The organism is Allobosea sp. NPDC055594 (genome assembly GCF_053618995.1).
In genome coordinates this window covers 1-53,241 of sequence record NZ_JBSHIO010000010.1, presented here as the reverse complement: position 1 = coordinate 53,241, position 53,241 = coordinate 1, and the positions used below count along the sequence as shown (strand labels likewise).

The 53,241-nt window shown below is 67.6% G+C and carries 59 protein-coding genes and 3 tRNA genes (1 of these 62 only partly in view); 30 read left to right on the top strand and 32 right to left on the bottom strand.

What is annotated here, in order from left to right; all coding sequences use genetic code 11:
- On the top strand, positions 1-248 hold the 3' end of the coding sequence (locus ACWGRX_RS19375; protein WP_452118875.1) for a pyridoxamine 5'-phosphate oxidase family protein. It extends 385 nt beyond the left edge of the window; 248 of the gene's 633 nt are visible here — the last part of the coding sequence; the start codon falls outside the window, past its left edge; the stop codon is at positions 246-248.
- Positions 249-251: 3 nt separating this feature from the next.
- Here the strand turns inward: ACWGRX_RS19375 and ACWGRX_RS19370 are convergent, their stop codons facing one another.
- From ACWGRX_RS19370 to ACWGRX_RS19355, 4 genes are all read right to left on the bottom strand, one after another.
- A complete protein-coding gene (locus ACWGRX_RS19370) occupies positions 252-563 on the bottom strand; it encodes a hypothetical protein (RefSeq protein WP_291638526.1) in 312 nt (103 codons plus the stop codon).
- Between the two features lie 73 nt (positions 564-636).
- Positions 637-1,827 carry an FAD-dependent monooxygenase gene (locus ACWGRX_RS19365; protein WP_452118874.1) on the bottom strand — a complete coding sequence of 397 codons (1,191 nt, stop codon included), beginning with the start codon at positions 1,825-1,827 and terminating at the stop codon, positions 637-639.
- Positions 1,828-1,872: 45 nt separating this feature from the next.
- Positions 1,873-2,124, bottom strand: a complete 252-nt coding sequence (locus tag ACWGRX_RS19360) for a zinc-finger domain-containing protein (RefSeq protein ID WP_066467298.1) — start codon at positions 2,122-2,124, stop codon at positions 1,873-1,875.
- Positions 2,125-2,239: 115 nt separating this feature from the next.
- Entirely contained in the window at positions 2,240-3,220 is a 981-nt protein-coding gene (locus ACWGRX_RS19355) for a heparan-alpha-glucosaminide N-acetyltransferase (protein WP_452118873.1), read from the bottom strand.
- 293 nt (positions 3,221-3,513) lie between these two features.
- Here ACWGRX_RS19355 and ACWGRX_RS19350 point away from each other — a divergent pair, with 293 nt between their 5' ends.
- Both ACWGRX_RS19350 and cysE read left to right on the top strand, forming a co-directional pair.
- A complete protein-coding gene (locus ACWGRX_RS19350) occupies positions 3,514-4,284 on the top strand; it encodes an alpha/beta fold hydrolase (protein WP_452118872.1) in 771 nt (256 codons plus the stop codon).
- A 191-nt stretch (positions 4,285-4,475) separates the two neighbouring features.
- The gene (gene cysE, locus ACWGRX_RS19345; RefSeq protein WP_452118871.1) at positions 4,476-5,324 is read left to right on the top strand and encodes a serine O-acetyltransferase; all 849 of its coding nucleotides are present in this window, start codon (positions 4,476-4,478) and stop codon (positions 5,322-5,324) included.
- A 7-nt stretch (positions 5,325-5,331) separates the two neighbouring features.
- Here the strand turns inward: cysE and ACWGRX_RS19340 are convergent, their stop codons facing one another.
- Entirely contained in the window at positions 5,332-6,213 is an 882-nt protein-coding gene (locus tag ACWGRX_RS19340) for a LysR substrate-binding domain-containing protein (RefSeq protein ID WP_452118870.1), read from the bottom strand.
- Positions 6,214-6,337: 124 nt separating this feature from the next.
- Here ACWGRX_RS19340 and ACWGRX_RS19335 point away from each other — a divergent pair, with 124 nt between their 5' ends.
- The gene (locus ACWGRX_RS19335) at positions 6,338-7,663 is read left to right on the top strand and encodes a serine hydroxymethyltransferase (RefSeq protein WP_452118869.1); all 1,326 of its coding nucleotides are present in this window, start codon (positions 6,338-6,340) and stop codon (positions 7,661-7,663) included.
- A 182-nt stretch (positions 7,664-7,845) separates the two neighbouring features.
- Here ACWGRX_RS19335 and ACWGRX_RS19330 read toward each other — a convergent pair whose 3' ends face one another.
- The 4 genes from ACWGRX_RS19330 to dctP all read right to left on the bottom strand — a co-directional run bounded on the left by ACWGRX_RS19330 (position 7,846) and on the right by dctP (position 11,340).
- A complete protein-coding gene (locus ACWGRX_RS19330; protein ID WP_452118868.1) occupies positions 7,846-8,280 on the bottom strand; it encodes a type II 3-dehydroquinate dehydratase in 435 nt (144 codons plus the stop codon).
- 35 nt (positions 8,281-8,315) lie between these two features.
- Complete coding sequence (locus ACWGRX_RS19325; RefSeq protein ID WP_452118867.1) at positions 8,316-9,608, bottom strand: TRAP transporter large permease; 1,293 nt, start codon at positions 9,606-9,608, stop codon at positions 8,316-8,318.
- On the bottom strand, positions 9,605-10,123 hold the full coding sequence (locus ACWGRX_RS19320) for a TRAP transporter small permease (protein ID WP_452118866.1): 519 nt from the start codon (positions 10,121-10,123) through the stop codon (positions 9,605-9,607). The genes ACWGRX_RS19325 and ACWGRX_RS19320 overlap by 4 nt, the downstream gene beginning before the upstream one ends.
- A 227-nt stretch (positions 10,124-10,350) precedes the next feature.
- The gene (gene dctP / locus ACWGRX_RS19315) at positions 10,351-11,340 is read right to left on the bottom strand and encodes a TRAP transporter substrate-binding protein DctP (RefSeq protein ID WP_452118865.1); all 990 of its coding nucleotides are present in this window, start codon (positions 11,338-11,340) and stop codon (positions 10,351-10,353) included.
- A 218-nt stretch (positions 11,341-11,558) separates the two neighbouring features.
- On the opposite strand from dctP, the gene ACWGRX_RS19310 reads away from it, so the two are divergent.
- Positions 11,559-12,230 (top strand): GntR family transcriptional regulator, encoded by a 672-nt coding sequence (locus tag ACWGRX_RS19310; protein ID WP_452118864.1) that lies wholly within the window; start codon positions 11,559-11,561, stop codon positions 12,228-12,230.
- A 188-nt stretch (positions 12,231-12,418) separates the two neighbouring features.
- Here the strand turns inward: ACWGRX_RS19310 and ACWGRX_RS19305 are convergent, their stop codons facing one another.
- Positions 12,419-13,792 (bottom strand): serine hydrolase domain-containing protein, encoded by a 1,374-nt coding sequence (locus tag ACWGRX_RS19305; protein WP_452118863.1) that lies wholly within the window; start codon positions 13,790-13,792, stop codon positions 12,419-12,421.
- Positions 13,793-13,969: 177 nt separating this feature from the next.
- Between ACWGRX_RS19305 and ACWGRX_RS19300 the strand changes: the two genes are divergently transcribed.
- A complete protein-coding gene (locus ACWGRX_RS19300) occupies positions 13,970-14,182 on the top strand; it encodes a DUF3126 family protein (RefSeq protein ID WP_066469761.1) in 213 nt (70 codons plus the stop codon).
- Positions 14,183-14,449: 267 nt separating this feature from the next.
- On the opposite strand, the gene ACWGRX_RS19295 is transcribed toward ACWGRX_RS19300, so the two are convergent.
- A complete protein-coding gene (locus ACWGRX_RS19295; protein WP_452118862.1) occupies positions 14,450-15,175 on the bottom strand; it encodes a hypothetical protein in 726 nt (241 codons plus the stop codon).
- Between the two features lie 203 nt (positions 15,176-15,378).
- Between ACWGRX_RS19295 and ACWGRX_RS19290 the strand changes: the two genes are divergently transcribed.
- Both ACWGRX_RS19290 and ACWGRX_RS19285 read left to right on the top strand, forming a co-directional pair.
- Complete coding sequence (locus ACWGRX_RS19290) at positions 15,379-15,708, top strand: DUF6949 family protein (RefSeq protein ID WP_291647392.1); 330 nt, start codon at positions 15,379-15,381, stop codon at positions 15,706-15,708.
- Between the two features lie 55 nt (positions 15,709-15,763).
- The gene (locus ACWGRX_RS19285) at positions 15,764-16,294 is read left to right on the top strand and encodes a gamma carbonic anhydrase family protein (RefSeq protein WP_452118861.1); all 531 of its coding nucleotides are present in this window, start codon (positions 15,764-15,766) and stop codon (positions 16,292-16,294) included.
- A gap of 203 nt (positions 16,295-16,497) precedes the next feature.
- On the opposite strand, the gene ACWGRX_RS19280 is transcribed toward ACWGRX_RS19285, so the two are convergent.
- The 3 genes from ACWGRX_RS19280 to ACWGRX_RS19270 form a co-directional block, all read right to left on the bottom strand.
- Complete coding sequence (locus ACWGRX_RS19280) at positions 16,498-17,130, bottom strand: transglutaminase-like cysteine peptidase (RefSeq protein WP_291638511.1); 633 nt, start codon at positions 17,128-17,130, stop codon at positions 16,498-16,500.
- 392 nt (positions 17,131-17,522) lie between these two features.
- On the bottom strand, positions 17,523-18,137 hold the full coding sequence (locus ACWGRX_RS19275; RefSeq protein ID WP_291638510.1) for a PilZ domain-containing protein: 615 nt from the start codon (positions 18,135-18,137) through the stop codon (positions 17,523-17,525).
- A gap of 65 nt (positions 18,138-18,202) precedes the next feature.
- Positions 18,203-18,775: a PAS domain-containing protein gene (locus ACWGRX_RS19270; protein WP_291638509.1), complete on the bottom strand. Its 573-nt coding sequence runs from the start codon at positions 18,773-18,775 to the stop codon at positions 18,203-18,205.
- Positions 18,776-19,163: 388 nt separating this feature from the next.
- On the opposite strand from ACWGRX_RS19270, the gene ACWGRX_RS19265 reads away from it, so the two are divergent.
- Together ACWGRX_RS19265 and ACWGRX_RS19260 are read left to right on the top strand one after the other, a co-directional pair.
- A complete protein-coding gene (locus ACWGRX_RS19265) occupies positions 19,164-19,985 on the top strand; it encodes a rhomboid family intramembrane serine protease (protein WP_291647389.1) in 822 nt (273 codons plus the stop codon).
- A 176-nt stretch (positions 19,986-20,161) separates the two neighbouring features.
- Positions 20,162-20,593: a CBS domain-containing protein gene (locus ACWGRX_RS19260; protein WP_291638507.1), complete on the top strand. Its 432-nt coding sequence runs from the start codon at positions 20,162-20,164 to the stop codon at positions 20,591-20,593.
- A gap of 183 nt (positions 20,594-20,776) precedes the next feature.
- Here ACWGRX_RS19260 and ACWGRX_RS19255 read toward each other — a convergent pair whose 3' ends face one another.
- From ACWGRX_RS19255 to folE, 3 genes are all read right to left on the bottom strand, one after another.
- Positions 20,777-21,739, bottom strand: a complete 963-nt coding sequence (locus tag ACWGRX_RS19255) for a patatin-like phospholipase family protein (RefSeq protein WP_452118860.1) — start codon at positions 21,737-21,739, stop codon at positions 20,777-20,779.
- Positions 21,740-21,933: 194 nt separating this feature from the next.
- Complete coding sequence (hisI, locus tag ACWGRX_RS19250; protein WP_452118859.1) at positions 21,934-22,338, bottom strand: phosphoribosyl-AMP cyclohydrolase; 405 nt, start codon at positions 22,336-22,338, stop codon at positions 21,934-21,936.
- A 192-nt stretch (positions 22,339-22,530) separates the two neighbouring features.
- Positions 22,531-23,172: a GTP cyclohydrolase I FolE gene (gene folE, locus ACWGRX_RS19245; RefSeq protein WP_291633086.1), complete on the bottom strand. Its 642-nt coding sequence runs from the start codon at positions 23,170-23,172 to the stop codon at positions 22,531-22,533.
- Positions 23,173-23,334: 162 nt separating this feature from the next.
- Between folE and ACWGRX_RS19240 the strand changes: the two genes are divergently transcribed.
- Entirely contained in the window at positions 23,335-23,784 is a 450-nt protein-coding gene (locus tag ACWGRX_RS19240) for an iron-sulfur cluster assembly scaffold protein (RefSeq protein ID WP_291633088.1), read from the top strand.
- 5 nt (positions 23,785-23,789) lie between these two features.
- On the opposite strand, the gene ACWGRX_RS19235 is transcribed toward ACWGRX_RS19240, so the two are convergent.
- A complete protein-coding gene (locus ACWGRX_RS19235; RefSeq protein ID WP_452118858.1) occupies positions 23,790-24,518 on the bottom strand; it encodes a phosphatase PAP2 family protein in 729 nt (242 codons plus the stop codon).
- Between the two features lie 106 nt (positions 24,519-24,624).
- Here ACWGRX_RS19235 and yidD point away from each other — a divergent pair, with 106 nt between their 5' ends.
- The 6 genes from yidD (at position 24,625) to ACWGRX_RS19205 (ending at position 31,789) form a co-directional block, all read left to right on the top strand.
- Entirely contained in the window at positions 24,625-24,936 is a 312-nt protein-coding gene (yidD, locus tag ACWGRX_RS19230; RefSeq protein ID WP_291647386.1) for a membrane protein insertion efficiency factor YidD, read from the top strand.
- Positions 24,937-25,270: 334 nt separating this feature from the next.
- Entirely contained in the window at positions 25,271-27,268 is a 1,998-nt protein-coding gene (thrS, locus tag ACWGRX_RS19225) for a threonine--tRNA ligase (RefSeq protein ID WP_291647385.1), read from the top strand.
- A gap of 283 nt (positions 27,269-27,551) precedes the next feature.
- Entirely contained in the window at positions 27,552-28,838 is a 1,287-nt protein-coding gene (locus ACWGRX_RS19220; RefSeq protein ID WP_452118857.1) for a DUF2157 domain-containing protein, read from the top strand.
- Positions 28,835-29,458 carry a GDYXXLXY domain-containing protein gene (locus ACWGRX_RS19215; protein WP_452118856.1) on the top strand — a complete coding sequence of 208 codons (624 nt, stop codon included), beginning with the start codon at positions 28,835-28,837 and terminating at the stop codon, positions 29,456-29,458. Before ACWGRX_RS19220 ends, ACWGRX_RS19215 begins: the two co-directional genes overlap by 4 nt.
- A gap of 376 nt (positions 29,459-29,834) precedes the next feature.
- Positions 29,835-31,022: an OpgC family protein gene (locus ACWGRX_RS19210; protein ID WP_452118855.1), complete on the top strand. Its 1,188-nt coding sequence runs from the start codon at positions 29,835-29,837 to the stop codon at positions 31,020-31,022.
- Positions 30,959-31,789 carry an SGNH/GDSL hydrolase family protein gene (locus ACWGRX_RS19205; protein ID WP_452118854.1) on the top strand — a complete coding sequence of 277 codons (831 nt, stop codon included), beginning with the start codon at positions 30,959-30,961 and terminating at the stop codon, positions 31,787-31,789. Before ACWGRX_RS19210 ends, ACWGRX_RS19205 begins: the two co-directional genes overlap by 64 nt.
- Before the next feature lie 18 nt (positions 31,790-31,807).
- On the opposite strand, the gene ACWGRX_RS19200 is transcribed toward ACWGRX_RS19205, so the two are convergent.
- A complete protein-coding gene (locus tag ACWGRX_RS19200; protein WP_452118853.1) occupies positions 31,808-32,731 on the bottom strand; it encodes a hypothetical protein in 924 nt (307 codons plus the stop codon).
- Between the two features lie 129 nt (positions 32,732-32,860).
- Here ACWGRX_RS19200 and ACWGRX_RS19195 point away from each other — a divergent pair, with 129 nt between their 5' ends.
- From ACWGRX_RS19195 to ACWGRX_RS19185, 3 genes are read left to right on the top strand one after another with little or no spacing between them, the layout of a single operon-like run.
- Positions 32,861-33,430: a nitroreductase family protein gene (locus tag ACWGRX_RS19195; protein ID WP_452118852.1), complete on the top strand. Its 570-nt coding sequence runs from the start codon at positions 32,861-32,863 to the stop codon at positions 33,428-33,430.
- An 8-nt stretch (positions 33,431-33,438) separates the two neighbouring features.
- Positions 33,439-34,044 carry a flavin reductase family protein gene (locus ACWGRX_RS19190; RefSeq protein WP_452118851.1) on the top strand — a complete coding sequence of 202 codons (606 nt, stop codon included), beginning with the start codon at positions 33,439-33,441 and terminating at the stop codon, positions 34,042-34,044.
- Between the two features lie 6 nt (positions 34,045-34,050).
- Positions 34,051-34,236 (top strand): hypothetical protein, encoded by a 186-nt coding sequence (locus ACWGRX_RS19185; protein WP_452118850.1) that lies wholly within the window; start codon positions 34,051-34,053, stop codon positions 34,234-34,236.
- Positions 34,237-34,323: 87 nt separating this feature from the next.
- Here ACWGRX_RS19185 and ACWGRX_RS19180 read toward each other — a convergent pair whose 3' ends face one another.
- Positions 34,324-35,232, bottom strand: a complete 909-nt coding sequence (locus tag ACWGRX_RS19180; protein ID WP_452118849.1) for a LysR family transcriptional regulator — start codon at positions 35,230-35,232, stop codon at positions 34,324-34,326.
- 127 nt (positions 35,233-35,359) lie between these two features.
- On the opposite strand from ACWGRX_RS19180, the gene ACWGRX_RS19175 reads away from it, so the two are divergent.
- Positions 35,360-36,928: an MFS transporter gene (locus tag ACWGRX_RS19175; protein ID WP_452118848.1), complete on the top strand. Its 1,569-nt coding sequence runs from the start codon at positions 35,360-35,362 to the stop codon at positions 36,926-36,928.
- A 12-nt stretch (positions 36,929-36,940) separates the two neighbouring features.
- On the opposite strand, the gene ACWGRX_RS19170 is transcribed toward ACWGRX_RS19175, so the two are convergent.
- Entirely contained in the window at positions 36,941-37,816 is an 876-nt protein-coding gene (locus tag ACWGRX_RS19170; protein WP_452118847.1) for an HpcH/HpaI aldolase/citrate lyase family protein, read from the bottom strand.
- Positions 37,816-38,310: a MaoC family dehydratase gene (locus tag ACWGRX_RS19165; protein ID WP_452118846.1), complete on the bottom strand. Its 495-nt coding sequence runs from the start codon at positions 38,308-38,310 to the stop codon at positions 37,816-37,818. The genes ACWGRX_RS19170 and ACWGRX_RS19165 overlap by 1 nt, the downstream gene beginning before the upstream one ends.
- Before the next feature lie 250 nt (positions 38,311-38,560).
- Between ACWGRX_RS19165 and ACWGRX_RS19160 the strand changes: the two genes are divergently transcribed.
- Together ACWGRX_RS19160 and ACWGRX_RS19155 are read left to right on the top strand one after the other, a co-directional pair.
- Positions 38,561-39,694, top strand: coding sequence for a lytic transglycosylase domain-containing protein (locus ACWGRX_RS19160; RefSeq protein WP_452118845.1), 1,134 nt, complete (start codon positions 38,561-38,563; stop codon positions 39,692-39,694).
- Positions 39,691-40,905: a DUF2336 domain-containing protein gene (locus ACWGRX_RS19155; protein ID WP_452118844.1), complete on the top strand. Its 1,215-nt coding sequence runs from the start codon at positions 39,691-39,693 to the stop codon at positions 40,903-40,905. Before ACWGRX_RS19160 ends, ACWGRX_RS19155 begins: the two co-directional genes overlap by 4 nt.
- Before the next feature lie 298 nt (positions 40,906-41,203).
- Here the strand turns inward: ACWGRX_RS19155 and ACWGRX_RS19150 are convergent, their stop codons facing one another.
- The 8 genes from ACWGRX_RS19150 to ACWGRX_RS19115 all read right to left on the bottom strand — a co-directional run bounded on the left by ACWGRX_RS19150 (position 41,204) and on the right by ACWGRX_RS19115 (position 47,795).
- Positions 41,204-41,977 (bottom strand): NAD kinase, encoded by a 774-nt coding sequence (locus ACWGRX_RS19150; protein ID WP_452118843.1) that lies wholly within the window; start codon positions 41,975-41,977, stop codon positions 41,204-41,206.
- Between the two features lie 181 nt (positions 41,978-42,158).
- Positions 42,159-43,145, bottom strand: coding sequence for an MBL fold metallo-hydrolase (locus ACWGRX_RS19145; RefSeq protein WP_452118842.1), 987 nt, complete (start codon positions 43,143-43,145; stop codon positions 42,159-42,161).
- A gap of 142 nt (positions 43,146-43,287) precedes the next feature.
- Complete coding sequence (locus tag ACWGRX_RS19140) at positions 43,288-43,701, bottom strand: hypothetical protein (RefSeq protein ID WP_452118841.1); 414 nt, start codon at positions 43,699-43,701, stop codon at positions 43,288-43,290.
- Positions 43,702-43,851: 150 nt separating this feature from the next.
- Positions 43,852-44,064 carry a hypothetical protein gene (locus ACWGRX_RS19135; RefSeq protein WP_452118840.1) on the bottom strand — a complete coding sequence of 71 codons (213 nt, stop codon included), beginning with the start codon at positions 44,062-44,064 and terminating at the stop codon, positions 43,852-43,854.
- Positions 44,065-44,323: 259 nt separating this feature from the next.
- Positions 44,324-44,608, bottom strand: a complete 285-nt coding sequence (locus ACWGRX_RS19130; RefSeq protein ID WP_452118839.1) for a peptidoglycan L,D-endopeptidase MepK — start codon at positions 44,606-44,608, stop codon at positions 44,324-44,326.
- 474 nt (positions 44,609-45,082) lie between these two features.
- Positions 45,083-45,157: transfer RNA gene (locus ACWGRX_RS19125), tRNA-Thr, on the bottom strand.
- Positions 45,158-45,482: 325 nt separating this feature from the next.
- The gene (locus ACWGRX_RS19120; protein ID WP_452118838.1) at positions 45,483-45,767 is read right to left on the bottom strand and encodes a hypothetical protein; all 285 of its coding nucleotides are present in this window, start codon (positions 45,765-45,767) and stop codon (positions 45,483-45,485) included.
- Between the two features lie 360 nt (positions 45,768-46,127).
- On the bottom strand, positions 46,128-47,795 hold the full coding sequence (locus ACWGRX_RS19115) for an MFS transporter (protein ID WP_452118837.1): 1,668 nt from the start codon (positions 47,793-47,795) through the stop codon (positions 46,128-46,130).
- A gap of 323 nt (positions 47,796-48,118) precedes the next feature.
- Here ACWGRX_RS19115 and ACWGRX_RS19110 point away from each other — a divergent pair, with 323 nt between their 5' ends.
- Positions 48,119-48,613 (top strand): hypothetical protein, encoded by a 495-nt coding sequence (locus ACWGRX_RS19110; RefSeq protein ID WP_452118836.1) that lies wholly within the window; start codon positions 48,119-48,121, stop codon positions 48,611-48,613.
- Between the two features lie 6 nt (positions 48,614-48,619).
- On the opposite strand, the gene rlmB is transcribed toward ACWGRX_RS19110, so the two are convergent.
- Complete coding sequence (gene rlmB / locus ACWGRX_RS19105) at positions 48,620-49,420, bottom strand: 23S rRNA (guanosine(2251)-2'-O)-methyltransferase RlmB (protein WP_452118835.1); 801 nt, start codon at positions 49,418-49,420, stop codon at positions 48,620-48,622.
- A gap of 352 nt (positions 49,421-49,772) precedes the next feature.
- Here rlmB and ACWGRX_RS19100 point away from each other — a divergent pair, with 352 nt between their 5' ends.
- The 5 genes from ACWGRX_RS19100 (at position 49,773) to ACWGRX_RS19080 (ending at position 52,423) form a co-directional block, all read left to right on the top strand.
- A complete protein-coding gene (locus tag ACWGRX_RS19100) occupies positions 49,773-50,324 on the top strand; it encodes an AAA family ATPase (RefSeq protein WP_452118834.1) in 552 nt (183 codons plus the stop codon).
- Positions 50,325-50,395: 71 nt separating this feature from the next.
- Positions 50,396-50,974, top strand: coding sequence for a hypothetical protein (locus tag ACWGRX_RS19095; protein ID WP_452118833.1), 579 nt, complete (start codon positions 50,396-50,398; stop codon positions 50,972-50,974).
- Between the two features lie 139 nt (positions 50,975-51,113).
- Positions 51,114-51,198: transfer RNA gene (locus ACWGRX_RS19090), tRNA-Tyr, on the top strand.
- A gap of 162 nt (positions 51,199-51,360) precedes the next feature.
- A tRNA-Gly gene (locus ACWGRX_RS19085) sits at positions 51,361-51,434 on the top strand.
- Between the two features lie 203 nt (positions 51,435-51,637).
- Entirely contained in the window at positions 51,638-52,423 is a 786-nt protein-coding gene (locus tag ACWGRX_RS19080) for a papain-like cysteine protease family protein (RefSeq protein WP_452118832.1), read from the top strand.
- 66 nt (positions 52,424-52,489) lie between these two features.
- Here ACWGRX_RS19080 and ACWGRX_RS19075 read toward each other — a convergent pair whose 3' ends face one another.
- Complete coding sequence (locus ACWGRX_RS19075; protein ID WP_452118831.1) at positions 52,490-52,813, bottom strand: Rdx family protein; 324 nt, start codon at positions 52,811-52,813, stop codon at positions 52,490-52,492.
- A 243-nt stretch (positions 52,814-53,056) separates the two neighbouring features.
- Here ACWGRX_RS19075 and ACWGRX_RS19070 point away from each other — a divergent pair.
- On the top strand, positions 53,057-53,241 hold a 185-nt coding region (locus ACWGRX_RS19070; protein WP_452118830.1), incomplete at its 3' end, for a GTP-binding protein.

Below are 53,241 nucleotides of genomic sequence, written 5' to 3'. Positions count from 1 at the left end.
TCCACGATCTCGCGGCGGAGCCGGAATTGGCACGGCGGCTGATCGTGCCGGGCTACCGGGCCGTGCCGGAGCGCGGCATGACGATCGAGGTCGAGGGCTTCGACTGGAACTGCCCGCAGCACATCACGCCGCGCTTCAGCGAGGCGGAGCTGGGGCCGGCGCTGGCGCCAGTGCGGCAGCGGCTGGAGGAGCTGGAAGCCGAGAATGCCCGGCTGCGGGCGGAGCTGGCCGGGCGCGTCCGGAGCTAGTGGTCAGCGCCGCTCGTTCGTCTCGATGACCCGGTATTCGGCGTCGACGATCTCGCCCTGCGCAGCGCCTTGCTGGGGCTGGCCGAAGGGGTTCTGCGGATCGATGCCGGCGGCACGCATGCGCCGGCGCATCTGCCAGGCGGCGACGGCGCCGCCGATCAGCACCACCGGGATCAGGACCAAGGCGAGGCTGGCCGCCACCAGGAAGAGCAGTACGCCGAGCGCGAAGGCGCCGGCCATGATGAGATAGCTCGCCCAGCGCGGCAGCCGGGCCGTGCTCTGGTTGAGGCGGCTGTTCAGGTCGATGCGGATCATGGCTCGTCGTTCGTTCAGTTGGCGCTAATCTAGGAAGCCAATGCGGCGTTGACGAGGGTGCCGCCCGGATTTTTCAGCCCGGGAGCGGCCAGTCATAGACCCAGGCATAGCGCTGGCGCAGGCCTTCGGGGCCGAGCCGGCGCAGCACGAGGTCGCGGGCAAAGCTCCAGGGGCGGCCGAGATGATAGGAGCGGGCATTGTCGCGGCTCGCCTGCTGGACGCGCGTCGCACGGGTCTGCCGCGCGGTCGCATAGGCGGTGAAGGCGGCCGGAACCGAGGCGGCGCCCCCGGCCTGCAAACCGTTTGCCAGTTCATGCGCCAGGACGGCGGCATCCTCGATGGCGAGCGCAGCGCCCTGGGCGAGGAAGGGCAGGACCGGGTGGGCTGCGTCGCCGAGCAGGGCGATCCGGCCCTTCGCCATTGCCGCCGGCTCGCGATCATAGAGCGACCAGACCTGCCAGCCGGGCGCGGCCTCGATCAGATGGCGCAGCGCGATCGGGGCGCCGCTGGCGATGCCGGTCAGGTCGCGTGCGTCGCCATCGCGCGACCAGCCGGGGCGGGCCTCGCGCGCGGCGCGGATCAGGACGAGATTGATCTCCTTGCCGGCGGAAACGGGATAGTGGACCGCATGGCGGGCGCTGCCGAGACGCAAGGAAATGGTGGGCTGGCGCAATTCGGAGGGCACTTCGGCCGAGGGGATCAGTGTCCGCCAGGCTTCCCAGCCGGTGAAGCGCGGCGGGCGCGTATCGCCCGTGAGCTCGCGGGCGCGCGACCAGAGCCCGTCGGCGCCGATCAGGCCCATGGCCTCGATGGTCTCGGTCTGGCCGCTTTCGCTGGCGAGCGTCACGGTCAGGCCGGCTGCGGTCTCGGTACAGTCGAGCAGCCCGCGGCCGATCAGCCAGCGGATATTCGGCAGGGTGCGGGCGGCATCGAGCAGGATCTGGTGGAGATCGGCCCGCTTCAGCGCCCGCGAGGGCGTCGCGCCCGGCGCCGGCGGCGCATACGGCATGCTGAGCAGCGGTGTCTCGCTCCGCCAGCGGCTGACCGCCAGTGCTTCGGGCCGGACGGCGACACGGCGCAGGGCGATGCCGAGGTCGAGCGCCTCGAGCACCCGGCCGGCATTGGGCGAGATCTGGATGCCGGCGCCGGCTTCGGCGAATCTGGTGCGCTTTTCGGCGATGGCGACGGGAATGCCGCGGCGCGCCAGCGCAATGGCCGCTGTGAGGCCGCCAATGCCGGCGCCGGCGATCAGGATCGGAAACATGGCTTTCAGCCGTCTATGCCCCGCCGTGCCCCGGCGGGAAGCGCCTCAAGCCGCCTTGGGGGCGTCGTGGTACTCGCATTCCGCCGGCTTGCCGTGACCGGCGCCGAGCGAAGGCTCGTATTTGAACAGCGTCGAGCAATACGGGCAGATGATCTCGTCATCCGAGCCCATGTCGAGGAAGACATGCGGATGGTCGAAGGGCGGCTTGGCGCCGATGCACATCAGCTCGCGCGCGCCGACATGGATGACGGCGACGCCGGGGTCGTTGTGGAAATGCGGGGTGCCGTGGTCGGCCATGGTCGCTCTCTATCGTCTCGATTTGCGGCGCAGGATAGTCGCTCGCCTGCGGGCGCGCCAGTGCGCCGCGGCGATGGCTCCATAATCTCAGAGCATTGCCCGCACCTTTCCGGCCTCAGCGGGCCCGGGCGCAGGCCATGCCGATGGCGCGGGCACGCTCGGTCTGCTCCGGGGTGAGGGCGTCGGCGAGCACGCGGCTCCAGAGCTCCTCGCGCTTCAACCCCTCCATCGAGCAGGAGCAGACGCGCTCGCAGGCCTCCTTGGGCGTTCCGGTCGCGACGCAGCTGCGCTGGCAGGCGCTGAGGAAGGGGACGGCCTCGGCGTCGGGCAGCTTCGGCCCGGAGAGCTGCATGAAGAGCATCAGCGCGCCGATGAACAGCGGCTGGTGCACGAGGTAGACGATGAGGCTGTTGCGGCCGCCGAGCGCGACGAGGCGAGCCGGGGCCGATCTGGCGCGCCAGAGCGCCCAGCCGCCCTCGGGGGCCCTGGCCAGCGCGAGCTTGCCCAGCGCCATGCCGGCGAGCACGCAGGCGAACCAGGGAAAGAGCGGCACGAAATCGGCGGTATAGGGCCAGGGGCCGAAGCCGAGCCAGGACAGCCATTCGCTCTCGAAGACCTCACCGCCGAGGATGAAGGGCAGGGCGAACCAGGCCGCCGCGACCAGCGCCAGAGCCAGGGCTGGCAGCCGCAGGAAGGGCAGGGCCAGCAGGCTCGCCAGCGCGATATGGTGCAGGATGCCGAAGAAGATGAAGTTCTCGGGGATCGCGAACCTGGTGCCTATCGTGACCACGAGCGCGGCGCCGGCGACCATGGCGAAGCGTTTCGCATAGGCCTTCCGGTTCAGGCCGTTTCGTGTCGCCAGGATCAGGCTGAAGCCGACGATCGCCAGGAAGGAGCCGGCGATCAGGCGGGCGAAGAGGCGCCAGCCGGGATCGGAGACGACATCGACGCGGATCAGCCGGAAGAAGGAGAGATCATAGGCGAAATGGTAGACGAACATGGCGAGCAGGGCGATGCCGCGCGCCAGGTCGAGCAGTTCGATGCGGCCTCGGGCCGGGGCGGAGGTCTTGGCCGAGGCCGTGGCTTGCTCGCTCATGGGCTGAACTCTTAGGCGGTGAGCAGGGGCTGGGGAAGGGGCGTGTACCGGCGGCGCTTAGCTTGTTCAGGTCGTCCGGGCCGAAGCGGAGCGCAGAGCCGGGACCCATGCCGGGACGGTTCAGGCATGGGTCCCGGGTCTCTCTCCGGTCGCCCGGGACGACCGCAAGGGATGAGGGCAGGCGTGCGGCAGGGACGCCGCTGCATGCGGCCATGCCGACGGGCGCGGCTACCAAAACCCGCCCCGCCATGGCACAGCGGACGCAACAGTTTTCCAAAGAGCGGCGCGACGACATGCAGCGATTCGATTCCGACGGCGTCAGCCTCGCCTATCTCGACCTCGCCCCGACCGTCGAAGGTGGCTCGGGCGATCCCATCGTGCTGGTGCACGGCTTCGGCTCGAGCCACATGGTCAACTGGGTCAACACCCAGTGGAGCAAGACGCTGACCCATGCCGGCTACCGGGTGGTGCTGCTCGACAATCGCGGCCATGGCCAGAGCCAGAAGCTCTACGATCCCGCCGCCTACTCCTCGCAGATCATGGCCGAGGATGTCCGCCGGCTGATGGACCATCTGCGCATCGAGCGCGCCGATGTGATGGGCTACTCGATGGGCGCGCGCATCTCGGCGCATCTGGCGCTGGCGCATCCCGGCCGGCTGCGCTCGCTGCTGCTCGGCGGACTCGGCATCCATCTCGTCGAGGGCGTCGGCCTGCCGCTCGGCATCGCCGATGCGATGGAGGCGCCATCGCTCGCCGATCTGACCGACCCGATGCAGCGCATGTTCCGGGCCTTCGCCGAGAACACCGGCAGCGACCTGCGCGCGCTCGCCGCCTGCATCCGCGGCACCCGCCAGACGCTGACCGTCGCCGAGGCCGGCGCCATCGCGGTACCGACCCTGGTCAGCGTCGGAACCAAGGACGATGTCGCCGGTTCCGGTCCAGAGCTCGCGGCGCTGATCCCGGGCGCCGAGAGCTTCGAGATCATCGGCCGCGACCATAACCTGGCGGTCGGCGACAAGACCCATAAGCAGGCGGTGCTGGAGTTCCTGTCGCGCCGGGCCTGACCTTTGGTCCGGAGAATAACCTTCTCCTGCGAGAGAATATTATTCTCCATCAATGGCTTGCATGGAGCCGTTCGCATTTCGAGTCTTGTCCTTCACGGCTTGATTCAGCTAGAAGGCAGGCCCATCTCCTTCTGCGCGACGCCGTCGTGCCGGAAAAATCGCTCATCGAGCGCACCGTAGCGGAGAACGCCATGCCATCGGGACGCCCGAACATCGAAGCCCGTGATCCCGCCACCGGGCTCGATCGGGTCGATCCCGTCTGGTCGCGGCTGCGCCGCGAGGCCGAGCAGGCGATCGCCGCCGAGCCGGCGATGACCAGCTTCATCCTTTCGACCGTGCTGAACCAGCGCAGCTTCGAGGAAGCGGTCTCGCATCGCGTCTCGGCGCGCCTCGCCCATGCGGCGGTGCCGGCCGAGCTGATCGACCAGGCCTTCGAGGAGGCGCTCGCCGCCGATCCCGAGATCGGGCAGGGCATCCGTGCCGATGTCGTCGCCGTGCTTGACCGCGATCCCGCGTGCTACCGGCTGCTCGAGCCGGTGCTCTATTTCAAGGGTTTCCACGCCCTGCAGGCCCATCGCCTCGCGCATTGGCTGCTGAAGCAGGGTCGGCGCGATTTCGCGCTCTACCTGCAGAGCCGCTCCTCCGAGGTGTTCCAGACCGACATCAACCCGGCCGCGAAGATCGGCAAGGGCATCTTCCTCGATCATGCCACCGGCCTCGTCGTCGGCGAGACCACGGTGATCGAGGATAATGTCTCGATGCTGCAGGACGTCACGCTCGGCGGCACCGGCAAGCAGGGCGGCGACCGCCATCCGAAGATCCGCAAGGGCGTGCTGATCGGCGCCGGTGCCAAGATTCTCGGTAATATCGAGGTCGGGCAATGCGCCCGCGTCGCCGCCGGCTCGGTCGTGCTGGCGGCGGTGCCGCGCAACACCACGGTGGCGGGCGTCCCGGCCAAGGTGGTCGGCGAGGCCGGCTGTGCCGAGCCCGCCCGCTCGATGGACCAGATCCTGACCAGCGATTGCGGCGGCGGCATCTGAGGCGCCGCTAGAGGCTGTTCGCTAACCATTCCATGACCCGTGCCCGCAACGGGTGTGGCTTGCTGGCCGGCGCTGGCAGGATCGTCAGCCGGTCGCCGCTTCGCATTGCATCAGCGAAAGGCGTGGCCAGCCGGCCCTGGGTCAATAGCGGCGCGATCAGGCTCGTCCGGCCGATGAGGATGCCGGAGCCGCCGAGCGCGGCGTCGAGCGCCAGCGCATAGAGCGAATAGGACGGGCCGCGGCCGGGATCGATGCCGGTCACGCCGGCATGCCTCAGCCAGCGCGCCCAGTCGCCGCGCCAGACCGCATCATGCAGCAGGGTTTTTCCGCCGAGATCGGCGGGTGTGCGCAATTGCTGCGCCAGATGCGGCGAGCAGATCGGGACCAGGCTGTCTTCGGCAAGGGCGAGGGCGCCCGGCGGCGGCTCCGCCAGATAGAACAGAGCGAGGTCGAAGGCCCCGCGCGGCCCGCTCGGCGGCGCCTCCATCGCCGAGATCGAGATCTGCAACTCCGGAAAGTCCTGCTGCAAGGCCGGCAGGCGCGGCGAAAGCCAGAGCTGGGCGATGCAGGGCAAGGCGGCGATGGCGAGCGCCCGGCCGGCATGGCTTGCGCGCAGATCGTGCACCGCGAGCGAGAGCGCCTCGAAGGCCGCGCCGAGGCGCGGCTGCGCCTCGGCGCCGGCTTCCGTCAGCGCGACGCCCTGGGGCAGACGCCGGAACAGCGGAAAGCCGAGGAACGCTTCGAGCTGCCGGACCTGCTGGGCGATGGCGCCGGGCGTGACGCCGAGTTCCTCGGCGGCGCGGGCGAAGCTGCCGAGCCGCGCTGCCGCCTCGAAAGCGCGCAGCGCGTTGAGCGGCGGCATGGGCGGGCGCGGCGGTGCGACGGGCATGGATCGTGATCGCTGGTTCAGGCCTAGATTTTCTAGGCCTCGCGGCGACGATAACTGGTTTGCGCGGGGCGCGCCAAGCCGTTCCAATGGCGGCACGAAACACAGGTTGGAGCAGGGCAGGCGGATGAGCGCGAAACTGGCGAGGCGGGACTGGGTGCCGGCGGCGAGCGAGGATTATGTCCTGCGTGTCGCAGGAGAGATCGCCGGGCAGGACCGGGCGGCGACGGAGGCGCGGCTCGCCGGGCTCATCGCCGAGAACCGGGCGATCCATGAACGCGACTGCGTCAACCTCAACCCGGCGACCAATGTGATGAACCCGCGCGCCGAGGCCGTGCTCGGCCAGGGCATGGGGGCGCGGCCCTCGCTCGGCTATCCCGGCGACAAATACGAGATGGGGCTGGAGGCGATCGAGCAGATCGAGATCGTTACCGCCGAGCTCGCCGCCGAGGTTTTTGGCGCGGGCCATGCCGAGATCCGGGTGCCTTCCGGCGCGATCGCCAATCTCTATGTCTTCATGGCGGCGGCGAAGGCGGGCGACTGCATCATCGCGCCGCCGCCTTCGATCGGCGGCCATGTCACCCATCACGGTGCCGGCGCGGCCGGTCTCTACGGTATTGTCACCTATCCGGCGCCGGTCGATGCGCAGAACTACACGGTGGACCTCGATAAGCTGCGTGCCGACGCGCTGCGGCTGAGGCCGAAGCTGATCAGCATCGGCGGCAGTCTCAACCTGTTCCAGCATCCGATCCGCGAAATCCGCGCCATCGCCGACGAGGTCGGCGCCATCGTGCTGTTCGATGCGGCGCATCTCTCCGGCATGATCGCCGGCCACGCCTGGCAGCAGCCGCTGGCCGAGGGTGCCCATGTCATGACGATGAGCACCTATAAGAGCCTGGGCGGGCCGCCTTCCGGGCTGATCGTCACCAATGACGCGGCGATCGCCAAGAGGCTCGACGCCATCGCCTATCCCGGGCTGACCGCCAATTTCGACGTGGCGAAATCGGCGTCGCTGGCGATCACGCTGATGGACTGGCAGGAATTCGGGCGCGACTACGCGCAGATGATGGCGGCGACGGCCAAGGCGCTGGCCGAGGCGCTGGTCGAGCGGCAGGTGCCGGTCTTCGCCCGCGAGCGCGGCATGACGCAGTCGCACCAGTTCGCAATCGAGGCGGGTGCTTACGGCGGCGGCCAGGCGGCGGCGAAGCGGCTGCGCGCCGCCAACATCCTGAGCTGCGGCATCGGCCTGCCGATCGCGGAAGTGCCGGGAGACGTGAACGGGCTCAGGCTCGGCACGCCAGAGATCGTGCGTTTCGGCATGAAGCCCGAGCACATGCCGGAACTCGCCGGCTACATCGCCGATGGTCTGTCGGGTGCGCGCCCGGCCGAGACGGTGGCGCAGGAGGTCACCGCCTTCCGCAAGCGTTTCACCGACTTGCACTATATGCGCTGAGGGCCGTTGCCTTCAGGATGAGGGGGCGGGGGCTGGCCGCGTGCCGATCCTGCTGGGAAACACGCCGTCGTCCCGGGCCTGCCCCGGGACCCATCGCAGTGCGCCGCGCCTTACGATGGATCCCGGCGTTCCGCTTCGCTCCAGCCGGGATGACGGGGCGGTTGCCGGGAAACCGGGCAGGCTCAGCCTTCTACCAGCTCGATCGCCGAGCGGATGGCGGTGGCGTAGCCGCGGGCGCCGAGGCCGGCGATGATCGCGGTCGCGGCCAGCGAGACATAGGATTTGTGGTAGTGCGCCTCGCGGCGGTGGATGTTGGAGATGTGGAGCTCGATGATCGGGCCCGGGAACATCTTCAGCGCGTCGAGGATCGCGATCGAGGTGAAGGAATAGGCGGCCGGGTTGATGATGATCGCGCTGCCCTCGTCGATCGCCTCGTGGATCCAGTCGACCAGCTCGTATTCGCGGTTGCTCTGGCGGAATTCGACCGGCCAGGCGCCGGCCGCCTCGCGGCACATGGTCTCGACCTCGGCGAGCGTGGTCTTGCCGTAGATATCCGGCTCGCGCTTGCCCAGGCGGTTGAGGTTCGGCCCGTTCAGGACATAGATCGGCTTGTTCACGGCAGCACCTGTTCGTGGTTTCCGTTCGTCCGGGTTCAGCCCTGGTAACCCATCAGCCGGGGCAGCCAGAGCACGAGCTCGGGAATGAAGGTGATGAGGGCCAGCGCCAGCAGCATCGCCCCGAGGAAGGGCATGCACTCGCGGACGATGTCGCGCAGCGGGACGCCGGTGATGTTGGTCATGACGAAGAGCAGCAGGCCATAGGGCGGGGTGGTCAGGCCGAGCATGATGTTGACCACCACGACGACGCCGAAATGCACCATGTCGATGCCGAGCGCCTTGGCGGTCGGGATGAAGACCGGCACGACGATCAGCAGGATCGCGGTGCCTTCGAGCAGGCAGCCCAGGACCAGCAGGATCAGGTTGACCAGAACCAGGAAGCCGATCGGCGAAAGATCCCAGCCGGAGAGGAAGACCTTCAGGCTCTCCGGGATGTTCTCGATGGTGACGACGTAGTTGAAGACCAGCGCGCCGGCGATCAGCATGCCGATCGAGGCGGTGGTGCGGGCGCTATAGGCGAGCGAGGCGTAGAAGGCGCGCAGCGAGACGCTGCGATAGAGCAGCACCGAGATCGCCAGAGCGTAGGCCGCGGCGACGGCGGCGGCCTCGGTCGGCGTGGTCGCGCCGCCATAGATGCCGCCGAGCAGGACGACCGGCATCATCAGGGCCGGGAAGGCGCGCCAGGTGATGCCGGGGAGCTCGCGCAACGGCACCGGAGCCTCGACCGGGAAATTGCGGCGGCGCGCGGTGGCGCCGATCAGGCTCATCTGCGCCAGGGCCATCAGCAGGCCGGGGATCACGCCGCCGAGGAAGAGGAAGCCGATCGAGGCATCCGAAACCAGCGCATAGAGCACCATCGGGATCGAGGGCGGAATGATCGGCCCGATGACGGCCGTGACCGCCGTCAGCGCCGCGGCGAAGCTCGGCGGGTACTTGCCGTCCTTGGTCATCATCGCCTGCATCATCCGGCCGGTGCCGGCGGCGTCGGCGATGGCGGAGCCGGACATGCCGGCGAAGATCACGCTCTGGACGACGTTGACCTGGGCGAGGCCGCCGCGGAAACGGCCGACCAGCGCATCGCAGAAGCGCAGCAGACGCTCGGTCATGCTGCCGATGTTCATCAGCTCGGCCGCCAGGATGAAGAGCGGCACGGCGAGGATGACGTAGTTGGTGTACATGCCGTTGAGCAATTGCTCGGCGGCGATGGAGAGATCCTGGCCGGCGAGCAGCAGATAGAAGATCGAGCCGGCGATCATGGCATGGCCGATCGGCAGGCCGAGCAGCGACAGGGCGACGATCGTCGCGATGCAGAGGGCGAAGGGGCTCATACGCCGGAGCCCGCCTTGGTCGGGTCGAAGGCCTCCGGCGCCTTGCCGCGCAGCGCCCGCGCGCAAAGCCAGAGATAGCGTGCGATCGCGGCGACCGCGAAGGCGAGATAGATCGAATAGACCCAGTTGAAGGGCAGCTTCAGATAGGCGGTGCGCTCGACCTTCATGAAGGAGACGTAGTCGGCCATGGCGGGCAGCGAGATTGTGTAGAGCACGATCAGGGGCACGGCGGTGAGCACCGCCATGACCCGCCGGGCCTTGGGGCCGACCGCGCCATAGATGATGTCGAAACGGATCTCGTCGCTCTCGCGGGTGACGAAGGCGGCGCCGAACAGCACCAGCCAGAGCCAGAGCAGGACGCTGATCTCATGCGTCCAGCCGATCGGCAGGTTGAAGATGTAGCGGAAGACGATCTGCACCAGGAACACGGCGAACATCGCGCTGAGCAACAGCACGAGAACATTCTCGGCGCGGCGCGCCAGCCAGGCTCCGAGCGGTTTCAGCGAGCGCAGCATCGGTCCTCCCGTTAAATTCGGCCCGCCGACCCCTCAATCGGCGGGCCGCGCCGGCCTCGAAGGGCCGGCGCTGAAACTGGATCGCCCGGCGCACCGGCCGAAGGCGGCTGATGACGAAGCCCGCGCCGGTCGGCCCGCAGGGCAGGCTGACCGGATGATGCGTTCCCCATCGATGGTTCAAAAGGCGGAGCTGCCGGCCGGACCGCCCCGACCCGGCCGGGACTGCTCTAAAGCGCGTTGATCTTCTCGATCATGCCCGGCGTCCAGCCTTTGGCGAGGTCGGAGGCGAGGTATTTCTGCTGGGCGAAGTCGCGGAAGGCCTTGAGATCGGGCGTGTAGACCTCGAGCCCCTGCTTCTTGAAGAAGTCGACGAGCTCGACCTCCTTGGCGAGGTGCTCCTTGGTGCTCCAGTCGATCGCGGCATCGGCGGCGGCCTGGAAGGCGGCCTGCTTCTTCGCATCCATGCCGTCCCAGACGCGCTTGGTGACGCAGAGCAGATCGAAGCCGACGAGATGCGAGGTCAGCACGATCTGCGAGGAGACCTCGTAGAACTTCATGTTCTGGACGTTGGGCAGCGGATTGTCCTGGCCGTCGATCGCGCCGCTCTGCAGGCCGGTATAGACCTCGGCATAGGCCATCGGCGTCGGATTGGCGCCGAGAGACTGGCCGAGGAACTGCCAGGCGTCGCCGCCCGGCATGCGCAGCTTGATGCCGGCCATGTCGGCGGGGGTGTTGATCTTCTTCTTCGGTTTCAGGCCGACCTGGCGAGCGCCGAAATAGGTCGGGCCGAGGATTTTGATGTTGAGCTTGTCCTCGGCCATCTTCTTGAGCTCGGCCCCGACCGGGCTGGCGAAGACCTTCTTGAGATGGTCGGCGTCGCGGAAGAGATAGGCCGAGGTGACGATCGACCAGGCCGGGATCTGGTTCGAGACGTCCTGCGGCGCGATGTTCCCCATTTCGAGGTTGTTGCGCTGCATCGCGACCAGCTCGGTGCCCTGCTTGAACAGGTTGCCCCCGTAATAGGGCTGGAGCGTGAAGTCCTCTTTGATGGCCTCGCCGAACTTCTTCATCATCTCGGCGCGGATGTCCTGCTCGGAGAACACCGCGGAGAAGCGCAGATTGGGCTTGGCCTGGGCCATGGCCGCGCCGGTGAGGCCCATCGTCGCCGCAGCGGCGCCGCCGGTGAGCAAGGCGCGCCTGTCGATCCTGAATGTCATGCCGATCCCTCCCTCATGGCGGCTTATCGCTCCGCCTATTGCCGGCACTATCGCCAGAGGCTGGAAACTGCGCAACCTCGATTTTTGCTTTCATATGAGATTTTCGATTTCGACATAGGATTGTCTATTGCGCTGAGGCTACGCTAGCATCAGCCGGCGGCACGGGGCGGGAGCATCGGCGCCGGCATGATCCGTTCACCCGCATCGAGGCCGTGAAGATGCTCACCATCGCCCCGCCGGACGCGTCTGTCGGAGAGCTGGCTTATCGCCGTATCCGCGCCGACATCATCTTCGGCAGGCTGGCGCCCGGGCAGAAGCTCAAGCTCGAGGTGCTGCGCGAGGGCTATGGCGCCAGCGTCAGCACCTTGCGCGAATTGCTGAACCGGCTCGCTTCGGAAGGGCTGATCGCGGCCGAGGGCCAGAAGGGCTTCATGGTCTCGCCGGTCTCGGCGACCAATCTCCGCGAGATCGCGGCGATGCGGCTGCTGCTCGAAGGCCACGCGCTGGCCCAGTCCTTCGCTGCCGGCGACATGGAGTGGGAGGGGCGCGTCGTCGCCGCTCATCACAAGCTCGCCCAGATGGAGCGGCGCATGCTGGAGCAGGACCGCGCCGATGCCGAGCTCTGGAAGCGCTATGACTGGGAGTTCCACCACGCGCTGATCTCGGCCTGCGGCTCGCAGGTGCTGCTCGAGACCCATGCCGCGATCTACGACAAATATCTGCGCTACCAGATGGTCGCGGTGATCTTCCGCGGGCAGATCGCCGCCGAGGAGCATCAGATCCTGCTCGACTGCGCATTGAAGCGTGATACTGGCCGAGCGGCGGCCGTGCTCGGCACCCATGTCAACGCCTGCGTCGACCACACGCTGGCGCTGGGGATGCTGGGTTAGGTTTCGGCGGCCAGATCGTCGCCTGCGTTGTTCCTCCGTCGATCTGCGCCGTCATCCCGGACAAGCGGCTTCAGCCGCGCCGATCCGGGATCCATGCCGGAGCCTATCCGATGAAGGTTCCGGAATGGGTCCCGGGTCTCCCTGCGGTCGCCTGGGACGACTTCTGAAGTCGGTCCGAGCGCTTCGCTTCAGCTCCCGGCCCCGCCATAGCGCTCAACCATCTCGGCGCGCAGCGCGTCCTCGCCGATCGCCTGTCCGCCGCCGAGCCAGACCGAGGCGACCTTGCCCGCGCCGTCGCGCGCGAGCCGTGCCGGCTCGCCCGGGCTGCTGAAGGCCGAGGCTTTGACGATCCGGCCGCGATCGGGGGCCTCGACCGTGATCTCCGGGGCGTCGAGGAAGGGGGTGAACAGGGCCGGATTGGCGCAGAGCACCTTGCTCTCGCCCGGCACGAGATCGCCGGCTCCCCAGATCGTCCACCAGCGACCGGTCCAGTCCTGCGTCATCCTGGAGGGGGCGCCGTGCTCGGAGAACGCCTTGAGGATGTGGACAACGCCGTCGAGCCAGGGATGGGCGAGGCCGTCGATCGCATTGGTCAGCACCGAGACGGTCAGGTCCTGCTCGGGCAGGATGACGGTGCGGGTGATGAAGCCCTGGAAGCCGCCGGAATGGCCGACCCAGTGCCAGTCGCCTTCGCCGCCGGAGATGGTGCCGAGTCCGTAATGCCGGCCGAGGCCGCTTTCGCTGTCCGGCCAGAGCCGGCGTGTCATCTCGCGGCGGCTGAGCGAGGAGAGGATGCTGGTCTGCGCCCGCGGTGAAAGCTGCGCGAAATAGCGGGCGACGTCGGCGGCGGTCGCGACGAAGCCGGCGGCAGCGGTCATGGCGTTGCCGGGATTGTCGGCCGGGATCACCACGCGCCGGCCGAGCGGCTGGGTGCCGCTATGGCCCTTGGCCATCGGGCCGGTCCAGAGGCCGATATCGGGCTGCGTCTCGCGCAGGCCGGCGGGGGCGACGATCTCGCGGAGAATCCAGTCGGGATAGGCTTCGCCGGTGACCGCCTCGATCACCAGCCCGAGCAGGGCAAAGCCGTGATTGGAGTATTTCAGGCGCTGGGCCGGCGGGTAGACCGGCGGCTGCGCGAGGTCGGCCAGCAATTCATCGCGGCGACGATAGGGGCGGCGATCGAAGAACTGGCTGGAATCGGCGCCGTCGCGAACGAGGCCGGCGCTGTTGGAGAGGAGCTGGGTGAGAGTGACCTTCGCGACGTCCTCGTGCAGACCCGGCACATGGGCGCCGACCTCGTCGTCGAGACGCAAGCGGCCGGCCTCGGCAAGGCGCAGCAGGCCGGCGGCGGTGAAGCTCTTCGAATGCGAGGCGATGCGAAAGCCGTGGCGCGGCGTCAGCACCTCGTCGCTGGCGAGGTCGGCCTTGCCGAAGGCGGCCTCGAGCGCGATCTCGCCGCCGCTGGCGATGGCGAGCGCGCAGCCGGGCTGGTCGTGATGGCGACGCTGGAAGGCGAGCCAGCTTCCGATATAGTCGAGGGCGGCGGGCAACCAGGGTTTCATCGCAAGACCTATCCTTCGAGCCGGTTCAGCGGGAACATGTCACGCGCGGCGCCGTTGCGTCAGGTGCTCCGGCGGATGGGCCCATGCAGGTCGCGCTCGTCCGGGGGAGGTGCCGTTTCGCTTGCTCTCGCCGGCCTCGCATGGCATCCGTCCGCCCAACGCAAAAGGATCGCCCACGTGGACAAGACCGAACTCGCCAAGCTCGAAGCCTATCTTCGCCGCACCTTCTCGAACCATCAGATCAGCGTGCGGGCGCGGATGAAGAAGACCGATTCCGCCGAGGTCTACCTCGCCGACGAGTTCATCGGCATCATCCATGTCGACGACGAGGACGGTGACCGCTCCTTCAACTTCACCATGGCGATCCTCGACGTCGATCTCGACGATTGAGGCTGCGAAGGCTTGGCGGAAACGTGCTTTCCGGCCGAGCCGAGCTCGCCATGCCGGCAGGCGGCGGAGCCGCACAGCACCGGAAACTATCCTGGAACGCCGGAGTCCCGCGCTGGATTCCGGCGTTTCGCTTTGCTCCGGCCGAAATGCCGGCGCTGGCCCCTCTATAGCGTCGGACCGAAAAGTGGACTCCACTTTTCGGGTGATTCTGATGCGGTAACAACGAGATAGTTCGCAGCGTCCACGTCCTGGCGGACGCGTGGCGATCTAGCGCACCAGCCGGTCGACGGTGCGGCGGACGCCGCCGAGCATCAGTTCCCAATCGGCGATGATCGCGCGCGGGAAGCGGATGTTCACATCCATGCCGCGATGGCGGAAGGTCACCCGGCAGAGCTCTTCCAGGCCCGAGCCCGGCACCTCGACCGGGCAGCGCGCCGCAAAGCCGCGCCCGTCAGGCACCGAGACGAAGAGTTCGTCGCCTTCGAAAGGCGAGCCCTTGCGGAAGCCGCGCACGACCAGCCCGCCGGGATTGGACCAGACCGTGTGCGTCAGGAAGCGGGCATAGACCGAGAGCTGGGTCGCCGGCTCGTTGACCTTGTCCTGTGGGCTCAGGGTCACCAGCAGCCGGCGGCGCGTCTCCGGCGAGACCGGACCGAGATCCGGCCAGGCCAGCCGCAGCCTGGCCATGCCGACGAGGCGGCCTTCCTCGGAATCGGCACCGGTCAGGTTCTCGGGGATCGCCAGCACGGTCGCGCCGACCCGTGTCGCCTGAAGCTCGTCGCCGGTGTCCTGCGGCGTGCGGCTCGCCAGCAGGGCGAGCCCGGTGCCGGCGATGCCGAGGGCGAGCACGGCGCCTGCGAGGCGCAGCAGCGCCCGGTCGCCGCTCGGCAGAACAGGGGCCGGCCGGCGCTGCAGCCGGTGGCGGATCAGCGTCGCGACATCGGCGGCGGCGTGGCCTGGATAGTGGCGTTCCGGTGTGGCGTGAAGGCTCATGATCGATGCATCCGGGCAGCCGGCGGCGCGGCCTTTGCCAAGACTGAATCAGAGCGGGCTTAACGCGGCGTAAACCATGTTGGCCGGGCCGGACCTCGCCAGCGGGAGGCGGCATGGTTAACCAAAGGTTACGAAGCTGCTTTCCGCTCCGGCCGGCTTGCGTCATGCTCCGGCATCGCCAGTCGCGTGAGGCCCGTGTTCCCGTGTCGCTCGAACCTGCCGCCGTGGAGGCGCTGAAATCGCTGTTCGTCGGCTTCGCCTTCGCCGGGCTGCTGGCCAGCGCCTTCGAGTTGTTCACGCAGCGTCGCGCCGGCTTCGAATTGCTCGAGACCGGCGGGGTGAGGGCGGTGGCGAGCGTTCCGGTCGTCGTCTTCAGCGCGCCCTTCCTGATCATTCGCAATACGGTGATCGGCCGGCGCCTCGAAGGACGTCCCTTCTTCTTCGTGATGGCGGCGAGCATGATCGCCTCGCTGTGGAGCCTGATCAGCGGCCGCGTCGTGCTCGACCTGCTGCTGCTGCTCGGCGCGGCTTGACGGCGGGGGCGCGGGCCCTGCAATCCTCGGCTTCCGCCAAACGAGGATCATGCCGATGCCGCTTTATTCGCTCGATGGGACCCAGCCGGAGACACCGCCGGAAGGCGAATGGTGGCTGGCTCCCGACGCCCATGTGATCGGCCGCGTCCGAATCGGCCGGGAGGTCGGGATCTGGTTCGGTGCGGTGCTGCGCGGCGATAATGAGTGGATCGAGATCGGCGAGCGCAGCAACATCCAGGAAGGCTGCGTGCTGCACACCGATATGGGCTCGCCGCTCAGCATCGGCGCCGGCTGCACCATCGGCCACCGCGCCATCCTGCATGGCTGCACGATCGGCGAGAACAGCCTGGTCGGCATGGGCGCGACCATCCTCAACGGCGCAAAGATCGGCCGCAACTGCCTGGTCGGCGCCAATGCGCTGGTGACCGAGGGCAAGGAGTTTCCCGACAATTCGCTGATCGTCGGCTCGCCGGCCCGCGCGCTGCGCTCGCTCGACGAGGCTGCCGCCGCGGATCTGGGCGATTCGGCCGCCGGCTATGTCGCGAACTGGAAGCGCTTCGCCGCCGGGCTGAAGCAGATCGGCTGAGACCGCCGCCCATCCGAAAACGAAGCGGGCCGGCCCCCCGGGGAAGGGGGCCGGCCCTAGACGTCGCCCGGTCGGGGACGGGTGGGTGGGGACGTGACCGGGTCGCGCCATCGATCCGGCAGGGCGTCAGCGCTATGCGCGTCCGTCGCTGCCATTGTTCTCGATCGCGCCGGAGTCCCCGTCCGGCGCAGATCCGGTCCAGTTCAGCGCAGCGACGCCACCGTCGGCGTCGACAGGCCGCCGAGCGAGGTCCAGCCGACGCGGGCCTGCGACTCGCGCTTCACATAGGTGTAGCCGGTCTGGCTCCAGGGCAGGATCGCGTTGCGCTTGTTGTCGAGGATGAGGTCGCCGCGATCGGTGCGGATCATCAGCACCGCATGCCCGGCATTGTCCTCGTCGATCACCACGGTGACGCGCATGGCCCGGCGCGGGATGCCGGCCTCGGCGAGGCGCTTGCGCTTCAAGAGCACATAATCCTCGCAGTCGCCCTTGCCGTCGGTCGGAATGTCCCAGCGGTCGACCACGCCCCAGTGATCCTGGTCGGTGATCGCCTCGATCTCGCGATTGGCCTTGAGATTGGTGGCGACGACGATCTTCCAGAGTTTCGGCGTCAGCTCGACCGTGTCGTCTTCCTGCGTGTTCACGGCGCATTCCGACGGGGTGCGCTTGCAGAAATCCGTCCAGGCATAGGGCGCACGGGCATCGCCATTGGCGATGATCGGCGCGCTGGCGACCGGCAAGCCCGCGCTCTGCGACTGAGCCTGTGCCGTGGTGGCGGCCAGACCGATCGCGGCGGCGAGCAGGCAGCTGTTAAATCCCCGAACCTTCGAAAACATGTCGTCCCCTTTCCTGTCCCGGGGATGACTTTGACTTGCGGCTATCCAGATCGCTTGAAGTGAAAGCGAGCAATTTTATCTAAATCGGCTTTTGCGCCGAGCATCGAATTCAGTACAAACCAAGTATAAATCTCATTGTAATAATTTTGAGCGCTCGCGCAAGGATTTGTTAACCAGCCGCGTGCCGTGCCGGAGCAAGGCCGCCACGGCGGACATGATCGGGAACGCAGCGGGGGGAGGCTCGGCGGCCGGGCTTCGGCCGCTCGGGCGTAGCGCGGGAAGAGCGCGCGGGCGGAGCGCCGGGCGTGCTGGCGGGGCGTTGCCGGGGCGATCGGACGCCCTGTCGGTGGGGATGTTCGGAGCGTTGCGGCCCTTTCCGGGCCGCGGCCGGCTCAGAGCTCGAGATTCTCGTCGAGCAGATCGGCGGAGAGGGGCATCCGGAACTCGGCGGCATAGCCGCCGTCGAAGCGCCGCACGATCCTGGCGGGAGTGTTGCCGAGGCGCACGGGGGTGCCCATCGGCAGCTGGTGGTCGGTGGCGAAAGCGGCGCCGGAGAGCGAGAAGTCGATCAGCCGCACGGAATGCTCGGTGCCGTCCTCCAGCGTCACGACGCAGCGCGGATTGCGCGGCACGACGCGTTCATGGCGACGATCCTCGGGCAGGCCCAACTCGTCGCGGTTGGCGAGCCAGGTCAGCTGCGCCGTGAACTTCTCGCGCTTGCGGCTCGTCGCGGTGATGGTCATCGCGAAACCGTCCGGCGTATTGCGGACGGCGAAGCCCTCGACGCGGCCGAGATGTTCCAGATAGATGATGACGCGGTCGCCGGCCGAAGGCTTCGCCGGCGCGATGACGCGCAGGCCGCCGGGCGAGATGTCGGTGGTCTGGCAGGGGTATTCCATGCGGTTCGGCAGCATATAGCGGCCGAGAAGCACGACCTTCATGCGCTGATGGCGCCTGCGCTCGACAGGCGCCGCCGCTCTCCTCTGATTGTTCGGCGCGGTCAGCATGGCAGGTTCCGGTTCTTAACCGGAGTTACCCTAGGGTGACGCTGGTTAAGAGTTGGTTAGCCTTTTCAGGCGCGGCCGCCGGGCAGGAGCAGCAATTTCGGCCGTTTGTCGGAAGCCGGCGTCTCGATCTGGCGAGGAGAAGGGGTTCCGGGCCAGATCATCCTGAGCGAGATCATCCGCATCGAGTCGAGGGTGTCGAGCCCGAGCCATTCCGGCGTCACCGCCGGGGAGAGGGCGCCGAGAACGCGGGCATGGGTGCGGCCACGATAGCGCAGCGGCAGCAGGAGCAGCTCGAGATGCACGCTCGCGCCGGAGATGGTTTCGGCGGACAGGCCGGCGACCGCACCGGCGGTTTCATCCATCACGGTCTGGACCAGCCGGCGCATCTCCCCCTGGGCCTCGACACCGGGCCAGAGCGCGGCGAAGGCGCGGCCGCGCTGCTCGCGGCCGAACAGGGCGCAGAGCCTCGTACCGGCGAGCCGGAAGACCGGGCCGATCGGCTCGTTCTCGAGAACGAAGGTGTCGGCCAGCGCGTGGCGCAGCGCACCGGGCTCGATCTCGCCGCGTTCCGGGGCGTTGCGCTCGCCGCGCAGCTCGTCCCAATAGTTAAAAACCAGACGGGTGCTGGGGTTCTTCATAGCATGGTCCAATCGGGGCCTCGCCCTTCGATCTGTGGCGGATGCGTTCCAAACCGGGGCGCATCCGTGCGAATCGGGGACGTTTGAGTCCTTGGCTGAGCGAGGGACGCAGAGTGCGTGCCGGGATGCCATGGCGGCGTGCCGAGATCGGCCGGCAGGGGGTTGTTAGGGTTAACAAATCGTTAGGATTGTGGATAACCGCTTAAAATGCGATCTATTCGGCCTGCGGAATTTGCCGTCGCGCGCTGCGTGCCGGCATCCGGCTCGAAGGGTGGCGTGGGGACGCGACCGGCCAAGGGGGCGGGAAGGGGAGGGCTCGCGCGCTCCCCTTTTCCTTTTCCCGCCTTTGCGATTGTCTGGCGCGCCAGCTTGAGCCAGTGAAGGACCCATGTCCGCGAACCCAGACGATCGCCTCCGGCTCCCTCCGCGCGAGCCCATCCTCAACCTGCCCGCCGCCGTGGTCTGGCTGATCGCGGCGCTGGTTCTGGTCCAGGGCGCGCGCGAATTCCTCGACGCCTATGACGATTTCGTCGTGATGTCCTGGCTCGCCTTCGTCCCGGCGCGGCTGAGCTTATGGCTCGAGCCGGAGCGGCTGAACGAGCTGGTACAGTCGCTCGGTACCTCCGGCAGCACCGAATTCGGCCAGCGTCTGCAATTGATCAGGTTGCTCCTGGCCGATGGTGGCCCGCGTCTGTGGACGCTGGTGAGCTATGGTCTGCTGCACGGATCCTGGCTGCACCTGGTCTCGAACGTGGTCTGGCTCGCCGCCTTCGGCAGCCCGGTGGCAAGGCGCCTCGGGACCGCGCGCTTCCTCAATCTGATGGCGCTTTCGACAATCGCCGGAGCCTTGCTGCACTGGTGGTCGCGCGAGCTCGACGTGCTGCCGCTGGTCGGCATCTCGGCCGGCGTCTCGGGGGCGACGGCGGCGGCGATCCGCTTCGTCTTCTCGCCGGGCGTGCATTTCGGCGGACTCGGCCATGACGAGGCGGTGCGGGCGATCCCGGCCGAGCCGCTCGGCAGCCTGTGGCGCAATTCGCGGGCGCTCCTGTTCATCGTGATCTGGTTCGTCACCAACATCCTGTTCGGCGCCGGGCTGGTGCCGATCCTCGGGGAGGAGACCAGCATCGCCTGGGAGGCGCATATCGGCGGCTTCGTCGCCGGATTGCTGCTCTTCCCCTTGCTCGATCGCGGGCCGATCCGCCGGCGCTGAGGCCGGCAGCGGGACCGCACAGGACCGCCTTGCCGTCGCCGCAGAGTTCGCCCACATTCGAACCAGTCCAGCGTAACGCCGGATCGCAGATGGGGGCGACCTGTCGGCTGGCGGCGTTGCAGTGGTTCCAGTGGCCTACGCGCCCTTTGCGGCGCCTATCGTCGGAGGAATACTCGATGAACGTCGCTCATATCCTCGGAAACAAGGGTCACGAAGTCGTCGCGCTGCAGCCGCATCGCACGCTGGGCGAAGCTGCCGGCACGCTCGCCGAAAAGCGCATCGGCGCCGTGGTCGTGACCGGGGCCGATGGCAGCCTGCTCGGCATCCTCTCGGAGCGCGATATCATCAAGGCGCTCGGCGCGAGCGGCGTCGATGCTCTGTCGAGCCCGGTGTCGCGGGCGATGACGGCCAAGGTGGTGACCTGCCGGCTGGAGACCAGCATCGACGAATTGATGGAGATCATGACCTCCGGCCGTTTCCGGCATGTGCCGGTGGTGGAGGATGGGCGCATCGCCGGGATTGTCTCGATCGGCGACGTCGTCAAGCACCGCGTCGCCGAGATCGAGGCCGAGAGCAAGGCGATGCGCGACTATATCGCCATGGCCTGAGGTGCGCGGCTCCCCTTCTGATCGAAGGCTCCTGATCGCTGCCGCCGTGGGTCGTCCCGGGCGACCGTAGGGAGACCCGGGACCCATGCCCGAACTTTGATCGGAAAGGCTCCGGAGTGGATCCCGGATCTCCGCTTCGCTGCGTCCGGGATGACATTGAGACAGCGCCTTGGCTGTGAAGCCTCAGGAAAGCGGCACCCGGTTCGCCGCGATCACGGCGGCGATCTCGTCGAGCGCGCGCTCGGTCGCCTGGCGTCCGAGCGCGATCGCCTCTTCGGCACGATGGAAATCGAACAGGCCGACACGGCCGAGCTTCGGGCCGATCATCACATCGGGCGGATCGCCGGCGAGACGCGAGCGGGAGATCCGGTCCTGGGTGATGTTGAAGGCGTCGATCATCACGCCGACGAGACCGGGCTGGTCGTTGTTGCGGCCGGTGAAGCCGCGCACGCGCTCGCGCACGCCGCCGAACCAGCCGGAAACCGCCGGCGCCGGCTCGCTGGCAAAGGTCTCGGGGTCGGGATCGGCACCGTGCGACTGGATAACGGTGCCGCGCCCGGCCATGTCGGTGTTCAGATTGACGCAGAGCACGACATCGGCGCCGAGCGCCCGGGCTGCGGAGACCGGGACCGGATTGACCAGGGCGCCGTCCATCAGCCAGCGGCCACCGAGCTTGACCGGGTCGAACACGCCGGGCAGCGCGTAGGAGGCGCGCAGGGCATCGACCAGCGAGCCGCGCGTCAGCCAGATCTCGTGGCCGGTGCCGAGCTCGGTCGCGATGGCGGCGAATTTCGGCGGGAGATCGGCGATCTGTAGCCCGGCGAGATCGCGCTCCAGCAGCCGCTTCAGCCGGCCGCCGCCGATCAGCCCGGCGCCGCCGATATGGAAGTCCATCAGGCCGACGACGCGCCGCTTGGTCAGGCTGCGGGCGAATTCGGTGAGTTCCGCGAGCTTGCCGGCCGCGAAGCAGCCGCCGACGACCGCACCGATCGAGGTGCCGGCGATCACGTCGGGGGCATAGCCCGCCTCATCCAGGGCCTCGAGGACGCCGATATGGGCCCAGCCGCGGGCGGCACCGCCGCCGAGCGCCAGCCCGACCCGCGGCCGCCCGCAGCGGGATCCGGTTTGGATGGTGAGATCGTTCATCACAGCTCCGCCGCCGCCCAAGCCGAAAGCGCGCCTGGCAATCTGATCCAGTCTCATTGGCACGGTCCTCCGCGAACCCAGAGAATCGCGCCGGCCGATGAGCGCCAGGTGAATGCGCCTGGAGCGCGAGGCGGCTACCGGTCGCTTTTGAAATAAATATGAAAGCTTGGTTTAAGGACTGCCAACGCCGTGCCTCAGGCGAAGGTCAGGGCTGCGCCGGCCGCATCGCGCAGCGGCACGCTGCGGTAGAAGCAACTGCGCCGGTGGGTATGGCAGCAGCCGCCGTCTCCGCCGACCTCGACCTTGATCCAGAGCGCGTCCTGGTCGCAGTCGACGCGCATCTCGACGATGGTCTGGACCTGGCCCGAGGTGTCGCCCTTGTGCCAGAGCTCGCCGCGCGAGCGCGACCAGTACCAGGCCTCGCCGGTCTCTATGCTGCGCTTCAGCGATTCCGCGTTCATATGCGCGACCATCAGCAATTCGCCGGTCTTCGCGTCGGTCGCGATGCAGGTGACGAGGCCGTCGCGATCGAATTTCGGCGCGAGCACGGGGCCTTCCTCGATCGCCCGCTTGTCGGAAAGGGTGGGGAAGGTGGTCATGCTGGGAGTTCCTGAACGGGCTGGTATCGCTTGTCTGCCCTCGTCGTCATTCCGGACGAGCCGCCCTCGGGTCCGGCCTTTGGCCGGCCCAAGGACAGGCTCTGCGGCGACGATCCGGAAGCCATCGCAGGGCCGCGGCACTCTACGATGGATTCCGGGACTGCGCTGCGCTTGCCCGGAATGGCGGAGTGGTCAAAGCCCCGGCGACTTCACCATGGTGAAGAAGCGGACCTGTTCGGCGGCGTCGCGGAAGCGGCCGGTATACTGCGTCGTCAGGGTCGAGGAGCCCTGCTTCTGCACGCCGCGCATCGACATGCACATATGTTCGGCCTCGACCAGGACGGCGACGCCATGGGGCTTCAGCGACGTCTCGATCGCATGGGCGATCTGGGCGGTCATCGTCTCCTGCGTCTGCAGGCGTCTTGCGAAGACATCGACGACGCGGGCGAGCTTCGACAGGCCGACGACGCCGCCATTCGGGTAGTAGCCGATATGGACCTTGCCGACGAAGGGCACCATGTGGTGCTCGCAATGCGAATGGAACGGGATGTCGCGGACCAGGACCATGTCCTGATAGCCGTCGACCTCCTCGAAGACCCGGTCGAGGATCTCGCCGGCGTCCTGATCATAGCCCCTGTACAGTTCGCGATAAGCCTTGGCGACGCGGGCCGGGGTCTCGAGAAGTCCCTCCCGCGACGGATCGTCGCCCGCCCAGAGAATCAGGGTGCGGACCGCCTCCTCGACCTGAGCCTGCGTCGGCTGGGTGATGATGAACTTGTCTGCGGAGGGGCTGATCGCCCGCTCTACGGACAAGGACTTAACCACATTGTCCATGTGGAGCCTCCCGTTACGGTTTAGCCGGCCTGCTCGTGCGGGCCAGCGTGACAGACAAGTTCGCCCTGCTCGTCCAAAATGCCGGGCGCCCTCCCGGAGAGAGCGCCGGCACTCTATATTGGGTGCGAAAGCCGGCAACTCCAGACCCGGCCGGGGCGGCCGATGCTGAACGAAGTCTATAACAAGCGTATCCTGGAACTGGCAGGAAACATTCCGCTGCTCGAGCGGCTGCCGGAACCGGACGCGACCGCGACGGCGCATTCGCGCCTGTGCGGCTCGACCGTGACGGTCGATCTCACCATGGCCGGCGATATCGTCACCGGCTTCGGGCATGATGTGCGCGCCTGCGCGCTCGGCCAGGCTTCCTCCTCGATCATGGCCCGGCATGTCGTCGGCTCGACGGCGGCTGAGCTGCGCGAGATCCGCGAGCGGGCGAGGGCGATCCTGAAGGAGAACGCCGAGCCGCCGGACGGCAAATGGGGCGACCTTGCCGTGCTGGTGCCGGTGCGCGAGTTCAAGGCCCGCCATGCCTCGACCATGCTGACCTTCGACGCGGTGGTCGATGCGATCGGCCAGATCGAGGCGAAGCGGGGCGAGACGGCGACGGGTTGAGCCGCTTATTTGAGCCCGAAGGCGAGGCGGATCTCCGGCAGCGTCTCGTTGTAGCGGACGCGGAAGGTCGGGTCGGCGAGAAGGGCCTTGCCGACGACGCGGCCGATCTTGTCGCCGGCCTCGAGGTCGCTGCGGAAATGGAAGCCGCAGACGAGCCGGCTCTCATTGTAGGATTTCACCCGCTCCTCGAACCTGTCCGCGAGCTCCGGCACCGCTTCCGAGAGCAGGGTCGCATAGAGGGCCGCGGTCGCGGCATGGGCCGAGGGGAAGGAGGTGCCGCTCGGGCGCCCGCCCGGGCAGGGCTTGATGCGGACCTTGCTCCACATCAGGAAGGGCCGGGTGCGGTTGGTCAGGCGGTTGACGCTTCTCAGGAGGATGCTGAGCTCGATCTGCGCCTCGCGCATCAGGAGGCGCACCTCGCGATGGGTGTTCTCGACATAGGCGTGGTCGATGCCGTTCAGGAATGCGTTGAGTGTCTGGTACTGGTCGGCGATGGCGGCCTTCTCGCGCTCCGGCGTGCGGGCGCCGGAGATCGCCTGGACCTCCTCGAACTCGGCCTTGGCTTCGGGGGTGTTCTGGCCGGGCGGCAGGCCGATCACCTTGGCGACGTCGATTTTGGCGGCGTCGAGCCAGATCAGATAGGGTCGCTGCTGGGCTTGCGCCGGTACGGCCGCGGCCAGGGCAAGCATCAGCCCGGAGAGGGCGAGGGTGTTTGCGAAGGAGCGAGCGCGCATCATGTCCACTATTACGGAGGGCAGAATCGGCCGACGATGAAGCCGGTGCTATCAAGCCATGTCATACTTGCCTGAACATGCTGAAAAAAGCCTTTCATGGCGTCGCATGATCGCGCTGGCCCCGAGGCGGGGTGCGCATCTCATGATCCGCGCCTATCAGCTCAGCTTTTCCATGCTGGTCGGGCGGGGTTGCCGGCACTGGCCGAGCTGCTCAAGCTATACCGACGAGGCGATCCAGCGCCATGGGCTCTGGCGCGGCGGCTGGGTCGGTTTCGCGCGGATCTGCCGCTGCACGCCGCTCGGCACATCCGGCATCGACCTCGTCTGCGAGGAACTGCCGCCCCGGAGCGCCTGGTACAAGCCCTGGTCCTATGGCCGCTGGCGCGGCGTCAACGCGCCGCCGGTCGAGCCGGAGTGATGGTGTGCGGCGCAATAAGCGCCCTGACATGGCCCTGAGGCCCTCATCCTGAGGAGCAGCCGATAGGCTGCGTCTCGAAGGATGTTCCAGAGAGCTCGGGCGCCTCCTGAGCCATCCTTAGAGACTCGCTCTGCGAGCGCTCCTCAGGATGAGGGCCGCGGGGGGCAACTGTCCTTGAGCAGGCGCTCCGCCACTCCATTCCGCGATTGCCTGCGCCCTCCCGCTCGTATAGGCCTCGCCGGCGCGCGCCGATCCGGCTGCCGGCCGCGCCCTTCAAAGGCAGCCGGCCTTGACTTACGGGGCTCGTATCCCCGAGTGAGCAGGAGCGCGATCGATGACGATCTCCCTGACTTTTCCCGACGGCGCCAAGCGCGAATTCCCCTCCGGCATCACCGGCAAGGAGATCGCGGGCGGCATTTCCCCCTCGCTGCTGAAGCGCACCGTCGCCATGGTTCTCGACGGTACGATCGTCGATCTCGCCGACCCGATCGCCGCCGATGCCAGGATCGAGTTCCTGAATCGCGAGGATCCGCGCGCGCTGGAGCTGATCCGGCATGATTGCGCCCACGTCCTCGCCGAGGCGGTGCAGGAGCTCTATCCCGGCACGCAGGTCACTATCGGCCCGGTGATCGAGAACGGTTTCTTCTACGATTTCTTCCGCAACGAGCCGTTCACGCCGGAGGATTTCGCGCCGATCGAGAAGAAGATGCGCGAGATCATCGCGCGCGACAAACCCTTCACCAAGGAGGAATGGAGCCGCGACCGGGCGAAGCAGTTCTTCCGCGACAAGGGCGAGGCCTTCAAGGTCGAGCTGGTCGACGCCATCCCGGAAGACCAGACGCTGAAGATGTACGCGCAGGGCGACTGGATCGACCTCTGCCGCGGCCCGCACATGACTTCGGTCGGCAAGGTCGGCAACGCCTTCAAGCTGATGAAGGTGGCCGGCGCCTATTGGCGCGGCGATTCCAAGAACCCGATGCTGACCCGGCTCTACGGCACGGCCTTCGCCAAGCAGGAGGAGCTCGACGCCCATCTCAAGCAGATCGAGGAGGCGGAGAAGCGCGACCATCGCCGCATCGGCCGCGAGATGGACCTGTTCCACTTCCAGGAGGAGGGGCCGGGCGTCGTCTTCTGGCACTCCAAGGGCTGGCGCCTGTTCCAGGAGATCCTGACCTATATGCGCCGGCGCCTCGCCGCCGACTATGAGGAGGTCAACGCCCCGCAGGTGCTCGACAAGTCGCTCTGGGAAACCTCGGGCCACTGGGGCTGGTACCAGGACAACATGTTCGCGGTGAAGTCGGCCTCGGCCTTCGAGAACCCGGCCGACCAGGAGCGCGACCACAAGGTCTTCGCCCTGAAGCCGATGAACTGCCCGGGCCATGTCCAGATCTTCAAGCACGGGCTGAAGAGCTATCGCGACCTGCCGATCCGGCTGGCCGAGTTCGGCAATGTCCACCGCTACGAGCCGTCCGGCGCATTGCATGGGCTGATGCGCGTGCGCGGCTTCACCCAGGACGATGCGCATATCTTCTGCACCGAGGAGCAGCTCGCGGCCGAGTGCCTGAAGATCAACGAGCTGATCCTCTCGGTCTACGAGGATTTCGGCTTCACCGACGACCTCGTCATCAAGCTCTCGACGCGGCCGGAGAAGCGCGTCGGTTCGGACGAATCCTGGGATCACGCCGAGGACGTCATGAACAAGGTGCTGGAGACGATCGCGGCGCAGTCCGGCAACCGGATCAAGACCGAGATCAATCCGGGCGAGGGCGCCTTCTACGGGCCGAAGTTCGAATATGTGCTGCGTGACGCCATCGGCCGCGACTGGCAGTGCGGCACGACGCAGGTCGACTTCAACCTGCCGGAACGCTTCGGAGCCTTCTATATCGGCTCGGACGGCGAGAAGAAGCAGCCGGTGATGGTGCACCGCGCCATCTGCGGCTCGCTCGAGCGCTTCGCCGGCATCCTGATCGAGCATCATGCCGGGCATTTCCCGCTCTGGCTGGCGCCCGAACAGATCGTCGTCGCGCCGATCACCTCGGAGGCGGACGCCTATGGTGAGGAAGTCACCATGGCGCTGCTCTCGGCCGGGCTGCGCGCCCGCGCCGATCTGCGCAACGAGAAGATCAGCTACAAGGTGCGCGAGCACTCGCTGGCCAAGGTCCCGGTCATCCTCGCCGTCGGCAAGCGCGAGGCCGAGGAGAAGACGGTGACCGTGCGTCGTCTCGGCAGCCAGGCCCAGACGGTGATGAGTCTCGAGGCCGTGATCGCGGCGCTGAGCGAGGAGGCGATGCCGCCGGACCTCGCAAGGGTGAAGAAGGCGCGGGCGGGCTGACGAGGCCGCCTTCCGTCAGGCGATCGCCTTTAAGCGTCATTCCGGCTGGAGCGAAGCGGAACGCCGCAATCCATCGTAGAGCGCAGCGCCCTTCGATGGATTCCGGAGCAGCGCCGCTTCGCTGCTTGGCCGGAATGACGTCTCCGCCAGAGCGAATTTCGCTCCGGAATCATGCCGCTCCGGCGTTCCTGTTCGGACTCCGGGTGCGACGCAGATCGGCCGTGCGCGAGAGCAATTGCTCAGCCCTCGCCAAACCACCTCTGACCATGCCAAATGGCCGGCGATGTTGACAGGTTCCTATCGCAAGCGGCTCGACGCCGATCTCAACCGCTGGGTGGGCGAGGGGCTTGTCAGCCTCGAGAGCGCGACCACCATCCGCCGCTCGCTGACACAGGAGGGCGGTTTCCGGCTTCCGGCCCTGCTCGGGCTGTTCGGCGGCCTGCTGATCGCCGCCAGCGTCTCCGCCTTCGTCGCGGCGAACTGGGAGGAGATGCCGCGGCTGCTGAAGCTCGGCCTGATCCTTCTCGGCCTCGCCGGCTCGTTTGCCGTCGCGGCCAGGCTGGAGAGCCGCGGCTCGACCGGCGGCGCGGATGCCGCCGCGACCTGCGGCACGCTGATCTTCGCAGCCGGCGTCGCGCTGGTCGGGCAGATGTATCATCTGCCGACCGACTGGCCGGGCGGTGCCCTGCTGATCGCCGTCGGCGCGCTGATCGCCGCCTTCCTGCTGCGCTCCAACGGCGCGCTGGTCATCGCCCTGATCGCGATCTGCGCCTGGGCTGGTGGGCGCTGGGACGAAAGCAACGGCCAGATCGGCTACGGCTTCTGGCTCGCCTTCCTGCCGGCCTTGTGGCTGGCCTGGAACAGGCGGAACCGGCTCGTCCACCATATCGCCGTGCTGGCGGCGCTGCTCTGGTTCGTCACGCTGCCCGGCCAGACCATCTTCATGCATTTCGACTACGGGCTTCTCGCCTATGGCCTGGCGCTCTCCGTGCTGTTCGTCGTGCTCGGCGCCTTCGCGCTCGACCGGGGCGGGCCGGAGCTTTTGACCGCCTGCCTGCCCTGGGGGCTGATCAGCCTGGTGCTGATCCTCAATCTCGAGCTCGGCCGCATCCTCGACATGCATCAGGCGCGGCCCGGCACCGCGATGTCGCTCAACTATTTCGCCTATGCGCTGGCCGTCCCGGCGCTGACCGGGCTGGCCTTGCTCGGGCGCGAGCGCCGCTTCGTCTGGCCGCTGGCGTTGGCGCTGCTGCTTTCGCTGATGGTGCCGGTGGTATTCTGGAGCGGTGGCGTCGTCGCATTGGCCGGCAAGATCGCGATCGCGACGCTCGTCCTGGTGATCGCGATCGCGCTCGTCCTCGCCGGCGCGGGCGGGGGCGTGCGCCGCCTGACGATCGCCGGCTCCGCCCTGTTCGCCATCGCCGTCCTGATCCTGCTCTGGCAGACGATCGGCACATTGCTTGACCAGTCGCTGTTCTTCCTCGCGGCCGGCGCGATCTTGATCGGGCTCGCCAGCGGCGCCAGACGGTTGCTGGCGAAATTCGCCAAGCCGATGGAGGCCTCGCCGTGATCCGCCTTCCGGCCGCAGACCACCTCGTCGGCCGCCTGCCGGTGCTCTGGCGGGCGCTCGCCGCGATCCTGATCCTCGGTGGGCTGATCCTGCTGCTGGTCGAATCCCGCGCCCGCATCCTGCGTTCGGGTACCGAGGTCCGGCTGGCGACGGCTCCGGTCGATCCGCGCGACCTGTTCCGCGGCGACTATGTCATCCTGAGCTACAAGATCAGCACGCTCGATCCGGCAGCGCTCGACGGCGAGAAGGCGCTGAAGCGCAATCAGACGGTCTATGTCCGCCTCGCGCCGGGTGCCGACGGTTTCGCCGAGGCCAAGGGCATCTATCTCACCAAGCCGGCGGCGGCTCCCGGCGAGAGCGTGATCGAAGGCCGCGTCACCTCGACCAGTAGCTGCCTGACCGGCGCCGATGGCGAACCGGACTGCAAACTGGGCACTCGTGCCATCCGGGTCGTCTATGGGCTGGAGAGCTATTTCGTGCCGCAGGGCACGGGCAAGGCGATCGAGCGGACCGAGCGCAAGCGGATCGAGATCGTCGCGGCCGTCGCGGCCTCCGGCCAGGCCGCGATCAAGCGCCTGCTGATCGACGGCAAGCTCGTCCATGCGGAGCCGCCATACTAGAGCCGTGTCGGATCGGGTTGGAACAAGCTGACCTGGACGGGCTCCGGGAGGCTGTTCGACAAGGGCAGCCCTCATCCTGAGGAGCAGCCAAAAGGCTGCGTCTCGAAGGATGTTCCAGGTGGTTCCGGAGCCTCCTGAAGCATCCTTCGAGACGCCATCCCTGGCGGTATGGCTCCTCAGGATGAGGGCTGAGCGAAGTGTCAGGCTGGCTCCGAGCCCGCCGGAACGCACCGGCGCCTGCCGCGTTCATCCCTATGAGCACAGTGTCGTGATCGCCGCCGGCGGAGCCTTGTCGGTGACACAATGTTAAGATGAACGTCAGATGAACGAGAGGCTGGCGGCCTTCCGATTCAGCCTTTTGACGGAGCGGTGTGACGTGAGCGGTTTCTGGCGCCTGATGCTGTTCGGGAAGGGGCCGCGTGAAGCGGCCTTGCCCGGGCGCGATCTGCGCATCGACGCCATTCGCGGCCTGATCCTGCTGATCATTTTCGTCAACCACATGCCGGGCAATGTCGTCTCGGCCTGGATGCCGCATAACTACGGTTTTTCCGACGCCGCCGACATCTTCGTGCTGCTTGCCGGCGTCTCGGCCGCCTTCGCCTATGGCCGACTGATCGACCAGCGCGGCATGCTCGTCGGCGCGCTCAAGGTCGGCGCCCGGATCTGGACGCTCTACATCGCCCATCTCGCGCTGTTCGTGCTGGTCTGCGGCATCATCGCCACTGCGATCGTGCGCACGCAGAACTCGCTCTACATGGAAGCGATCAACATCCAGCCCTTCTTCAGCGACACGCCGGCTGCGGTGATCAACGCGCTCGGACTGACTTACCAGCCCTATTATCTCGACATCCTGCCGCTCTACATCGTGCTGCTGGCGCTGTTTCCGCTGATCTATGTCGCGGCGCGCACCAGCCCCTTGCCGACGCTGCTGGCTTCGCTCGCGCTCTGGCAGGTCGCCACACATCTCGGCTGGAACCTGCCGAACCATCCCGGTGAGGCCGGCTGGTTCTTCAATCCCTTCGCCTGGCAGGTGACCTTCGTGCTCGGAGTCGTTCTCGGCCGGCTGGCGCTGGTCGGCGCGAGGCTGCCGCGGCTCGCCCTGATCGATCTGATGGCGCTTAGCGTGCTGGTTTTCGCCGCTTCGGTGAAGCTTGCCTCCGGCAACTTCCTCGCCGGCGTGCCGATGCTCGGCGAATGGGTCGACGGATTGCAGATCGGCATCGACAAGACCAACCTGGCGCCGGTTCGGCTCGTCCATCTCTTGGCCCTGGTCTGGCTCGTGCTGCGCTATCTGCGCCCGGGCTCGGCGCTGCTGCGCAGCCGGATCGGCGGCGGGCTTGCCGTGATCGGGCGCCATTCCCTCGAAGTCTTCTGTGCCGGCATCGTGCTCGCCATCGCCGGACAGATCATCCTGGCCGAGACCTCTTTCGCCCTGTGGGTGCAATTGCTTGTCAACCTCGCAGGGATTACGATCCTGGCCGGGCTAGGAATGTTTCTGTCGTGGTACAAGACGCTTACGGCTCGCGCCGCCGGCGCCCCTCGCGAGCAGCCTGTCGCGGCCTGATCGCCGTCGCCTTCGCATTGGCGTGCGCGCCGGTGCTCGCGGCGCCGAAGCCGTTTGCCCCCGCCAATGACGTGCGCTGCCGGGCCGGCGCCAGCCAGCACCCCTTTGTGCCGGTTCTGCCTGCCGCGAAGCGCGCCCTGACCGAGACCAATCAGCTCGTCATCGTCGCCTTGGGATCCTCGACCACAGCGGGTTCCGGCGCGAGCGAGGCCAATAGCAGTTACCCGGCCGTGCTCGAGGCCGAGTTGCGCCGGCGCCTGCCGGGGCGCGAGATCAGGGTGATCAACAAGGGCGTCGGCGGCCAATCCGCCTATGACATGTTGCTGCGCATGGAGAGCGACGTCATCGCCGAAAAGCCCTCGCTGCTGATCTGGCAGACGGCGGTGAACGACGCGATCCGCGATATCGGCGAGGAGAAACTGGCGAAAATCCTGAAGAAGGGTATCCGCCAGGTACAGGGCGCCGGCGTCGATCTCGTGCTGATGGACCTGCAATGGCTGCCGCGCGAGGGCCGCTATCCGAAATATGACGACTACCGGGCCGTGCTCGCCAAGACGGCCGCCGAGAACAATGTCTCGGTGTTTCCGCGCTACGGCATGATGCGGAGCTGGTCGCGCAGCAAGCAGTTCACGCCGGAGGAGCTGGTCGGCATGGATGGCGATCTGCATCTCGTCGATGCCGGCTATCGCTGTCTCGCCGTGCGCCTCGCCGACGGGATCGCGGCGGCGCTGACCGGGACGCGATCCGACGGCAAGCCGACCAATTGAGGCCGTGAAGCGCCCGGATCAGCGGGCGATCACCTCGATGTCGCGGTCGCGGCCGGCCTCGACCTTGAAGTCGCGCGAGAAGACCTGCCCCTCCTGCCGGGCGATCAGGACATAGTCGCCTTCGGCGAGGATGACCTGCGGGAAGGCACCGATCGCCTCCCGGATGATGTCGCCGCCGGGGGTGAGCACGCTGAAGGCGGTTCCGGCGAAGGCTTCGCCGCCGGGGCCGGCGACGAGCTTGAGCGTCACCATCGCCGCCCGATGGTGAAGGGTCGCCTGCGTCACCTTGCCGGCTTCGACGCGGACATCGGCGCGCTGGATGGCGTTCGAGTCACCATAGGTCGAGACGATGTGGTAGGTGCCCTCGGGCAGCCGGATCAATTCGCCGGCCTTGGCGTTGGCGACGACGAGGCGGCCTTCCGAATTTCCTTGCAGCGGCACGAAAACCGAGAAGGTGAGCTGCGCCGGAGGGATCGGCGTCTCGCCGATCGAGCCGGCCAGCGAGAGGGCGCCGGCGCTGATGCTGATCCTGTCGCTCAGGCCTTGCGGGCCGAGCGTGACGCGCCGCGTGCCGCTGGCGAAGCCATAGGCGGCGTGCAGCAGATAGACGCCGGGCTCGAGCTGGAACACCGGCTCGGCATCGTTCGAGCGGGCTACGATGCGCGGCGGCGTTCCGTCCGCGGTCTCGACGAGAACGCGCCAGACCAGGCCGGAGCGGATCGGCTTGCGATCGGCGGAGAATTGCGCGCCGAGCGCCAGCGTCGCCTGACCGGTGCGCGTGCCGAGGAAGCTGTTCGTGGCCGGGGCGGGGCCGGCGGCCGGCGGCGCAGGGGATTGCGTCTGCGCCAGGGCGGGCATGGCGACGAGAGCCGCCAGGAGGATGGCTGCGCAGCGGCGGGCGGCCCGCTCGCCGCCAAGCTTGAACTCTTCGGTTTGAAACATGCGCCGTGCCGTCATCATCCTTGCGCCGGAGTAGGAGCAGGCTCGCTTGTCCTCATCATGGCAAAACCTTAACTCAGGAGCGGCCGCCAGCGGCGTTCGCCCTGCCATCCTCTCCTGCCTGGATCGTTCATGACCGACACGCTCGCCCTGCTCAAGCTCCGCCGCTCGGTTCCGCCGCAATTTCTGGCCGCGCCCGGCCCGGATGAGCGCCAGCTTTCCGAACTCCTGACCATCGCGGCGCGGGTGCCCGACCATGGCAAGCTCGTGCCCTGGCGCTTCATCGTCTTCTCGGGCGCGGCCAAGGCCAAGGCCGCCACGCTGGTCGGCGAGGTCTTCCGCAAGCGCAATCCCGATGCACCGGAGGACAAGGTCGCGTTCGAGGCCAAGCGCCTCGCCTATGCGCCGGTCGTCATCGCCGTGGTGTCGCGCGCCCGCCAGCATGAGAAGATCCCGCTCTGGGAACAGGAGCTCTCGGCCGGCGCCGTCTGCTTCAATTTGCTCGTCGCCGCCGAGGCGATGGGCTTTTCCGGCTCCTGGCTGACCAACTGGTTCGCCTTCGACCGCGACGTGCTGGATGCCTTCGGCCTCGCCGCCGACGAGCGCATCGCCGGCTTCGTGCATCTCGGCACCGCCGACACCAAGCCCGCCGATCGCGAGCGGCCGGATCTCGCCGCCATCGTCAGCCATTACGGGCAGTGAGCGCGGCGATGATCTATTCGAGCAGCGGCGAGCCGCATGACCTCAAGCACGATCCGTTCAAGGCGATCGTGGCGCCCCGGCCGATCGGCTGGATCAGCGCGGTGAGCGCCAAGGGCGAGGTCAATCTCTCGCCCTACAGCTTCTTCAACGCGATCTCCTCGCGGCCCAACATCGTGATGTTCTCCTCGGAGAACCGGAAGGACGCGGTCGCCTTCATCGAGGAGACCGGCGAGTTCACCTGCAGCCTCGTTACCAGGACGCTCGCCGAGCAGATGAACCTGACCTCGGCGCCGCTGCCGCGCGGGGAGAGCGAATACGCCCATGCCGGGCTCGCAATGGCGCCGTCGCGCTTCGTCAAGCCGCCGCGCGTGGCGGCGAGCCCCGCCGCGCTCGAATGCAAGCTGCTCTCGGTGCAGCAATTGCGCGATCTCGACGGGCAGGAGGTGCCGCGCTGGATGGTGCTCGGCCAGGTCGTCGGCGTCTTCATCGACGAGGCCTATATCCGCGATGGCCGCTTCGACACCGCCGGCGCCAACCCGATCGCGCGCTGCGGCTATGCCGACTATGCCGAGGTGACCGAGCTGTTCTCGATCGCGCGTCCGCCCGGCGGCTAGACGCGGATGCCGCCGCCCGATGACGAGCAGGACCCGGACTGGCGGATGACCGTCAACCTGCTCGCCATCGTCGCGGTACTGGCCCTGCTCGGCCTCGGCTTCTGGCTGCTGCGCGAGCTCAACGAGAGCCGCAAGGCGCAGGATTGCCTGTCCTCGGGACAGCGCAGCTGCCGCCAGATCAGGACGCTGTGACGGCCTGCCATGTGGGCGAGGCGCCGCCCGCAAGGCCGGGTCGCAATCGCCAAAGCCTGAATCGTCAGAATCGGTTGGCGGCTTCGCTTAATCTCTCGTGCCAGCCCGTGCAGCGGGCTGACGCAGCCGGCGCGCTACCGCGCCACCGTTGCCTTGCGTGGCTTCGATGATCAGCCGCCCGAGCTCGCGGGCGCAGGGCGTCTTGCCGCCGGGCGACCAGATCAGCGCGAATTCCAGGTCCGGCAAGGGCGGCAGGCCATAGGCGGGCCCGAGCACCCTCATGCCGGGCTCGAGCTCGTCATGCGCGATGATCGAGGCGCCGAGCCCGGCCAGCATCGCCGCCCGCAAGCCGTGCAGATTGGCAGAGGTGAAGCCGGTGTGCCATTCGATGCCGGTATCGGCGAGGGCCTCGATCGCGATCGTGCGGCACAGGCAGGGCGGGTTCGAGAGCGCGAGCGGCAGCGAGGCGCCCGGCGGGACGGCGAAGTCATCGGAGGCGGCCCAGACGAAGCGCTGCCGCCGCAGCACCGTTCCGCCGCTCTCGCCGGCCCGGCGCATCGCCACCGCAAGGTCGAGCTCGCCATTCTCGATCCTGGCGCTGAAATCCTGGCAGACGCTGACCGAGGCTTCGAGACGCACGGCCGGGAAGGCGCGGGCGAAGCGGCACAGCAATTGCGGCAGCTCGTCGCCGAGGAAGTTCTCCGGCACGCCGAAGCGGATCGAGCCCGCAAGCGCCGAGATCCGGAAGCGCTGCGCCAAGGCCGCATGGGCCTGCAGGATCTGCCTGGCATGGCGCAGGAAATCCTCGCCATCCTCGGTCAGAGCCAGCTTGCGCGTGGTCCGGGTGAAGAGCGGGCGGCCGACCTGCTCCTCCAGCCGGCGGATCTGATGGCTGACCGCCGATTGCGTCAGATGCAGGCGCTCGGCGGCGCGGGTGAAGCCGCCGGCCTCCTCGACCGCGACGAGGGCGCGCAAAAGCTCGGGGGCGAAATCCATGACCGAGATTTATTAGCATGTTCACTGAAAGGCGAGAAATTAAATCATTTCCGTCATGTCGTTGCTGTCCCTAGACGAGTGCCTCCATCGATCCCGCCGCGGCGGCGGATCGCGAAAGGTGCTTGCGATGACCAGCTCTTCGAACGCGCGTGACAGGGCGGCACTGGCCGGAATCTGCCTGGCATCCCTGATGTTCGGCCTCGAGATCTCCAGCATCCCGGTGATCCTGCCGATCCTGGAATCGACGCTGCCGGCGGATTTCCGGGCGCTGCAATGGATCATGAACGCCTACACCATCGCCTGTACCGCGGTGCTGATGGCGACCGGTACGTTCGCCGACCGCTATGGCCGCAAGCGCGTCTTCATGGCGACCACCGCCGCCTTCGGGGTGACCTCGCTGATCTGCGGGCTGGCGCAGAGCGCCCCGGTGCTGATCGCCGGCCGGTTCCTGCAGGGCATGGCGGGCGGCGCGATGCTGACCTGCGCCATCGCGATCATCTCGCATCAGTTCCCGGACGGGCGCGAGCGCGGCAGGGCCTTCACCCTCTGGGGCGTCGTCAGCGGCGTCGGCTTGGGCTTCGGTCCGGTGGTCGGCGGCATGATCGCGACGCTGGTCGGCTGGCAATGGGTGTTCCTGGTCCATGTGCCGCTGACCGTGCTGGCGCTGGTGCCGGCAGCGATCGGCATCCGCGAATCGCGTGATCCGCAGGCGAAGCAGCTCGACCTTGCCGGCATCGTCACGCTGACCCTCGCGGTTTTCGGGCTTGCCTTCGTCATCACGCAGGGTGCCGAGCTCGGCCTGTTTTTGTCGCTCGGGCTTGCCGGCCTCGCCCTGGCCAGCTTCACCGCCTTCCTGTTCGTGGAGAAGCGTGCGCCGCAGCCGATGTTCGATTTCTCGGTGTTCCGGATCCGCCGTTTCAGTGGCGCGATCATCGGCTGCGCGGCGATGAATTTCAGCTACTGGCCCTTCATCATCTACCTGCCGATCTACTTCCAGAGCGGGCTCGGTCTTAGCGCCGAGGCGACCGGCCTGCTGCTGCTGGCCTATACCGTGCCGTTCATGGTGATGCCGGCGATCTCGGATCATCTGCTGCGCCGCCATGGCCCGCAGCTGGTGGTTCCGCTCGGCATGCTCACCATGGCGGCCGGCTTCATCGCGATGTGGCTGGGCAGTGGCGTCGCCGAGCCCGGCTGGTCGACCGTGCTGCCAGGCGCGCTGCTCGCCGGGATCGGGCTCGGCCTGACCAATACGGCGGTGACCAACACCACGACCGGCGCGGTGCCGAGCAACCGTGCGGGGATGGCGTCCGGTATCGACATCAGCGCCCGGCTGATCGCGCTGGCGATCAACATCCCGGTGATGGGGCTGATCCTGGTCGAGGGCATCCGCCGGTCGCTGCATGCCGGGTTCTCCGGCGTGCTCGATGCTTCGCAGCTGCAGGCGCTGGCGACCTCTGTCGCCGCCGGCAATCTCGGCGCGCTGCCGCAGAGCTATCCGGCCCTGGCGCTGCACGATGCGTCCGGCGCCGGGGTGCATGCGGCGCTGGTCCGCGGCTTCGGCTGGGTGATGCTCTATGGCGGCATCAGCGCAGGCCTGCTGGCCGTGGTCAGCTTCGTGATCTTCGGCGGGTTCCGGCTCCGGGCGGAAGGCGGCGCGGTCGCGACCTGCGCCGTCTCCGCCGAGCCCGAGGGCTGACCCGGCTTCGGGTCAGCCCAGCTTGTCGGCGCGGGCCTTGAGGCGGCGGGCGCGCATCAGATGGGGGCGGTCGAGCATCTCGCCGTCGAGGCCGATGACGCCGAGGCCGGGATTGGCGTCGAACAGGGCGATGATCGCCTCGGCCCGCGCCAGCGCCTCGGGCGAGGGCGAGAAGACCTCGTTGATCACGGCGACCTGGGCCGGATGGATCGCCATCTTGCCGGTGAAGCCGTCGCGCCGGCCGGCGAGGCATTCGGCCCGCAGGCCCTCGCTGTCGCGGAAGGCGGTGAAGACGCTGTCGATGGCGTCGACCTGGGCGGCGGCGGCGGCGAACAGGGTGAGCGAGCGCGCCATCCGGTAGGGGTCGGCATAGCTGCCATCCTCCAGCCGGTTGGTCTCGGCGCCGAGATCGGCCGAGAGGTCCTCGGCGCCCCAGGTCAGGGCTTCGAGGCGGTGGCTGGCGCCGGCATAGCTGCCGAGCGCGAAGATGCCCTTGCCGGTCTCGGTGGCGATGGCGATGATCCGGGTCGCCCCGTCGGCGAGGTCGCATTCGGCCTCGCGCACCGCGATCTGGGCGGCGAGATGGGTGAGGTCCGGGCCGCCTTCGGCCTTGGGCAGCATGATCGCGTCCGGCGCGCCGGGCATGATCGCGTCGAGATCGGCCTCTGTCAGCCCGGTCGAGAGCGCGTTGACGCGCACGATCAGGCGCGGGCGGCGCGCCAGCGCGCCGGTCTCCTTGAGAAAGTCGCGGGTGAGTTCACGCGCCTGCGGCTTGGCGTCGAGCGCGACCGAATCCTCGAGATCGAGGATCAGCGCGTCGGCGCCGCTTTCCAGGCCCTTCTGCAGCTTCTTCGGGCTGTCGCCGGGAACGAACAGGAGCGAGCGCATCAGGCCTGTACCCCTTCTGCCGGCCGCTTCTTCATGAAGGCCTGGCGGCGGCACTGGGCCACCAGCGTGCCGTCCTGCTTGAAGGCGCGATGGTGGAACTCGACGATGCCGGCGTCGGGCCGCGATTTCGACTCGCGCTTGGCGACGATCTCGGTGACGCAGTTGATGGTGTCGCCCTCGAAGAGCGGGGCGGGGAAGGTCACGTCGGTCATGCCGAGATTGCCGATCGTGGTGCCGACGGTGGTGTCGTTGACGGAGATGCCGATCATCAGGCCGAGCGTGAACAGCGAGTTCATCAGCGGCTTGCCCCATTCGGTCTCGGTCGCGCAGAAATGTGCATCGATATGAAGGGGTTGCGGGTTCAGGGTCATGTTGGAGAACAACATGTTGTCCATCTGCGTGACCGTGCGGGTCAGGCCGTGCTCGATCGAGGCGCCGACCGTGAAGTCCTCGAAATAGAGCCCGCCGCGCTTATGTCGTTTCGGTTCCGTCATCATCCTGCTCCCAAGATCGCGCTGCATTCGGACGGAAACGTCAAACTGCAGATAACGTGATCGATTCTCATGATTTAGAGCATGCTTGGCGCGAAAAGCCGTCGCCCCTCTTTCGCAGCATGCTCCAGGCCTTTTTCTGCGTCCGCAAGCCGGCTCACGGCAGGCGCTTTAACGGTTCGCTTACCATAATCGGTCCAGTCTTCTCAGGTGCTTCCGCCCGATCGGAGCGGCTGCAGCCCGAGTGGTTTTCATGTTCCTTTTCAGCACGCCGAGCACCCGCGAGACAACGCCCGTCAATCCGGTCGTCAGCGCCATCAAGCAGGGCGCCGACCGGACCGGTGCCGGTTTCGACTATCTGCTGAAGACGGCGCAACGTGAATCCTCGCTCGAGCCCGATGCCAAGGCGCGCACTTCGAGCGCGACCGGGCTGTTCCAGTTCATCGAGCAGACCTGGCTCTCGATCATGCGCCAGGAAGGCCCGAAGCAGGGCATGGCCAATTATGCCGGCGCGATCAGCGAAAGCGAGAATGGCCGCCTGACTGTCTCCGATCCGGCCATGCGCGAAAAAATCCTGCAATTGCGCAACGATCCGCAGGTCGCGGCCGTGATGGCCGGCGCCCTGACCCAGAAGAATGGCGAGCAGCTCGGCGCGGCGCTCGGTCGCCAGCCCCATGCCGGCGAGCTCTACATCGCCCATGTGCTGGGTGCACGCGGCGCCAGCGACCTGATCCGGACCGCGAGCAGCGATCCCGGCCGCTCGGCTGCCAGCCAGTTTCCGGAAGCCGCCGCGGCCAACAGGGCGATCTTCTTCGACAAGAGCGGCCGGGCGCGCAGCGTCCAGGAGGTCTATGGCGTGCTCGCGGCCAGCCATGCCAACACCCAGGTCGCGGCTTCGAGCGGCGCGATGCTGGCGCAGGCCCGCCCCAACGGGACGAGCGCGACGGCCTATGCGTCCGAGCCGGCGGTGGTGCCGATCGCCGCCGCGCTGGCGCCGGGGCGCGCCAAGGGGCTGATCGGATTGTTCTCGACCGAGGGGCCGCGCACGCCGGTTTCGCGCGCCGTCGCCGATCTCTGGACGACGCCGCGCAGCGGCGGGGCCTCGCGTGCAGCCGATGCCGACCCCGCCACGCGCTATTTCCCGCGCCGCGGCGCCGCGGCGGAGGGCGAGGCTGTCGCGAACGCGGCGGCTGCGGGCGAACCCCAGGCCGCCACCCAGGCGCCTGTCGCGATGCGCGCGCCATTGCCGCCGGCGCGGCCCCGCGAACTCGCCGCCGAGAGCCAGCCGGCCGTCGCGACGGTGGCGGACAAGGCAGTGCGGTCATCTCCGGCTCGACGCGGCCCGCTCGATCTGAGCACCTTCATGACGCATGGCAGGCGCGGATGATCGTACGCCGTTTCCTTCTCTGGGCTCGCACCGCTCCGGCCGAGGCGCGCGCCGCCGGCGCTGCGGCGCTGGCTGGTGCCTATCTGCGCTCGGCGATGTCGCCCGAGGACCGGCGCGAGGCCGAGACGGCGCTGATCTCGCTGGTCGACGACCCTTCGCCGCTGGTGCGGCGGGCGCTCGCCGAGGAACTCGCCGGGGCGAGCGGTGCGCCGCGCACTCTCGTGCTCGCGCTGATCGCCGAGCAGAGCGACATCGCCGCCTTGCTGCTGGCCCAGTCGCCGGTGCTCGGTGAGGCCGATCTCGTCGATGCCGCGGCGATCGGCGACGGGCTGGCCCAGCGCGCCATCGCGCAGCGGCCGCATCTGCCGCTGGGAGTCGCGGCGGCTCTGGCCGAGGTCGGTGTCGAGGAGGCGCTGCTCGCGCTGCTCGCCAATCCGACGGCCGAGATTCCGGAGTTCTCCCTGGAGCGCATCTTCGAGCGCGAGGGTGAATCCGGAGCGGTGCGCGAGGCTCTGCTGGCACGGCTCGATCTGCCGGCGGGCCTGCGCCAGGCCATCGCCGCCAAGGTTTCGGATGCACTGGCCGCCTTCGTGGCCGGTTGTGGCTGGCTGACCGGGGAACGCAGCGCGCGGCTCGCGCGCGAGGCGACCGAGCGCGTCGCCGTGGCGCTCGCCGCCGGCGGCGAGGAGAGCGACGCGCCGGCGATCGTCGAATGCCTGCGCGAGACCGGACGGCTGACGCCGGGCGTGATCCTGCGCTCGCTGCTGAGCGGCGAGCCCGCACTGGCGGAAGCCGCGTTCGCGACGCTTTCCGAGCTGCCGCTGGGGCGCGTGCGGGCGCTGCTCTGGGACAGGAGCGGCTCGGGGCTGAAAGCGCTCTATCGCCGGGCCGCGATGCCGGCCGTGCTGCTGCCCGCCTTCGCCGCGGTCGTGGCTGCGCTGAAGCGCGGCGGCTACGCCGCCGCCTCCGGCGCGAGCGGCATCAACCGGACGCTGCTCGCTGAGGTGCTGATCGCCTGCGACGGCCTGGAAGGAGCCGAGACGCATGCGCTGATGGCGCTGCTGCGCCGTCTCGACGCGGAGGCCGCTCGCGAGGAGGCGAGGGGGCTTGCCGATTCGCTCGCCGACGATGCGGCCCTGGCTCTGCTGGTCGAGGCCGATCCGCAATTCCTGGTCGAGCTCGAACTCGGGGACCTGCGCGACGTGGCTTAGGCCGCCGCGCGTCCGTTCGGACGCGGTCACGGTGATCTATCTTTTTGTTATCGCATCGGACCGAAAAGTGGATTCCACTTTTCGGTCCGATGCGATAGGCGCCACCGTCTTTACAGAGACCCGCAGCCGTCATCCTGGGCGAACGAAGCTCCGCCCGGGATCCATCATGAGGCGCAGGTGCCCTGCGCTGGATCCCGGACCGGCGCCGCTTCGCGGCTTGTCCAGGATGACCCCGCGGTTCCAAGCAAAACATTGATGGTCGGGACAAGCCCGCCCCCGACGGTGAGGCGCTCGCGCCTCAGTACCCGAACTGTTCCCGCAAGATGCGCTCGTCCAGGCTATGGCCGGGATCGTGCAGCATGACGAGGTCGAGCGAGCGGTCGATGGCGATCGCGACCGAGGCGACGTTCTCGATCTGGGTATGGTCGGCGACGGCGCTGACCGGCCGCTTCTGCGCCTCCAGCACCTCGATCGTCACCTGCGCCTGGTCGGGCAGGAGCGCGCCGCGCCAGCGCCGCGGCCGGAAGGGCGAGAGCGGCGTCAGGGCCAGGAGCGGCGCGTCGAGCGGCAGGATCGGGCCATTGGCCGAGAGATTATAGGCGGTCGAGCCAGCCGGCGTCGCCAGGAGCACGCCGTCGGCGACGAGTTCCTCGAGCCGGACCTGACCATCGACCGAGAGGCGCAATTTCGCCGCCTGATAGGAGCGGCGCAGCAGCGAGACCTCGTTGATGGCGCGGGCCTCGACCTTGTGGCCGTCGCGGTCGATCGCGGTCATCACCAGCGGGTGCACGACGCTACGCTGCGCCGCTTCGAGCCGCTTGCGCAGGCCGCGTTCCTTGAATTCGTTCATCAGGAAGCCGACCGAGCCGCGATTCATGCCGTAGATCGGCTTGGCGGTCCCCATGAAGCGATGCAGCGTCTGCAGCATCAGCCCATCGCCGCCGAGGGCGACGACGATGTCCGCCACATCCGGATCGGCGTCGCCATAGCGCTCGACCAGCTTGAAGCGCGCAGCCTGTGCCTCGGGCGTCTCGCTGGCGACGAAGGCGATGGTGCCGCGGCGTTCGGTCATCGCGGAAACACTTCAGGAGAGCGCATGCGCTGCGCGAAAACCCGTGCCATACCTAGCGCCATCCTCCCAGCCGCCAGTCGAACCCCGCCATAGCATGGTCCGGCGGCGGATCGCGAGCCATGGCGCCAAAAGAAAAGGCCGGGGCGTTGGCCCCGGCCGGAGGATCGTCACTGCGCCGATTTCAGATCGTGCTGCTCCACTGTACCGGCACCAGCTCGAAGCCGTTGCCATCCTTGGCGATGTGGCCGGTGGCCGGGAAGGGGGCGTGATAGAACGCGACCTGCATCTTCTCGGCCGAGACCATGTCGAGCAGCTTGCGGCGGGTGGCGGCCGCCTGCGGGCCGTCCATGTCGAAAACCGCCGACCAATCGGGATTGCGGACGAACAGGGCCGGATGGTTGGTGGTGTCCGACATGATCATCAGCTTGCCGGTGCCGGAGGCGACGGCGAAGACCGTGTGGCCGGGCGTGTGGCCGGGCGCGGCGACCGCGGTGATGCCGGGCAGGATCTCCTTGCCGGCCTCGAACTGCTTCACATCCTTGGCGACCGGGCCGAAAACGCGGCGCACGCCGGCAAAGGCGCCTTTCATCGCGTCCGGAGCGGCACTCGCCTTGGCGTCGTCCATCCAGAAGGCCCATTCGGCGGCGGGCACCATCACTTCGGCATTAGGGAAGACGGCCGTGCCGTCCTTGAGTCGGAAGCCGTTGATGTGGTCGCCATGGAAATGGCTGAACACGACCGAGGAAACGTCCTTCGGATCGAAGCCGGCGGCGCGGAAATTCTTCATCCAGGCGCCGGAGGTCGGGGCACCGGAATCGCCATTGCCGGTGTCGATTAAAGTCAGCTTGCCGCCGGCCTGGATGGCAAGAGTGGTGAAGGAGATCGAGAGCGCGTCGTTCGGCAGATAGGCTTGCTCCATCGCCTTCTTGACGTCGGCGAGCTCGGCATTGCGGACGAAGCCTTCGAGCGGGCGCCTGGCGAAGCCGTCATTGATGGCGGTGACGGTGATGTCGCCGACCTTGTAGCGATAGAAGCCTGGATTCTGGTTCACGGGGGCTCCTTGCGCATGGGCCGGGGCGATACCGAAAGGCAGGTCGAGGGTAGAAGCGGCCGCGAGCGCGCCGGCACCCGCCATCAGGGTGCGGCGCGAAAGGTCCAAACGGGTCATGATCGGGCTCCACCGGTGAGTGAGGGCACGCCTCCCCGGTGACGCTGCCCGCCATCCGGAAACGTGTCCTGGGCTGGGCTCAGCCTGAGCAGCAAACTAGCGGGCGGAGCGACCGCTTCAACCGCCGCCGGTTGGCGCAGGGTCAACTTTCCGTGATCTTGCCGCCGCGCGCCGCGAAGGCCTTGAGCAGGGCGGCGCAGAGGGCGAGCGAGGCGAGCGCGCCATGGCCGCTCGAGCCGGCGACCAGCGCCTCGAAGGACTGTTCCTCGGCGACGATGGAATGCAGGCTCCAGTTCCAGTCGGGCGCCTTCTGCCGGAGCACGCCGACGGCGACGTCGATCTCGGCGCTGATCTTGCCGATCGCCTTCCAGAGTGCGCCCTGCTGGTAGATGCCGCCCGGTGGCGTGCGCGGCCCAGCCAGCAGCGTCGGCTTGCGACGCACGGTGTAGCCCAGCGCCTCGTAGATCTCGGCGTCGAGATTGCGGTCGGGGCGACCGGCGGTTTCGCATTGCTCTGCGAGAGCCAGGAGCTTCTCGCGCCGCTCGACAGAGGTCATCGTTTCAGGGCGCTCCGTTCAGCACGCCGCCGGCCACGCAAATTCCGGGCCGGCTCCGCAGGAATCTATGGCCGTCTGTCCGGTCCGCCAAGCGATGGCTCGGCCTTGCCGCCGCTTTCGGACCATGGCGACCGTCGGATCGGGCGGATGCTAGCCTTTTCGTCCGTCCTCGCTCATCGCCGTGTCGAGCATCGTCACGGCCTCGTCGAGGCCTTCCTTGACGCCGAGCATGAAGTCCTTGCCGAAACCGATGATGGTGTCGGGCGGCTCGCCCTTGTGGGTGTAGACGACGCTGACCTGAGAGGGATTGACATAGACCGGCTTGCCGTCGATCGGCGAGGTGAACTTGCAAAGCTTCGGCATGGAACGCTCTCCGGCGCGATTCGGGCGGAGAGCTATACGACAGAGTGTGGTTCCTGCGAATCCCGGCGGGCCGGAGGGGCTATGCGCCTCGTTCCGCAGACGCGCGGCGCGCAGCCGTGATGCCTCGTTGCGACCGGCCCGACCAGTCAGGGCAAGTCAGAGCGTTCCCCCGTTCCGTTGAAGCTCGGGGAAACGTCCTGATCCTTCATGTCATCGTATTATCTTCAGGCGAGCCGGTGCCTGTCTGGTCTGAATTACTCTAGCGGCGGGCGACATAGGCGAGCTGGCGCTTGGCGCGCTTGTGGCCATACCAGGAGATTTCGCGATCCCCGACATCGGCGTGGATCAGTCCGTTCGGATAGGAGCCGACGCCGCCGGTGCTGGCGAGGGCCTTGGTCGCTGCTACCGCCTTGCGGGTCGAGGTCGCCAGCGGCCGGAAGTCGATGGCATTGCCGCGATAGTGCTGGGAACGCCTTGCATGGCGCCCGCCGCAGGTGGAGGTGATCTGGATCGGACCGATCTTGTCGACCAGCTCCTTGATCATGGCCAGTGTCTCCGGCTTGAGGCAGGCTAAGCCTTTGACCTGGGGCTGAAACGAGATCTTGTCTGTGAGGATATTCGCCTGGGCGTAAACGGGTACGGATGCCGCAACGAGTGCAGCCAAAACAACGCGACGCATGTTCTACTCTACAAGGGGGAATGGAAGCTCAGGCCACCAAATCCTGGTCTGGCCGAACCGTCTCGGCGCTGCATCTAGATTTGGCGCAAGGCGAAAAGATGGCTTCGCCGCAAATCCTATACGGAGGGCGCGCGCCGAGGGCTTGAAACGAAGGTGCGAAAGCGCCTCGCCAGCCGCTTGCGGCGGGGTGGGATCGGGATGCTCACGCAGGGATTTCGCAGCGGCGCGGAGGCCTGCGGTTCTGTCGACATTCCCGGGGCGAATGCTGCCGAAAGCCGGCCCAAGTCGGGAAAGCCCAGGCCAGGCCCGCAGTATCGCTCGGCAGGGATGCGGGAAGGATGGTGCCGGCGGAGAGGATCGAACTCCCGACCTTCGGTTTACAAAACCGCTGCACTACCGCTGTGCTACGCCGGCTCCGGCGTTGCGGTATCAGCCCGGCGCCGCCAGGGCAAGCGTGCCGTGGAGCTCATGCAAGAGTCGTTGGCGCCCAAGGCTGGTCTTGCGGCTGCGACTGGCGGAGCCGCGCGGTTCGGTGGAGCCTGCCATCACCTGCTCCTTCGGGCCCGCGCTCGCCCTGCCGTATTGGCTCCAGGTTGCCACAGGAGATAGGCAGAGTATTTTTCTGCTGTTTTGAGCCAGACGCATGCTCCAATTCTCTGTTTTGCCGCACCTCTTGATGCGGGTTGGTGCTCACCCGATCAAAATGCTCCGACTGCCATGGCTCCATAATTGTGCTGCATCATGATTGTCGTCGCTCCTGCGAGGCGAGGCGGCTCGGGCGCAGAAAAATAAAGCCGACGTGATTGAGTTGTTGAACGAAGCCGATGCTGAAATCCAGGCGGCGATAAATGGGATGTTCTATGGATATCCTGTCTTCGGGACCTGCCGTTCTGATGAAGGGCTGCGCGCAGGCCGTATAGGTCTGGCACATATAGTTGCAGTCATCCTCCAGCCGCCTCGTATTGACGACAGCGATGTTCGCGATGGGGGATCGGAGCAGGCGCAGCATCGCCCGCAGGCCCATCTGGCGGGCGATCTGCCATGACGGGCCTGGCGGTTGAGCATGGGGGGCGCGGACCGCGCCCTCGGCGATCAGGGCTCCCTGAACATCCCGAAATTCGGGGGGTGGTCAGTTCCTCCCCCGCGATCGTGACGCTGCCATCCAGCGGAAAGCGTCGAAACAGATCCTGCTTGCTGTTCATGGCCCGGCCTCTGCGAAGGTCGCCAGCTCGGATGGCCGTGGCAGGTGGTCGTGTTGAAGAAGACCAGGCAGCATCAGGCGATTGACCCCGTTCTCGCACGTTCGCCGATCTGCGGTCGCCGAGGCTTGCCGCCAACAAAAAAGCCCCGCCACGAGGGCGGGGCCGGCCGATCGCAAGGTCGATCAGTGGTCGTAGGTCATGATGTCGCGATCCTTGGTCTCGGGCACGAAGAGCATGCCGACGACGAAGGTCATCATCGCGATCACGATCGGGTACCAGAGGCCGTAATAGATGTCGCCGGTGCCGGCCACCATGGCGAACGAGGTCGCCGGGAGCAGGCCGCCGAACCAGCCATTGCCGATATGGTAGGGCAGCGACATGCCGGTATAGCGGATGCGGGTCGGGAAGAGCTCGACCAGGGCGGCGGCGATCGGGCCATAGACCATCGTCACATAGATGACGAGGATGGTCAGGATCGCGATGATGGTCAGCGACTGGCCGTTGAACAGCGCGCTCAGGAAGCCGGTCTTGACGATGCGGGCATCGCCGGCGGCCGGATAGCCGGCGGCGACGGCCTCGGTCGCGATGTTCTTGGCGAAGTTGGCATCGATCGCGACGTCCTTGCCGTTGACCGTGACCTTGGCCGGGGTGCCTGCGGGCGCGGCGATCTGGGTGTAGACGATCGCCTGCGTCGCGAGGGTGCGGCGGGCGATGTCGCAAGGCTGGGTGAAGGTGCGCACGCCGACCGGATCGAAGACCGAGCCGCAGGTGGCGGGATCGGCGACGACCTGGACCTTGACGTTCTCATGCGCCGCAGCGAGGCCCGGATTGGCGGCCTTGGTGAGGGCGCCGAACAGCGGGAAATAAGTCAGCGCCGCGATCAGGCAGCCCGCCAGGATGATCGGCTTGCGGCCGATCTTGTCGGAGAGCGCGCCGAAGACGATGAACCCGCCGGTGCCGAGGATGAGCGACCAGGCGATCAGCACGTTGGCCGAGTAGAGATCGACCTTCAGGATGCTCTGGATGAAGAACAGGGCGTAGAACTGGCCGGTATACCAGACGACGGCCTGGCCGGCGGTGAGGCCGAACAGCGCGAGCAGGGCGATCCTGGCGTTCTTCCACTGGCCGAAGGCCTCGGAGAGCGGCGCCTTCGAGCCGGTGCCTTCTTCCTTCATCTTCTTGAAGGCGGGGGATTCCTGCATCTGCAGACGGATCCAGACCGAGACCGCCAGCAGGAAGATCGAGACCAGGAACGGAATGCGCCAGCCCCAGGCGGTGAACTCGGCCTCGCCCATGGTGGTGCGGATGCCGAGAATGACGATCAGCGAAAGCAGCAGGCCGAGCGTCGCCGTGGTCTGGATCCAGGAAGTGTAGAAGCCACGACGACCAACCGGGGCATGCTCGGCGACATAGACCGCCGCGCCGCCATACTCTCCGCCGAGGGCGAGGCCCTGCAGCATGCGCAGCGCGATCAGGATGACCGGCGCGATCCAGCCGATGGTGTTGTAGCCGGGCAGCAGGCCGACCAGGAAGGTCGAGGCGCCCATGATCACGATGGTGACGAGGAAGGTGTATTTGCGGCCGATCAGGTCACCCAGGCGACCGAAGAACAGCGCGCCGAAGGGGCGAACAAGGAAGCCGGCGGCGAAGGCAAGCAGCGCGAAGATGGCGCGCGTATTCGGATCGAAGGCCGAGAAGAAATGTGCGCCGATCATCACGGCGAGCGAACCGTATAGATAGAAATCGTACCATTCGAATACTGTGCCCAGGGAGGAGGCGAGGATGACCCGCTTCTCTTCCCTGGTCATCGGGCGTGGGCCGGCGGCCCCTGATGCTTGCGCAATGCTCATGATGCACTCCGTCGTTCGTTCCCCCGACGCAGCGGACCACCCACCGCGCCTCGACGCCGCCTTGCAGCGGTCTTTGCGTTGGAGTCGGACGTGGCCGACCCGCGAAGCCCTAGAAAAGACAAGTTTGATGGGGAACGAATGAGCCCACAGCCCGAAACCTTCAAGCAGGCACTTGGTCTTGCACCAAAGGGTGTAAGACTAACGACTCATTAACAAATGAGGCTCGTCTTCCGCCGCCCGCAGGCGCCCGACTCGCCTTCCGGGCGCAAGACGGATAGCCTTTCCGACCAGCGGCGATTCCGAAGGACAGGAGGGGGAGCGACATGGTCCGCATCCCGATTTTCCGTCTGGCCTGCATTGCGGGCGCTATGCTGGCGCTCGGCTCGAATGTCTTCGCCAGGCCTGCCGGCGGCCCTGCCGCGCCGGCCGGTGTCAGAGCGCCGGCTCTGGCCTCGGCCGCCCCGGGCCGCATGCTGGCCGGGCCGATGCGGCCGGTCCGCCCGGGTCTGCGCGCCCGTGGTCGCCATGTCCCGGGGTTCGCCTATGGCTACGGCCTTGGGGGTTATGGTTCGGGCTTCTACGATTCCTCGCTCAATGTCCTGCTGGGTACTGCCGCGCCGGACTACCAGTTCGAGCGTGTCGAGCCGCCGTCGATTCCGGTCGCGGTTGGCATCCAGCGCTCGCCGGCGGCGGATCCGGTGATCTACCGGATCGAGAACCGGGGTGGGCGACAGGTGGCGCGGATCATCCGGATCGGCGCCGACGGCATCGTGCCGATCGATACCGGCGATCGACGAAGCCCGGCCGGGAAGCGCTGAGCCGCTTCAGCGCTGCCGCGTCGCCGCGTAGAGCGCGATCGCGGTAGCGTTGGAGACATTGAGGCTCTTGATCGCGCCGGGCATGTCGAGCCGGGCGAGATGGTCGCAGAGTTCGCGGCTGCGCTGGCGCAGGCCCTTGCCTTCGGCACCCATGACCATGACGAGCGGACGTCGCAGAGCGACGTCGTCGAGCGAGACATCCCCCTCCGAATCGAAGCCGACGCGCAGGAAGCCGCGCTTTCCGAGCTTGTCGAGCGCATCCCCGAGATTCTTCACGGCGATCAGCGGCACATGCTCGAGCGCGCCCGAGGCCGACTTGGCGAGGACTCCGGTCGCAGCCGGCGAGTGCCGGATGGTGACGATCACGGCGGCGACAGCGAAAGCGGCCGCCGAGCGCAGGATCGCTCCGACATTGTGCGGATCGGTGATCTGGTCGAGCGCCAGCACGACCGCGTCGTCCGGCAGGGTGTCGAGATCGGGCGAGGGCAGGGGATCGCAGACGAGATAGAGCCCCTGATGCACGGCGTCGGGCGTCAGCAGGCGGTCGATCTCGGAGGGGCGGACCAGTTCGGGCGCGATCGGCAGATCGCCGATCTCCTCGCCGAGGCGCTTCAGGGCGTTCTCGGTGGCGAGCAGCTTGCGGAAACGCCGGCGCGGATTGCGCAGCGCCTCGATCACCGGATGGGCGCCGTAGAGGATCGCTTCGTCGATATCGCCCGGGCGATGCGGCGGCGGCCCGTCCTGGCGTGGGCGGAAGCCGCGGCCGGAAGGCTTGCCGGTGGGACGCGGGCGGAAAGGGGCGGGCATGGGAACTCTCGAATTGTCGAGCGACTGCCCTGCCACGATGCGCGGCGCTTGGCCAGTGCGGAGCGAGGGCAGGGGCATCGCATTCGCCACGCAGCCTCACCCCGAGTGCCTGATCGACCATTCCCTGAGCCCTCATCCTGACGAGCGCTCCTCAGGAGCGCGTCTCGAAGGAAGCCCCAGGAGGCTCGGGAGACAGCTGGAGCACCCTTCGAGACGGCCCATTCGGGCCTCCTCAGGACGAGGGCGGAGATTTGAGCCGGACACTCAGGACGAGGGCTCAACATTCCAAATATGGCTGGCCCGGGGGCGGGAGCCGGGCCGCCATTCCTTCACCGAAACATGGGAAACGACGATGACTGACGACCACGCCTTCTTCGTGATCACCGGCGGACCGGGGGCCGGCAAGACCACATTGCTGTCCGCACTCGCGGCGGAGGGTTTTGCGACCGCGCCGGAAGGCGGGCGGGCGATCATCCGCGATCAGGTGGCGATCGACGGGCCGGCGCTGCCCTGGCGTGACCGGGCCCTGTTCGCCGAGCTGATGCTGGGCTGGGACATGCGCTCACATGCCGAGGCGCGCGAGCGGGGCGGCCTCGTGTTGTTCGACCGCGGCGTGCCCGATATCGCGGGCTACCTCTCCCTGTCGGGGCTCGCGATCCCCGCGCATCTGGAGCGAGCGGCGCGCCAGATCCGCTATCGTCCCCTCGTCTTCGCGGCGCCGCCCTGGCGCGCGATCTTCGCTGGGGACGCAGAGCGCAAACAGGATTTCGCGGAAGCGGAACGCACCTTTGCGGCGGTGACCGGCGCCTATCGCGATTTCGGCTATGAGCCGGTCGAGCTGCCGCTCGCCGGCGTCGCCGAGCGTGTCGCCTTCGTCAGGGCGCGAATCGCGGCGGCAGGCTGAAGCGCTCGCATTCCGTTGCGGGCCGGTCGGCGCTATTCTGGCGACCCACTCCGTTCTCCGGGGGAGGGCTCATGGACGCGATGCCGGAAGCCGGGGCGATGCGCGCCGGTCGGACGTTGAACCATCTGACGCCGGGGCGCGAATGCGGCGATTGCGTCGCCTGCTGCGAGGTGCTGCGCATCGTCGACCCGGAGGTCGGCAAGTCGGCTGGGGTTATGTGCCGCCACAACACCGGCAAAGGCTGCGGCATCCATGCGACACGGCCGCAGATCTGCCGGAGCTGGTTCTGTCTGTGGCGGCGAATCGACGCGATGCCGGACGAGGCCCGGCCGGACCGAAGCGGCGTGATCTTCTGCCTGGAAGGCGAGGCGAGCCACCCGAATCCGTTCGCGCGCTTCTGCGTGGTGGCGCGCCCGATCGGCAAATCGCGGGCCTTACGCAGTCCGCTCGTCAGAGAGGTCATCGCGATGTTCGTGCGCCAGGGCACGCTGCCGGTCTGGCAGTACCGCCATGGCGTGCGCACGCTGATCTATCCGCCGCCCGATCTCGCCGATGCGATCGAGCGGCCGGAAACCACACCATTTCAGGCCCTGGTGCCGGCGGCGAAGGCTTGGCTGCGGCGATACGGGGCGGCACGAGCGGTGGATTGAAATGCGCCTTGTCGCGGATCGATCGTTTTAGGCGTTGACAGGCGGGCGCCCTCTCACCATAAGTCCGGCCGCGCCTGCCGCCCTTCACAAAAGTGAAACAGCGGCTGCGGCCGGCCTTCGGGCCAGCCAGCGAAAAGGCGGGGGAATGTCCCGAGCGGCAAAGGGGGCGGACTGTAAATCCGCTGGCTATGCCTTCGCAGGTTCGAGTCCTGCTTCCCCCACCACCTTCGCCCTGCGGGACGAAGCAGGCGCGCCTTCCTAAAAGACGCGCCGAACGACCAGGCGGTGACAGCGCAGTGCTTTCACCGCGACGTCCGCGGCCCTTGCCGGCAGCTGGCGATGACGGGTTGACACCGGGCCGCGCGATGCGGAACTTGTCGCCCTGCGCGGGTGTAGCTCAATGGTAGAGCAGCAGCCTTCCAAGCTGAATACCCGGGTTCGATTCCCGGTACCCGCTCCAATTTCCCTCCCGATGATCCAGATTTGCGCGCCGCGCCGCGACGATGGCCGTTTCGCGGTGATGCCGCGAGCGTGAGGGCCGGCCGAATCGAGGCAGATTGCGTCCGCCGGGCAACCGCAGCACCATGATCGCGCGGCGCGCCCGTACGGCCGATATCGGCATTTCAAGACTTCAGAGCGGACGGCACTATAAGGGAGGCGGGCATGGCCGGCGACCTGGACTTGCTGATCGGAAAATGGACCGTGAAGGTCAAAGGCTGGACCTGGGAATACGAGTTCTCCCAGGACGGCAAGGGCGCATGGCGCGAGAGCGGCGGCTCGGACAATGGCTCAGGCAGCTGGTCGGCCAACGCCAAGATGGTGAACATCGCCTGGAAGGATTCCGCGACCCGCGAAAGCTGGTTACGACCGCTGACCCCCAGCACTGACCGCACTTGGTATGATTCGAGCTATTATCGCGGCAAATACAAGATCCTGAAGGCCGCGACCCCCGGCTTTGCCCCGCCATCGCCGCTGATCCTGGCCCAGCCTCCGGAGGTCTACCAGAAGAGCCTGTATTGCTGGGCTGCTGGCGCGGCGTCTTGGCGGCGCGTCAAGAACCGGGGCTCGGAAAAGGTCGACGACCTCGTCGCCGAATATGGCGGCTATCTCAATTCCGACGGCTCGTTGCCCGAAGGCGAGCCGGACGACCCGACGGCACAGAAGGGCGGGATGAAGGCCGTCTTCGGCAAGCTGGGCATCGGCATCCAGAGCCTGCCGCGGAAGGACTTCACCTATGACTACGTCTTCGGGAAGCTGAAGGCCAACGGCCATTTCCTGCTGATGGCGACCTCCTTCGGCGAGATGGGCCATACCTATGTGGTCTATGGCGTCGGGCAGCCGTCGCAGGAGCATTTCAGCGTCTTCGACCCGCTGCAGGGCCATGGCTACAAGAACAAGAAGTTCAGCGAGCTCAGCGGCGACTCCGTCTATGTCGGCTTCGGCATGTGATGCGGGCCGATCCCGGCTGCGCCCGCCTCGACCGAGCCGAGGCAGGCAGTCTGGCAGCTCGCGCGCTCAGGCCTCGGTGGCTTGCGCCTTGTGGCCGTCGAGATGGCCGAGATCGCGGGCCGGGTCGAGCCGGTCGCGGACGCGCTGCTTGAGCTGCTTCACATCGGGGAAGCCGCCATCGACCGTCCGGTCCCAGATCAGCTCGCCGTCATAGTGGATCTGGAAGATGCCGCCGGTGCGCGGGATCAGCACGACCTCGCCGAGATCCTGGCCAAAGGTCTGGAGCAGCTCCTGCGCCATCCAGGCCGAGCGCAGCAGCCAATTGCACATGCTGCAATAGGTGAAGGCGATGCGGGGCAGGGGCTTGGGGGCGGATGTGGTGACGGTCATGGCGGAGGCTCCGGGGACGCGAGGTGGCGCTGGTGGCGCCGTTTTGCGCCTGCGGGCCTCGCTTGCCAAGCGGCCGGGCGCGGCTCCGGACGGGGAAAGGAGCGGCCACCGCAAGGGCGTGACGGCACGGCGTTGCGGGACGGGGCGATCGGGCAGGCCGGAGCGCTTGCATCACGCGGCAAAAACCCCTAATTCCACCGCGCTTTCCGGCCCCCAGCGGCCGCCTTCGAGGATAAAGGTGTCATGGCCAAAGAGAAGTTCTCCCGCACGAAGCCGCACTGCAACATCGGCACGATTGGTCACGTTGACCATGGCAAGACGTCTTTGACGGCGGCGATCACGAAGGTTCTGGCGGAGGCTGGCGGCGCTTCGTTCACGGCTTATGACCAGATCGACAAGGCTCCTGAGGAGAAGGCGCGCGGGATCAC

Bases quoted from the DNA above. Each gene is read 5' to 3' on its own strand.
- ACWGRX_RS19190 (WP_452118851.1), top strand. From the start codon at position 33,439: ATGATCTATTCGAGCAGCGGCGAGCCGCATGACCTCAAGCACGATCCG.
- ACWGRX_RS19180 (WP_452118849.1), bottom strand. From the start codon at position 35,232: ATGGATTTCGCCCCCGAGCTTTTGCGCGCCCTCGTCGCGGTCGAGGAG.
- ACWGRX_RS19175 (WP_452118848.1), top strand. From the start codon at position 35,360: ATGACCAGCTCTTCGAACGCGCGTGACAGGGCGGCACTGGCCGGAATC.
- ACWGRX_RS19200 (WP_452118853.1), bottom strand. From the start codon at position 32,731: ATGTTTCAAACCGAAGAGTTCAAGCTTGGCGGCGAGCGGGCCGCCCGC.
- ACWGRX_RS19265 (WP_291647389.1), top strand. From the start codon at position 19,164: ATGTCCGCGAACCCAGACGATCGCCTCCGGCTCCCTCCGCGCGAGCCC.
- ACWGRX_RS19355 (WP_452118873.1), bottom strand. From the start codon at position 3,220: ATGAGCGAGCAAGCCACGGCCTCGGCCAAGACCTCCGCCCCGGCCCGA.
- ACWGRX_RS19320 (WP_452118866.1), bottom strand. From the start codon at position 10,123: ATGCTGCGCTCGCTGAAACCGCTCGGAGCCTGGCTGGCGCGCCGCGCC.
- ACWGRX_RS19280 (WP_291638511.1), bottom strand. From the start codon at position 17,130: ATGTTTTCGAAGGTTCGGGGATTTAACAGCTGCCTGCTCGCCGCCGCG.
- folE (WP_291633086.1), bottom strand. From the start codon at position 23,172: ATGGACAATGTGGTTAAGTCCTTGTCCGTAGAGCGGGCGATCAGCCCC.
- ACWGRX_RS19275 (WP_291638510.1), bottom strand. From the start codon at position 18,137: ATGCTGACCGCGCCGAACAATCAGAGGAGAGCGGCGGCGCCTGTCGAG.
- ACWGRX_RS19365 (WP_452118874.1), bottom strand. From the start codon at position 1,827: ATGTTTCCGATCCTGATCGCCGGCGCCGGCATTGGCGGCCTCACAGCG.
- hisI (WP_452118859.1), bottom strand. From the start codon at position 22,338: ATGACCACCTTCCCCACCCTTTCCGACAAGCGGGCGATCGAGGAAGGC.
- ACWGRX_RS19310 (WP_452118864.1), top strand. From the start codon at position 11,559: ATGCTCACCATCGCCCCGCCGGACGCGTCTGTCGGAGAGCTGGCTTAT.
- ACWGRX_RS19140 (WP_452118841.1), bottom strand. From the start codon at position 43,701: ATGACCTCTGTCGAGCGGCGCGAGAAGCTCCTGGCTCTCGCAGAGCAA.
- ACWGRX_RS19170 (WP_452118847.1), bottom strand. From the start codon at position 37,816: ATGCGCTCGCTCCTGTTCGTTCCCGGCGACAGCCCGAAGAAGCTGCAG.
- rlmB (WP_452118835.1), bottom strand. From the start codon at position 49,420: ATGCCCGCCCCTTTCCGCCCGCGTCCCACCGGCAAGCCTTCCGGCCGC.
- ACWGRX_RS19305 (WP_452118863.1), bottom strand. From the start codon at position 13,792: ATGAAACCCTGGTTGCCCGCCGCCCTCGACTATATCGGAAGCTGGCTC.
- ACWGRX_RS19095 (WP_452118833.1), top strand. From the start codon at position 50,396: ATGGACGCGATGCCGGAAGCCGGGGCGATGCGCGCCGGTCGGACGTTG.
- ACWGRX_RS19150 (WP_452118843.1), bottom strand. From the start codon at position 41,977: ATGACCGAACGCCGCGGCACCATCGCCTTCGTCGCCAGCGAGACGCCC.
- ACWGRX_RS19135 (WP_452118840.1), bottom strand. From the start codon at position 44,064: ATGCCGAAGCTTTGCAAGTTCACCTCGCCGATCGACGGCAAGCCGGTC.
- cysE (WP_452118871.1), top strand. From the start codon at position 4,476: ATGCCATCGGGACGCCCGAACATCGAAGCCCGTGATCCCGCCACCGGG.
- ACWGRX_RS19370 (WP_291638526.1), bottom strand. From the start codon at position 563: ATGATCCGCATCGACCTGAACAGCCGCCTCAACCAGAGCACGGCCCGG.
- thrS (WP_291647385.1), top strand. From the start codon at position 25,271: ATGACGATCTCCCTGACTTTTCCCGACGGCGCCAAGCGCGAATTCCCC.
- ACWGRX_RS19220 (WP_452118857.1), top strand. From the start codon at position 27,552: ATGTTGACAGGTTCCTATCGCAAGCGGCTCGACGCCGATCTCAACCGC.
- ACWGRX_RS19160 (WP_452118845.1), top strand. From the start codon at position 38,561: ATGTTCCTTTTCAGCACGCCGAGCACCCGCGAGACAACGCCCGTCAAT.
- ACWGRX_RS19335 (WP_452118869.1), top strand. From the start codon at position 6,338: ATGAGCGCGAAACTGGCGAGGCGGGACTGGGTGCCGGCGGCGAGCGAG.
- ACWGRX_RS19115 (WP_452118837.1), bottom strand. From the start codon at position 47,795: ATGAGCATTGCGCAAGCATCAGGGGCCGCCGGCCCACGCCCGATGACC.
- ACWGRX_RS19145 (WP_452118842.1), bottom strand. From the start codon at position 43,145: ATGACCCGTTTGGACCTTTCGCGCCGCACCCTGATGGCGGGTGCCGGC.
- ACWGRX_RS19155 (WP_452118844.1), top strand. From the start codon at position 39,691: ATGATCGTACGCCGTTTCCTTCTCTGGGCTCGCACCGCTCCGGCCGAG.
- ACWGRX_RS19120 (WP_452118838.1), bottom strand. From the start codon at position 45,767: ATGGGCCTGCGGGCGATGCTGCGCCTGCTCCGATCCCCCATCGCGAAC.
- ACWGRX_RS19295 (WP_452118862.1), bottom strand. From the start codon at position 15,175: ATGAGCCTTCACGCCACACCGGAACGCCACTATCCAGGCCACGCCGCC.
- ACWGRX_RS19195 (WP_452118852.1), top strand. From the start codon at position 32,861: ATGACCGACACGCTCGCCCTGCTCAAGCTCCGCCGCTCGGTTCCGCCG.
- ACWGRX_RS19260 (WP_291638507.1), top strand. From the start codon at position 20,162: ATGAACGTCGCTCATATCCTCGGAAACAAGGGTCACGAAGTCGTCGCG.
- ACWGRX_RS19075 (WP_452118831.1), bottom strand. From the start codon at position 52,813: ATGACCGTCACCACATCCGCCCCCAAGCCCCTGCCCCGCATCGCCTTC.
- ACWGRX_RS19130 (WP_452118839.1), bottom strand. From the start codon at position 44,608: ATGATCAAGGAGCTGGTCGACAAGATCGGTCCGATCCAGATCACCTCC.
- yidD (WP_291647386.1), top strand. From the start codon at position 24,625: ATGATCGCGCTGGCCCCGAGGCGGGGTGCGCATCTCATGATCCGCGCC.
- ACWGRX_RS19340 (WP_452118870.1), bottom strand. From the start codon at position 6,213: ATGCCCGTCGCACCGCCGCGCCCGCCCATGCCGCCGCTCAACGCGCTG.
- ACWGRX_RS19255 (WP_452118860.1), bottom strand. From the start codon at position 21,739: ATGAACGATCTCACCATCCAAACCGGATCCCGCTGCGGGCGGCCGCGG.
- dctP (WP_452118865.1), bottom strand. From the start codon at position 11,340: ATGACATTCAGGATCGACAGGCGCGCCTTGCTCACCGGCGGCGCCGCT.
- ACWGRX_RS19325 (WP_452118867.1), bottom strand. From the start codon at position 9,608: ATGAGCCCCTTCGCCCTCTGCATCGCGACGATCGTCGCCCTGTCGCTG.
- ACWGRX_RS19285 (WP_452118861.1), top strand. From the start codon at position 15,764: ATGCCGCTTTATTCGCTCGATGGGACCCAGCCGGAGACACCGCCGGAA.
- ACWGRX_RS19110 (WP_452118836.1), top strand. From the start codon at position 48,119: ATGGTCCGCATCCCGATTTTCCGTCTGGCCTGCATTGCGGGCGCTATG.
- ACWGRX_RS19080 (WP_452118832.1), top strand. From the start codon at position 51,638: ATGGCCGGCGACCTGGACTTGCTGATCGGAAAATGGACCGTGAAGGTC.
- ACWGRX_RS19360 (WP_066467298.1), bottom strand. From the start codon at position 2,124: ATGGCCGACCACGGCACCCCGCATTTCCACAACGACCCCGGCGTCGCC.
- ACWGRX_RS19100 (WP_452118834.1), top strand. From the start codon at position 49,773: ATGACTGACGACCACGCCTTCTTCGTGATCACCGGCGGACCGGGGGCC.
- ACWGRX_RS19165 (WP_452118846.1), bottom strand. From the start codon at position 38,310: ATGACGGAACCGAAACGACATAAGCGCGGCGGGCTCTATTTCGAGGAC.
- ACWGRX_RS19270 (WP_291638509.1), bottom strand. From the start codon at position 18,775: ATGAAGAACCCCAGCACCCGTCTGGTTTTTAACTATTGGGACGAGCTG.
- ACWGRX_RS19235 (WP_452118858.1), bottom strand. From the start codon at position 24,518: ATGCGCGCTCGCTCCTTCGCAAACACCCTCGCCCTCTCCGGGCTGATG.
- ACWGRX_RS19240 (WP_291633088.1), top strand. From the start codon at position 23,335: ATGCTGAACGAAGTCTATAACAAGCGTATCCTGGAACTGGCAGGAAAC.
- ACWGRX_RS19185 (WP_452118850.1), top strand. From the start codon at position 34,051: ATGCCGCCGCCCGATGACGAGCAGGACCCGGACTGGCGGATGACCGTC.
- ACWGRX_RS19350 (WP_452118872.1), top strand. From the start codon at position 3,514: ATGCAGCGATTCGATTCCGACGGCGTCAGCCTCGCCTATCTCGACCTC.